This window comes from Qipengyuania sp. B-5 (genome assembly GCF_056857815.1).
The window spans coordinates 1-55,824 of record NZ_JBSXNU010000033.1 but is presented as its reverse complement, the minus strand read 5'-3'; the positions used below and the strand labels follow the sequence as shown (position 1 = coordinate 55,824).

The 55,824-nt window shown below is 61.7% G+C and carries 56 protein-coding genes, 1 tRNA gene and 2 pseudogenes (1 of these 59 only partly in view); 22 read left to right on the top strand and 37 right to left on the bottom strand.

The features are described 5' to 3' along the window. From AC13CE_RS04290 to AC13CE_RS04245, 10 genes are all read left to right on the top strand, one after another. Window positions 1-300, top strand: partial view of a parallel beta-helix domain-containing protein gene (locus tag AC13CE_RS04290; RefSeq protein WP_482971605.1) — the final stretch only. Its footprint begins 903 nt before the window's first position; the window shows 300 of its 1,203 coding nt (coding positions 904-1,203); the start codon falls outside the window, past its left edge; it ends in the stop codon at window positions 298-300. After that, window positions 297-1,310, top strand: coding sequence for an SO2930 family diheme c-type cytochrome (locus tag AC13CE_RS04285; protein WP_482971604.1), 1,014 nt, complete (start codon window positions 297-299; stop codon window positions 1,308-1,310). The genes AC13CE_RS04290 and AC13CE_RS04285 overlap by 4 nt, the downstream gene beginning before the upstream one ends. Beyond that, entirely contained in the window at window positions 1,307-2,314 is a 1,008-nt protein-coding gene (locus tag AC13CE_RS04280; protein ID WP_482971603.1) for an alpha/beta fold hydrolase, read from the top strand. The genes AC13CE_RS04285 and AC13CE_RS04280 overlap by 4 nt, the downstream gene beginning before the upstream one ends. 46 nt (window positions 2,315-2,360) lie before the next feature. Continuing rightward, window positions 2,361-3,050 (top strand): aspartate/glutamate racemase family protein, encoded by a 690-nt coding sequence (locus AC13CE_RS04275; RefSeq protein WP_482971602.1) that lies wholly within the window; start codon window positions 2,361-2,363, stop codon window positions 3,048-3,050. Between the two features lie 134 nt (window positions 3,051-3,184). Then, entirely contained in the window at window positions 3,185-4,312 is a 1,128-nt protein-coding gene (locus AC13CE_RS04270) for a S8 family serine peptidase (RefSeq protein ID WP_482971601.1), read from the top strand. 155 nt (window positions 4,313-4,467) lie between these two features. Continuing rightward, window positions 4,468-5,628 (top strand): deoxyguanosinetriphosphate triphosphohydrolase, encoded by a 1,161-nt coding sequence (locus AC13CE_RS04265; RefSeq protein ID WP_482971600.1) that lies wholly within the window; start codon window positions 4,468-4,470, stop codon window positions 5,626-5,628. Continuing rightward, window positions 5,621-6,316, top strand: coding sequence for an NAD(P)H-binding protein (locus tag AC13CE_RS04260; protein WP_482971599.1), 696 nt, complete (start codon window positions 5,621-5,623; stop codon window positions 6,314-6,316). Before AC13CE_RS04265 ends, AC13CE_RS04260 begins: the two co-directional genes overlap by 8 nt. Before the next feature lie 12 nt (window positions 6,317-6,328). Then, complete coding sequence (locus tag AC13CE_RS04255) at window positions 6,329-6,781, top strand: ABA4-like family protein (protein ID WP_482971598.1); 453 nt, start codon at window positions 6,329-6,331, stop codon at window positions 6,779-6,781. A gap of 77 nt (window positions 6,782-6,858) precedes the next feature. After that, window positions 6,859-8,409, top strand: a complete 1,551-nt coding sequence (locus AC13CE_RS04250) for a fatty acid--CoA ligase (RefSeq protein WP_482971597.1) — start codon at window positions 6,859-6,861, stop codon at window positions 8,407-8,409. Then, window positions 8,406-8,999, top strand: a complete 594-nt coding sequence (locus AC13CE_RS04245) for a DUF938 domain-containing protein (protein ID WP_482971596.1) — start codon at window positions 8,406-8,408, stop codon at window positions 8,997-8,999. Before AC13CE_RS04250 ends, AC13CE_RS04245 begins: the two co-directional genes overlap by 4 nt. A 58-nt stretch (window positions 9,000-9,057) precedes the next feature. Here AC13CE_RS04245 and AC13CE_RS04240 read toward each other — a convergent pair whose 3' ends face one another. Then, complete coding sequence (locus AC13CE_RS04240; RefSeq protein ID WP_221540314.1) at window positions 9,058-9,207, bottom strand: entericidin A/B family lipoprotein; 150 nt, start codon at window positions 9,205-9,207, stop codon at window positions 9,058-9,060. A 3-nt stretch (window positions 9,208-9,210) separates the two neighbouring features. Next, window positions 9,211-9,342 carry an entericidin A/B family lipoprotein gene (locus AC13CE_RS04235; RefSeq protein ID WP_221540313.1) on the bottom strand — a complete coding sequence of 44 codons (132 nt, stop codon included), beginning with the start codon at window positions 9,340-9,342 and terminating at the stop codon, window positions 9,211-9,213. 122 nt (window positions 9,343-9,464) lie between these two features. Between AC13CE_RS04235 and AC13CE_RS04230 the strand changes: the two genes are divergently transcribed. Beyond that, window positions 9,465-9,689 (top strand): hypothetical protein, encoded by a 225-nt coding sequence (locus AC13CE_RS04230; protein WP_482971595.1) that lies wholly within the window; start codon window positions 9,465-9,467, stop codon window positions 9,687-9,689. 4 nt (window positions 9,690-9,693) lie between these two features. On the opposite strand, the gene AC13CE_RS04225 is transcribed toward AC13CE_RS04230, so the two are convergent. Beyond that, entirely contained in the window at window positions 9,694-11,217 is a 1,524-nt protein-coding gene (locus tag AC13CE_RS04225) for a TadA family conjugal transfer-associated ATPase (protein ID WP_221540310.1), read from the bottom strand. A 351-nt stretch (window positions 11,218-11,568) separates the two neighbouring features. Between AC13CE_RS04225 and AC13CE_RS04220 the strand changes: the two genes are divergently transcribed. The 3 genes from AC13CE_RS04220 (at window position 11,569) to AC13CE_RS04210 (ending at window position 16,839) form a co-directional block, all read left to right on the top strand. After that, window positions 11,569-12,471 carry a DMT family transporter gene (locus tag AC13CE_RS04220; RefSeq protein WP_482971594.1) on the top strand — a complete coding sequence of 301 codons (903 nt, stop codon included), beginning with the start codon at window positions 11,569-11,571 and terminating at the stop codon, window positions 12,469-12,471. A gap of 56 nt (window positions 12,472-12,527) precedes the next feature. Continuing rightward, the gene (glmS, locus tag AC13CE_RS04215) at window positions 12,528-14,351 is read left to right on the top strand and encodes a glutamine--fructose-6-phosphate transaminase (isomerizing) (RefSeq protein WP_473820954.1); all 1,824 of its coding nucleotides are present in this window, start codon (window positions 12,528-12,530) and stop codon (window positions 14,349-14,351) included. Window positions 14,352-14,523: 172 nt separating this feature from the next. Next, window positions 14,524-16,839, top strand: a complete 2,316-nt coding sequence (locus tag AC13CE_RS04210; protein WP_482971637.1) for a putative bifunctional diguanylate cyclase/phosphodiesterase — start codon at window positions 14,524-14,526, stop codon at window positions 16,837-16,839. A gap of 5 nt (window positions 16,840-16,844) precedes the next feature. On the opposite strand, the gene purQ is transcribed toward AC13CE_RS04210, so the two are convergent. The 3 genes from purQ to AC13CE_RS04195 all read right to left on the bottom strand — a co-directional run bounded on the left by purQ (window position 16,845) and on the right by AC13CE_RS04195 (window position 20,834). Continuing rightward, entirely contained in the window at window positions 16,845-17,522 is a 678-nt protein-coding gene (gene purQ, locus AC13CE_RS04205) for a phosphoribosylformylglycinamidine synthase subunit PurQ (RefSeq protein ID WP_482971593.1), read from the bottom strand. Further along, on the bottom strand, window positions 17,522-17,755 hold the full coding sequence (gene purS, locus AC13CE_RS04200; protein WP_473820952.1) for a phosphoribosylformylglycinamidine synthase subunit PurS: 234 nt from the start codon (window positions 17,753-17,755) through the stop codon (window positions 17,522-17,524). Before purS ends, purQ begins: the two co-directional genes overlap by 1 nt. Before the next feature lie 202 nt (window positions 17,756-17,957). Then, window positions 17,958-20,834: a M16 family metallopeptidase gene (locus AC13CE_RS04195; RefSeq protein ID WP_482971592.1), complete on the bottom strand. Its 2,877-nt coding sequence runs from the start codon at window positions 20,832-20,834 to the stop codon at window positions 17,958-17,960. A 163-nt stretch (window positions 20,835-20,997) separates the two neighbouring features. Here AC13CE_RS04195 and AC13CE_RS04190 point away from each other — a divergent pair, with 163 nt between their 5' ends. After that, window positions 20,998-21,879: a diacylglycerol/lipid kinase family protein gene (locus tag AC13CE_RS04190; protein WP_482971591.1), complete on the top strand. Its 882-nt coding sequence runs from the start codon at window positions 20,998-21,000 to the stop codon at window positions 21,877-21,879. Here the strand turns inward: AC13CE_RS04190 and purC are convergent, their stop codons facing one another. The 7 genes from purC to infA all read right to left on the bottom strand — a co-directional run bounded on the left by purC (window position 21,880) and on the right by infA (window position 26,310). Further along, the gene (gene purC, locus AC13CE_RS04185; protein ID WP_221540297.1) at window positions 21,880-22,686 is read right to left on the bottom strand and encodes a phosphoribosylaminoimidazolesuccinocarboxamide synthase; all 807 of its coding nucleotides are present in this window, start codon (window positions 22,684-22,686) and stop codon (window positions 21,880-21,882) included. 110 nt (window positions 22,687-22,796) lie between these two features. Then, window positions 22,797-24,119, bottom strand: coding sequence for a cation:proton antiporter (locus tag AC13CE_RS04180; RefSeq protein WP_482971590.1), 1,323 nt, complete (start codon window positions 24,117-24,119; stop codon window positions 22,797-22,799). A gap of 75 nt (window positions 24,120-24,194) precedes the next feature. Further along, window positions 24,195-24,270 (bottom strand) — tRNA-Phe (locus tag AC13CE_RS04175). Window positions 24,271-24,358: 88 nt separating this feature from the next. Beyond that, window positions 24,359-24,538, bottom strand: a complete 180-nt coding sequence (locus tag AC13CE_RS04170) for a DNA gyrase inhibitor YacG (protein WP_482971589.1) — start codon at window positions 24,536-24,538, stop codon at window positions 24,359-24,361. Beyond that, window positions 24,531-25,478 carry a ribonuclease gene (locus AC13CE_RS04165; protein ID WP_482971588.1) on the bottom strand — a complete coding sequence of 316 codons (948 nt, stop codon included), beginning with the start codon at window positions 25,476-25,478 and terminating at the stop codon, window positions 24,531-24,533. Before AC13CE_RS04165 ends, AC13CE_RS04170 begins: the two co-directional genes overlap by 8 nt. Further along, a complete protein-coding gene (locus AC13CE_RS04160) occupies window positions 25,471-26,046 on the bottom strand; it encodes a Maf family protein (protein ID WP_482971587.1) in 576 nt (191 codons plus the stop codon). Before AC13CE_RS04160 ends, AC13CE_RS04165 begins: the two co-directional genes overlap by 8 nt. Window positions 26,047-26,052: 6 nt before the next feature. Next, entirely contained in the window at window positions 26,053-26,310 is a 258-nt protein-coding gene (gene infA / locus AC13CE_RS04155; protein WP_006833527.1) for a translation initiation factor IF-1, read from the bottom strand. Between the two features lie 205 nt (window positions 26,311-26,515). Between infA and AC13CE_RS04150 the strand changes: the two genes are divergently transcribed. Then, window positions 26,516-29,263: a TonB-dependent receptor plug domain-containing protein gene (locus tag AC13CE_RS04150; RefSeq protein ID WP_482971586.1), complete on the top strand. Its 2,748-nt coding sequence runs from the start codon at window positions 26,516-26,518 to the stop codon at window positions 29,261-29,263. Here the strand turns inward: AC13CE_RS04150 and AC13CE_RS04145 are convergent. Further along, window positions 29,260-30,393 (bottom strand): BaiN/RdsA family NAD(P)/FAD-dependent oxidoreductase, encoded by a 1,134-nt coding sequence (locus tag AC13CE_RS04145; RefSeq protein WP_482971636.1) that lies wholly within the window; start codon window positions 30,391-30,393, stop codon window positions 29,260-29,262. The two genes, AC13CE_RS04150 and AC13CE_RS04145, sit on opposite strands and share 4 nt — an antisense overlap. Before the next feature lie 49 nt (window positions 30,394-30,442). After that, complete coding sequence (locus tag AC13CE_RS04140) at window positions 30,443-31,729, bottom strand: APC family permease (RefSeq protein WP_482971585.1); 1,287 nt, start codon at window positions 31,727-31,729, stop codon at window positions 30,443-30,445. Between the two features lie 63 nt (window positions 31,730-31,792). On the opposite strand from AC13CE_RS04140, the gene uvrC reads away from it, so the two are divergent. Together uvrC and AC13CE_RS04130 are read left to right on the top strand one after the other, a co-directional pair. Continuing rightward, on the top strand, window positions 31,793-33,760 hold the full coding sequence (uvrC, locus tag AC13CE_RS04135) for an excinuclease ABC subunit UvrC (RefSeq protein WP_482971584.1): 1,968 nt from the start codon (window positions 31,793-31,795) through the stop codon (window positions 33,758-33,760). 118 nt (window positions 33,761-33,878) lie between these two features. Then, window positions 33,879-34,700, top strand: a complete 822-nt coding sequence (locus tag AC13CE_RS04130; RefSeq protein ID WP_221540280.1) for a universal stress protein — start codon at window positions 33,879-33,881, stop codon at window positions 34,698-34,700. Here the strand turns inward: AC13CE_RS04130 and AC13CE_RS04125 are convergent. From AC13CE_RS04125 to hisG, 7 genes are all read right to left on the bottom strand, one after another. Further along, window positions 34,697-36,523, bottom strand: coding sequence for a DEAD/DEAH box helicase (locus tag AC13CE_RS04125; RefSeq protein ID WP_482971583.1), 1,827 nt, complete (start codon window positions 36,521-36,523; stop codon window positions 34,697-34,699). The two genes, AC13CE_RS04130 and AC13CE_RS04125, sit on opposite strands and share 4 nt — an antisense overlap. A gap of 188 nt (window positions 36,524-36,711) precedes the next feature. Continuing rightward, window positions 36,712-37,608 (bottom strand): acyl-CoA thioesterase, encoded by an 897-nt coding sequence (locus AC13CE_RS04120; protein ID WP_482971582.1) that lies wholly within the window; start codon window positions 37,606-37,608, stop codon window positions 36,712-36,714. Window positions 37,609-37,701: 93 nt separating this feature from the next. Beyond that, window positions 37,702-39,858, bottom strand: a complete 2,157-nt coding sequence (locus AC13CE_RS04115; protein WP_482971581.1) for a sodium-translocating pyrophosphatase — start codon at window positions 39,856-39,858, stop codon at window positions 37,702-37,704. Between the two features lie 149 nt (window positions 39,859-40,007). Continuing rightward, on the bottom strand, window positions 40,008-40,853 hold the full coding sequence (gene thiL / locus AC13CE_RS04110) for a thiamine-phosphate kinase (protein WP_482971635.1): 846 nt from the start codon (window positions 40,851-40,853) through the stop codon (window positions 40,008-40,010). Window positions 40,854-40,867: 14 nt separating this feature from the next. After that, entirely contained in the window at window positions 40,868-41,320 is a 453-nt protein-coding gene (gene nusB / locus AC13CE_RS04105; RefSeq protein WP_482971580.1) for a transcription antitermination factor NusB, read from the bottom strand. Next, a complete protein-coding gene (hisD, locus tag AC13CE_RS04100; protein WP_482971579.1) occupies window positions 41,317-42,606 on the bottom strand; it encodes a histidinol dehydrogenase in 1,290 nt (429 codons plus the stop codon). The genes nusB and hisD overlap by 4 nt, the downstream gene beginning before the upstream one ends. Next, the gene (gene hisG, locus AC13CE_RS04095; RefSeq protein ID WP_482971578.1) at window positions 42,606-43,259 is read right to left on the bottom strand and encodes an ATP phosphoribosyltransferase; all 654 of its coding nucleotides are present in this window, start codon (window positions 43,257-43,259) and stop codon (window positions 42,606-42,608) included. Before hisG ends, hisD begins: the two co-directional genes overlap by 1 nt. 44 nt (window positions 43,260-43,303) lie before the next feature. Here hisG and AC13CE_RS04090 point away from each other — a divergent pair, with 44 nt between their 5' ends. After that, a complete protein-coding gene (locus tag AC13CE_RS04090) occupies window positions 43,304-44,371 on the top strand; it encodes a DUF2332 domain-containing protein (protein ID WP_482971577.1) in 1,068 nt (355 codons plus the stop codon). Here AC13CE_RS04090 and AC13CE_RS04085 read toward each other — a convergent pair. From AC13CE_RS04085 to AC13CE_RS04075, 3 genes are read right to left on the bottom strand one after another with little or no spacing between them, the layout of a single operon-like run. Beyond that, window positions 44,368-45,267: an alpha/beta fold hydrolase gene (locus AC13CE_RS04085; protein WP_482971576.1), complete on the bottom strand. Its 900-nt coding sequence runs from the start codon at window positions 45,265-45,267 to the stop codon at window positions 44,368-44,370. The genes AC13CE_RS04090 and AC13CE_RS04085 overlap by 4 nt on opposite strands. After that, the gene (locus tag AC13CE_RS04080) at window positions 45,264-46,076 is read right to left on the bottom strand and encodes an SDR family NAD(P)-dependent oxidoreductase (RefSeq protein WP_482971575.1); all 813 of its coding nucleotides are present in this window, start codon (window positions 46,074-46,076) and stop codon (window positions 45,264-45,266) included. Before AC13CE_RS04080 ends, AC13CE_RS04085 begins: the two co-directional genes overlap by 4 nt. Window positions 46,077-46,086: 10 nt before the next feature. Next, entirely contained in the window at window positions 46,087-46,971 is an 885-nt protein-coding gene (locus tag AC13CE_RS04075) for a pirin family protein (protein WP_482971574.1), read from the bottom strand. 50 nt (window positions 46,972-47,021) lie between these two features. Here AC13CE_RS04075 and AC13CE_RS04070 point away from each other — a divergent pair, with 50 nt between their 5' ends. After that, on the top strand, window positions 47,022-47,627 hold the full coding sequence (locus AC13CE_RS04070; RefSeq protein WP_482971573.1) for a DUF6445 family protein: 606 nt from the start codon (window positions 47,022-47,024) through the stop codon (window positions 47,625-47,627). On the opposite strand, the gene AC13CE_RS04065 is transcribed toward AC13CE_RS04070, so the two are convergent. Further along, window positions 47,624-47,896, bottom strand: a complete 273-nt coding sequence (locus tag AC13CE_RS04065; RefSeq protein ID WP_482971572.1) for a BolA family protein — start codon at window positions 47,894-47,896, stop codon at window positions 47,624-47,626. The two genes, AC13CE_RS04070 and AC13CE_RS04065, sit on opposite strands and share 4 nt — an antisense overlap. A gap of 59 nt (window positions 47,897-47,955) precedes the next feature. Between AC13CE_RS04065 and AC13CE_RS04060 the strand changes: the two genes are divergently transcribed. Further along, a complete protein-coding gene (locus AC13CE_RS04060; protein ID WP_221540253.1) occupies window positions 47,956-48,546 on the top strand; it encodes a J domain-containing protein in 591 nt (196 codons plus the stop codon). 21 nt (window positions 48,547-48,567) lie between these two features. On the opposite strand, the gene AC13CE_RS04055 is transcribed toward AC13CE_RS04060, so the two are convergent. The 11 genes and pseudogenes from AC13CE_RS04055 to AC13CE_RS04005 form a co-directional block, all read right to left on the bottom strand. After that, window positions 48,568-49,317 (bottom strand): DUF899 family protein, encoded by a 750-nt coding sequence (locus AC13CE_RS04055; protein WP_221540252.1) that lies wholly within the window; start codon window positions 49,315-49,317, stop codon window positions 48,568-48,570. A 3-nt stretch (window positions 49,318-49,320) separates the two neighbouring features. Next, a complete protein-coding gene (locus AC13CE_RS04050) occupies window positions 49,321-49,785 on the bottom strand; it encodes an SRPBCC family protein (RefSeq protein ID WP_482971571.1) in 465 nt (154 codons plus the stop codon). A 24-nt stretch (window positions 49,786-49,809) separates the two neighbouring features. Beyond that, window positions 49,810-50,487, bottom strand: coding sequence for a glutathione S-transferase family protein (locus tag AC13CE_RS04045; RefSeq protein ID WP_482971570.1), 678 nt, complete (start codon window positions 50,485-50,487; stop codon window positions 49,810-49,812). Further along, window positions 50,487-51,161 (bottom strand): dihydrofolate reductase family protein, encoded by a 675-nt coding sequence (locus tag AC13CE_RS04040; RefSeq protein ID WP_482971569.1) that lies wholly within the window; start codon window positions 51,159-51,161, stop codon window positions 50,487-50,489. Before AC13CE_RS04040 ends, AC13CE_RS04045 begins: the two co-directional genes overlap by 1 nt. A 4-nt stretch (window positions 51,162-51,165) precedes the next feature. Continuing rightward, on the bottom strand, window positions 51,166-51,645 hold the full coding sequence (locus tag AC13CE_RS04035; protein ID WP_221540244.1) for a VOC family protein: 480 nt from the start codon (window positions 51,643-51,645) through the stop codon (window positions 51,166-51,168). Further along, a pseudogene (locus AC13CE_RS04030) lies at window positions 51,638-52,265 on the bottom strand (glutathione S-transferase family protein). Before AC13CE_RS04030 ends, AC13CE_RS04035 begins: the two are co-directional and overlap by 8 nt. Window positions 52,266-52,268: 3 nt before the next feature. Beyond that, a complete protein-coding gene (locus AC13CE_RS04025; RefSeq protein WP_482971568.1) occupies window positions 52,269-53,048 on the bottom strand; it encodes a VOC family protein in 780 nt (259 codons plus the stop codon). Continuing rightward, a complete protein-coding gene (locus tag AC13CE_RS04020; protein WP_482971567.1) occupies window positions 53,041-53,694 on the bottom strand; it encodes a glutathione S-transferase family protein in 654 nt (217 codons plus the stop codon). The genes AC13CE_RS04025 and AC13CE_RS04020 overlap by 8 nt, the downstream gene beginning before the upstream one ends. Window positions 53,695-53,705: 11 nt before the next feature. Further along, window positions 53,706-54,080: a DUF1428 domain-containing protein gene (locus AC13CE_RS04015; protein ID WP_482971634.1), complete on the bottom strand. Its 375-nt coding sequence runs from the start codon at window positions 54,078-54,080 to the stop codon at window positions 53,706-53,708. Beyond that, window positions 54,069-54,428: pseudogene (locus AC13CE_RS04010) on the bottom strand (DUF1428 domain-containing protein); the annotation flags it as partial. The gene AC13CE_RS04015 and the pseudogene AC13CE_RS04010, both read right to left, overlap by 12 nt. Before the next feature lie 36 nt (window positions 54,429-54,464). Further along, window positions 54,465-54,899 (bottom strand): VOC family protein, encoded by a 435-nt coding sequence (locus tag AC13CE_RS04005; protein ID WP_473821806.1) that lies wholly within the window; start codon window positions 54,897-54,899, stop codon window positions 54,465-54,467. Between the two features lie 69 nt (window positions 54,900-54,968). On the opposite strand from AC13CE_RS04005, the gene AC13CE_RS04000 reads away from it, so the two are divergent. Beyond that, window positions 54,969-55,652 (top strand): winged helix-turn-helix transcriptional regulator, encoded by a 684-nt coding sequence (locus tag AC13CE_RS04000; RefSeq protein ID WP_482971566.1) that lies wholly within the window; start codon window positions 54,969-54,971, stop codon window positions 55,650-55,652. The last annotated feature ends 172 nt before the right edge of the window (window positions 55,653-55,824 follow it).

Here is a 55,824-nt window from a genome sequence, read left to right as displayed (position 1 = left end):
GTGGTGGGAAGCAACCAGATCGCCCAAGGCGGTTACGATCCGCAAATCGATGGGGCCGAGGCGCTGCTGGCAGCTTTCGGCGGAGAACTGCCCCCGCTGATGTGGGATGGGCTGGGAGAAGCGGGAGTGACGCTGAAGGTTGCGTCGGGCATTTCCGGATGGACACTCAACCTTACCGAGCAGGGCAAGGGGATTGCCGGTGCCACGCCTGCGCCCCTTCAGGCTCCGCCGCCCAGCGAGCGCTTTCCAACCGAAGATATCGGAGCGCCCGCCGAATTGGAGGCGCGGCTCGGGGGATGAATGCCAGCTCCGCCCTTCTTGCCTTCGCGAGCCTTGCGTTGGCCGGATCGGTCGCAGTGCGGGCTGAGGTTTTCCAGCCGCTGCCCGCACCAGCTTCGGTCAGTGACAGTGCAGTGACGCAAGGAATGCCGCGCCTTCTGTCCGACTTCGGCTTCTTCGAGGATCCAAGTGCTCAGTTACCCGCCGCTGGCGTGTCTCCTTATCGCCTGAACACGCCGCTTTATTCCGACGGGGCGGAAAAGCTGCGCTTCGTCTATGTGCCGGGGGGGCAAAAGGTCGGCGCTTCAGGTGAGGGGTTGCTTGAATTCCCTGTCGGCTCTGCGCTTATCAAGACATTCGCCTTCGAGGAGAATGGCAAGCGCCGCCTTGTCGAAACCCGCGTTCTTCTTCACCGCGCCGATGGCTGGCTGGCGCTCCCCTATCTCTGGAACGAAGAACAGACCGAGGCGACGCTGGCGGTGGCTGGTGCGCGGGTACAGGCGACGACGCCCGCGGGAGAGACGATAAGCTACCGGGTGCCGAACAAGAACCAATGTAAAGAATGTCACGGCCTCGATGGTGAGGTTGTTCCTATCGGTCCGAAGGCGCGCAATCTTTCGGCTGATTGGCTGGAAGCCACGCTGGGGGAGGTCCCGGTAGGCGCAGACCGGTTACCTGTCTGGGAGAATCGCGTCGCCGCCAGCACCGAAACGGCAGCGCGCGCCTATCTCGACGTGAATTGCGCACATTGCCACCGGCCCGGCGCGACTGCGTCGAACAGCGGACTGGACCTGCGCTGGGAACAGGATGACCCGCATGCCATCGGCATCATGAAGCGGCCCGTCGCCGCAGGGCGCGGGGCGGGTCAGCTTCTCTACGATATAGTGCCGGGCAAGCCGGACGAATCCATCCTGCTCCACCGGATGCTGAGCGACGATCCCGGTGTCGCCATGCCCGAACTCGGCAAGTCGACGATTGACGAGGAGGGTGCTGAGATCGTGCGCCGGTGGATCGGGGAAATGAATCCGTGAAATGGGTTTGGCGTGGACTGCTGGCCGTGGCGGCGATCCTCGTGATCGCCTTCCTCGTTTTTCGGGTTCCGGACACCGATCCGGCGGAGATGCGTGCCAAATACGGCAATAGTCCGTCTCAGTTCCTGATGCTCGAAAATGGACGCGATATCCATTTTCGGGATGAAGGTCCCCGCGATGCGCCGGTGATCGTGTTGCTCCATGGCTCCAATGCCGACCTCCAAACCTGGCAGCCGTGGACCGAACGGTTGAAGGGGGATTACCGCGTCATCCGCTTCGACCAGCGTGGCCACGGCCTCACAGGTCCCGCACCGGACGATGACTATTCCGTTCAAGGTTTCGGCGCGGATATCGATGCGGTCACGGAAAGGCTCGGCGTCGAGACTTTTACCCTTGCCGGCAATTCGATGGGCGGCTGGATCGCGATGGCCTATGCGCTTGAAAAACCCTGGCGGGTCGATGCGCTGGTTCTTGTCGATGCGGCAGGCGCACCTGTCGAGCGCAAGGGCGGCGGCAATATCGCCTTCACCTTGGCCGGTCTGCCTGTGATCGGCGACATCATGAGCCAGCTTTTGCCGCGCTCGATCGTCGAAAGAAGCCTCTCGCAAAGCGTTTCCAACCAGGATGTGGTGACGGAGGCAGCCGTGGACCGCTATTGGGAATTGGCGCGTTATCCGGGCAATCGGAGCGCAACTCGGAAGCGTTTCAGCGCCCCGCGTACTGCTTTCGATCCTGCCGAAATCGAACGGATTCAGGTTCCAGCCCTGGTCATGTGGGGCAGGGAAGACCAGCTGATCCCCTACGAGGCAGGCGAATGGTATGCAAAGCACCTGCCCAAAGCGACGCTCGTTTCCTACGAGGGCATCGGCCATATCCCGATGGAAGAGGCCCCTGAACGCAGCGCGACGGACCTCAGGATATGGCTTTCCGAAGCACTCATCCCGCCGCAATTACCAATCGAGGAACCGCCGTCTGCCGAGCCCGTTGTGACATCTACATCATGATGGGCCGCAGAGGGGCGGCATAACAATTGGACAGGGAGCGCTAGTTTTGCGCACATTGGGTCTCATCGGCGGGATGAGCTGGATTTCCACCCGCGCCTATTACGAACGCATCAACAAGTTGGTTCAAAAGCGTGCGCAGCCCATGGCCAGTGCGCCTATGTTGATCGACAGCCTGGATTATTCACGCATCGCCGGCGCCAAGAAGGCCGATGACTGGGACGCCATCGCCACGATTCTGGTCGAAAGTGCCCGCAAGCTCGAGGCTGCCGGGGCCGAAGGCATCGTGATCGCTGCCAATACCATGCACAAGAGCTACGACCGCGTGGCCGAGGCGATCTCCATTCCCGTAATCCACATCGCCGACGCGGTCGGAAAGGCGATGGCCGAGGCGGATTGCCAAAGTGCGGCCCTGCTCGGTACGCGCTTTGTTATGACCGAAAGCTGGTATCGGCAGAGGCTGGTGTCCCACGGCGTTGACCTGCTTCCGCCCGACCCCAACGAGGTCGAACTGGTCGATGGCATCATCTATAAGGAACTGATGCTCGGCCGCGTGACCCGGGATGCGGAACGGGCACTCAAGACCATTATCACGATAAAGGAAAAGCAGGGCGCCAAAGCGATCGTCCTGGCCTGCACCGAACTGGAACTGGTGGTCGATACCGATGCCAACGTCCTTCCGGTCTTCGATTCCACCGATATTCATTGTCGGGCGGCAGCGGATTGGATTTTGGAATGAAACTGAAGTTATTGATTTGCGACATTTCTGTAACGCACTGAGACTATTCGGGGTATTTTAACCAAGGCTGTCTTGTCCAACAGGGCCGACGGGGCATTATGACCTTCCTCAATCTCATGGGAAGGGACTGAACTATGAAAATGCATCTGGGCCGGCTTGCCACTGCGAGCGTTATTGCGCTCGCCAGTGCGGCTGTGGCTACACCTGCTGCTGCGCAGAAAATCGACAATCAATATGTTTGCGTGTTCAATCCGGGGCTGGTCGGCAAGGGCCAGGTCAAGGCGGAAGCCAACCGTTCGGCCCGAGCCGCCGGTGCCAATGTCAAATTCACTTACGAGCGTACGATCCGCGGCTTTGCGGTAAACGCAGCCCCACAGGCAGTCGCAAAGATGCAGGCCAACAACCCGCGTATCGCCTATTGCGAACAGGAACAGGTCTACAGCGTCAGCGCTCCGCCCCCGGGCAAGGGACCTGGCGGCGGTGGCGATGGCGGAACCCAGCCAAGCGAGTCCACTCCTTGGGGTGTCACTCGCGTCGGTGGCGGCCAGACGGGCGCCACTGGTCGCGCACTGGTGATCGACACCGGAGTGGATTTCGACCATCCGGACCTGAATGTGGATACCAGCCTTGCCGCCAATTTCACGCGCGACAAGAGCGCCGATGACGGCAATGGTCACGGCACGCATGTGGCGGGCACGATTGCGGCCATCAAAGGCAACGGGATTGGTGTAGTGGGTGTGGCACCCGGTGTCACTGTGGTCGGCATCAAGGTTCTCGACCGTCGCGGCTCGGGATCGACCAGCGGGGTTATCGCCGGGATCGAATATGCAGCATCGATCGCCAATTCGGACGATGTCGCGAACATGTCGCTGGGTGGCGGCTTCAGTCAGGCGCTCAACGATGCGGTCATCGCCGCAGCGCAGGGCGGGTTAGAGTTCGCCTTGGCAGCCGGTAACGAAAGCACCAGCGCCACGACCAAGTCGCCTGCTTCGGCCAATCATGCAAACATCTATACCATCAGTTCGTTCGCGCAGGGCGATAACTGGTCGAGCTTCTCGAACTACGGCAATCCGCCGGTCGATTATGCAGAGCCGGGTTCGTCTATTCTCTCTACCTACAAGGATGGCGGATACGCCACGCTATCGGGGACTTCGATGGCAAGCCCGCATATGGCAGGCCTTTTGCTGCTCGGCACACCGCGTAGCGGCGGCACCGTAAACGGCGATCCGGATGGAAATCCGGACACCATCGGCATCAACTGATGAGTTGAGGTCGCAATCCTGAACGGGCCGCGCCGCTTGAAAGCGCGCGGCCCTTTCTTTGCCCGACGGAAAGGTGCTGCCTGCCGAAAAGCTGCCGAGTTCGTGTTTCGTTCACGTTGTCGTGACAAACCGGCTCACCTAAGCCTCAGCGCTCCATGCATAGAGCTCCCTACGCTGCCGATCCTGCGCATTCGCGCGGTCGCGAATTCGCCGAAAACCGCGACGGTGCGCGCGGACCCCGCAGCGAGTTCCAGCGTGACCGCGACCGGATCATCCATTCGATCGCCTTTCGCCGACTTCGCTCGAAGACCCAGGTGTTCATTGCCCCCGACGGCGACCACTATCGCACACGGCTTACACACAGCATCGAGGTCGCGCAGATCGGCCGCGTCATCGCCCGCGAGTTGGGGCTCGACGAGGACCTGACCGAAGCGCTTTGCCTCGCCCATGATATTGGACACCCGCCCTTTGGACATGCGGGGGAGAAAGCGCTGGAACAGGCCATGGAGCATGCGGGTGGTTATGATCATAACGCGCAGGGCATTCGCACGCTGGCGCGGATCGAGAGCCCCTATCCGGATCATGTCGGCCTCAATCTGACTTGGGAAACGCTCGAGGGCATGGCCAAGCACAACGGTCCCGTCGGCGCCCCGAACTGGGCCTTGGCGGAGATCGATGCTGCCTATGGTCTCGATCTCGGTGAATGGCCCTCGCTGGAAGCGCAGATCGCCGCCGTGGCCGACGATATTGCCTACGACAATCACGACATAGACGACGGACTTCGTGCCGGATTCCTCGATCTCGACGATCTTATGGAGATCGAATTTCTGGCCGACCAGTTCAGGCGGGTCGAACAGCGCTTCCCCCATGCGACGCGGGAAACTCAATTGCGGGAGCTGGTCCGCAGCCAGATCGGCCTGATGGTCAACGATGTCATCGAGCACACGCGCTCCAATGTGGCGGGCATGGACGGAATCGGTCAGGTCCGCGGCGCTGGCAGGCAACTCGCCGGTTTCTCGCCCGGGATCGCTGTGGAGGAGCGGCGTTTGAAGAAGTTCATGTACCAGCGTCTCTATTATCATCCGGAGCAAATCCAGACCGCCGAGAAGGCGCGCGACGTCGTGGCGCGACTATTCGTTGCCTACCAGCAGGATCCGGCGACCATGCCAGACGATTGGGTGGCACGCCTGCCTGCTGACGAACCGCAAAAGAGCCGCCATATTGCCGATTTCATTGCTGGCATGACCGATCGTTTCGCGATCAACCAGTGCCGCCGCATCTATGGTCGTGCCCCCGAAGGACTTTCGAATGTCTGAGGCGCTACGCCTCTGCCTCGTTGGCGCGACCGGCCTGATCGGTGGTAAGGTGATGGAAGAATGCGTGGGGCGGGAGGATATTCGCCTGCAAGCCATCGGGCGGCGCGAGGCCAAGCTGCCGCCGGGAATTCGTATCGAATATTTTGTCGCCGATCCGTCGAAATGGGGCGAAGTCTTCGAGGCGCTGCGTCCCAAGGCGGTCATTTGTGCCTTGGGTACGACATGGAAGAAGTCGGGAGAGAACGAAGCGGCTTTTCGTGCTGTAGATCAGGAACTCGTCCTGTCGACAGCAAAGGCTGCGCTTGCCAATGGAGTGGAGCGGTTGGTCGCCGTGAGCTCCGTCGGCGCGGACACTGCCTCGAAAAACCTCTATCTGCGGGTCAAGGGGGAAACCGAGCGCGAACTTACTAGGCTCAGGTTCCCGCGGCTCGACATTCTGCGGCCGGGTCTGCTGATCGGTCAGCGCGATAACGATCGGCGTACTGCCGAACGGCTCGGGATAGCGACTGCACCGCTCGCCAATCTGTTCATGCATGGCAAATACCGGCAGTATCGCGGGATCAAGGCGGAAATTGTCGCCAGGGCGGCAATCGCGCTCGCCAAGCGTGCAGCGCGGGGAAGGTTCGTCCATGACAACGATGCTATCCGGCGTGCGGCGAACAGCCTCCCGATTTTGATCGAAGAGTAAGGAGATCGAGACGTGTGGAACATCGTTTTCTCTGCGGCCAACATCCTGGCGATTGTAATGTGGTCAGCGCTCATCTTCCTTCCACGCTGGCCGGCACTGCTTGCAGCGGTACTTTACCTCGGCATCGGTCTTTTGTGCCTGACCTATATGCTCGGTCTGGTCGGGATTTTGTCCGGATTGCTCGACCCGGTTGGCGGAGATGGTTCCGGTTTCGATTTCGGTTCGATCGAAGGCATCCGTTCGATTTTTGCGAGCGACGGCGGTGTTGCGATAGGCTGGATCCATTATCTGGCCTTCGACCTGTTCGTGGGGCTCTGGATCGTGCGAGACGCGGATGCGAAGGGCTTCTCGCGGTTGCTTCAGGCTCCAATCCTTGTCGCGACATTCATGGCGGGGCCGCTGGGACTTCTGGTATGGCTGGCAGTTCGCGAGCGCCGCGCGAGGGCCGCCGGGCGCTGGCAGTAGGAGCGTTCCGAAACCGGTTGCGCGATGCAACTGGCGTGGCATGATGTCATCGAAGCTGAAAGCAGCGGAGAGGATATATGGAAGCCACGCAGAAGCTCACATTCGATGAGCTTATCCGGCATTGGGCAGTCGAACGGCCCGATAACGTCGCGCTGGAGCAGGACGATGAAGCGCTCACCTTTGCGGAGCTCGAAGTTCGCAGCCGCAAGAACGTCTCAATGTTGGCTTCACGCGGCGTGGGCAAAGGCGATCGGATCGCGTGGCTCGGCAAGAACTCGCGCCATTATTTCGAACTTTTCTATTCGGCTGCTCGTGCCGGTGTGGTCATGGTCCCTATCGGCTGGCGTCTCGCTGCTCCCGAAATAGCCTATATTCTCGGCGATACAGGAGCGAAACTGGTCTTGCTTGGCGAGGGCTTTGGCGAGTTAGCCGGCAAGGCCTGCCAGCAGATGGAATCCCCTCCGGATATCCTTTCGACTGGTGATGCGCTAAAGGAAATCGAGAACTCCTCCGCCGGCGCGTTCGCTCCTGCTGGTCCCGACGATCCCGTCCTCCAGCTTTATACTTCGGGCACGACCGGAAATCCCAAGGGTGCCGTCCTGACGAACCGCAACCTCTTTGCGCTACGCATGCCGAGCCAGAAGGCGGACCAGCCATGGTCGCACTTCGACGAGGATGAGGCCATTCTCGTCTGCATGCCCTGCGCGCATATCGGCGGGACGGGGCTTGGCATCATGGCGATGGGTTCCGGTATCCGTGCAATTGTGCAGGAGGAATTCACGCCCGATGGCGTGCTGGATGCTTTCGAGCAGGGCATAACCCGCCTGTTCATCGTGCCGGCCGCGCTACAGATGGTCGTTCAGCATCCGCGCGCGAAGACGACCGACATGTCCGGTGTCAAATATGTTCTCTACGGGGCGGCGCCCATTCCGCTCGACCTGCTGCGAGAGGCGGTAAGAACCATCCCGGATGCCGGATTTCTTCAGTGCTACGGCATGACCGAAACGACGGGGACGATCGCAGTCCTTCCACCCGAGGATCACGATCTGGCGGGCAATCAGCGGATGAAATCGGCGGGCAAGGCCGTGCCCGGCGTCGAACTCAAGGTCGTCGGGGACGATGGGCGAGAATTGCCCCGCGGTGAGGTGGGTGAACTGATCTGCAAGAGCCCGTCGAACATGGCGTGTTACTGGAATCTGCCCGACGCCACGCAGAGCTCGCTGAAAGATGGCTGGATGCACACGGGCGATGCGGCCTTCATGGACGAGGACGGCTACGTCTACATCCAGGACCGGATGAAGGACATGATCATCTCGGGCGGCGAGAACGTATATCCGGCACAGGTCGAAAGCGCGATCTATGGCCATCCCGCGGTAGGCGAAGTTGCGGTGATCGGAGTACCCGACGACACCTGGGGGGAAGCGGTGAAGGCCTGCATCGTGGCCAAGGCAGGTCAGGAAGTGGATGCAGATTCGGTGATCGAGTGGACGAAGGAAAGGCTTGCCGGTTTCAAGGTGCCAAAGAGTATCGATGTGCTCGAGGTGATGCCCCGCAACGCCAGCGGCAAAATCCTCCGCAAGGATTTGCGGGCCCCTTACTGGGAAGGCCGCGAGCGACAGGTCAATTGAAGCGGACCTCGCCCTCTGCTGCTCGAAACTCTGCTCCGATCGCGGATGTTCTGGCCAAGGAGTTGCCTGAAATCGGGCTCGTGCTGGAGGTCGCCAGCGGGACTGGTGAGCATGCGGTATTCATGGCGGCGCGTTTTCCCGCGCTGCAATGGCAGCCGACCGATCGGGATCCGGCGGCTCTGGAATCGATTGCTTCGTGGGTGAGGCAAGTGGGACATGCAAATCTCGCGGCCCCATTGGAGCTGGATGCGAAAGAGGGGAACTGGCCAGTGGTGCGGGCAGACGCGCTGCTATGCATCAATATGGTCCACATCAGCCCATGGACGGCAACGCAAGGTCTGTTCGAGCGGGCCAGCCAAGTACTCGCCACCGGTGCACCGCTCATCCTCTACGGCCCGTATTTCGAAAATGGGAAAGAAGCCGCACCGTCGAATCTCGCCTTCGATACGAGTCTGCGCAGCCGTGATCCTGCGTGGGGCATCCGGTATGTCAGCGAAATGGATGATTTGGCGGAACATACTGGTTTCGTCCGCACGGCCAGACACCAGATGCCTGCTAACAATTTGACGCTGGTATATCGCAGAAAATAGAAACGCCCGCCGGTAAGGGCGGGCGTCTCGCCATTCTTCGCAATGTCGCGAGTTGCGCTCAGTCGATCGCATCCTCGCCCGCCTCGCCGACGGATTTAATATCTTCGCCGAGCCCCTTGACAGTGTTGCAGGCTGTCACCCCGAGTGACAATGCTGCTACCGAAAGGAGCAGTGCGGATTTACGGAAGAATTCGGGTTTCTTTTTCATGGTTTAGTCGATTGCATCCTCACCGGCTTCGCCGACGGATTCGATATCTTCGCCAACACCCTTGACCGTGTTGCAAGCGGTGGCTGCGAGACTCATCGTGGTAATTCCGAGGGCGAGCATAAGCTTCTTGATCATGTCTATATCCTTCCCAAAGGGCCCGAACATCAGGCGTTCAACGGGTTAGAACGGGTAAACAATAACCCGGTTCCCTTAACGCCAGCTTGGCAGAAGTTCCGCTGCTACCCATATCGCGCGCCATGCACGAGTTCCTGACGTTTGCCAGCGAAGCAGATATGATCGCCCTGTGGGGGGCGAGTTTCCTTCTATGCGCCGGATTGGCGCTTGTGATGGAGCGGCGCCGCGCCAGGCGTGCGCAGATCGACGGGGTGGGGTGGATGCCCTGGACCGGACTTTTCCTGATCTGCGCGGTGATAGGCGGCGGTTTGCTGGCCGTTGCAATTCCGGGAATTATACGCGGTTAGCGAGCTAGAGGCAGGCTTCCAGATAGGCTTGGTCGAAGCCGAACTGGCGCGCCTTTTCCAGCGTGTAGGGGCGCAGGCCCGAGGAACGGAATTCGCCGAGAATCTTGCCGTCGTCGCTCTCGTCCAGATACTCGAACTTGAACAGTTCCTGCGTGACGATCACATCGCCTTCCATCCCGATCACCTCGGTGATGTTGGTGGTGCGGCGCGAACCGTCGCGAAGGCGCTTGACCTGAACGATGAGATCGACCGATTCGGCGATCTGGCGGCTGATGGCTTCTTTCGGGATCTTGATGTCGCCCATCAGGATCATGTTTTCCATACGGCCAAGGCACTCGCGCGGGCTGTTGGCGTGAAGCGTACACATCGAGCCATCGTGGCCGGTATTCATGGCAGCGAGAAGATCGAAACACTCCGCGCCGCGAATTTCGCCCAGGATGATGCGGTCGGGACGCATACGCAGGGCGTTCTTCACAAGGTCGCCGATGGTGATGGCGCCTTGCCCTTCAAGGTTTGGCGGGCGGGTTTCGAGCGGCAGCCAGTGCGGCTGCTGCAGGCGAAGTTCCGCCGCGTCCTCGATCGTCAGCACGCGCTCGCCCGGGTCGATCATCTTCGACAGAGCGTTGAGCATGGTCGTCTTGCCCGAACCCGTACCGCCCGAGATGACGATGTTCATCCGGCATGCGCCCGCGATCTTCAGCGCGGTGCACATCTTGTCCGACATCGAACCGAAATCGCGCAGCATGTCGAGCGTGATCGGCTTTTCGGAAAACTTACGAATCGAGATCGCGGTGCCGCGCAAGCTGAGCGGCGGTACGATCACGTTCACGCGGCTGCCGTCCTTGAGGCGGGCGTCGGCCAGCGGCGTGGTCTGGTCGACGCGGCGGCCGACCTGGTTGACGATGCGCTGGGCGATCTGGAACAGGTGCTGCTCGTCGCGGAAACGGATTGGGGCGAGGGTCAGCTTGCCCTTCTTTTCGATGTAGGTCTGGTCCGGGCCGTTGACCATGATGTCGGACACGTCCGGATCGTTGAGCAGTTCTTCCAACGGACCGAAGCCCAGAAGCTCGTCGACCAAGACCTTTTCTAGCGCGAATTGCTCGCGGCGGTTGAGAGTGACCTTCAGTTCGGCCAGCACTTCCATGATGATAGGGCGGAATTCCTCCGACAACTCATCTTTCGTAAGCGTTGCTGCCGCCTCGGGATCGACGCGCTCGAGCAGGCGCGGAAGGACCTGTTCCTTGATTTTGTGGACGCTGGCCTCGAAACCACCGACTTCCGAATCGCCCGAATGGGTCGTGTTCATCCGTTCCGAAAGTCGCGCCATGGCATCGGCGCTCGCAGCCGATCCACCGGTGCCGGGAGGAGGAACGCTGTCCTGCGGCAGCGGTGGGAACTGTTCGCCGCCGGCCTGCTTCTTTTCTTCCTTGTCGGGTACGCCGCCATGCATCGGCCGAGCGACACCGAATTGCGGACGCGATCCGGCGCCCATGCCAGCCGGCCCATTCTTCCGCCCGAATGCACTCATTGCCTAAACCCCCGAGGTCGTAATCGTCGTGACGCAACCCAGCTGTCTTCAAGACGGCGAATTCCGCGTATGCAAGTTTGGTGAATAAGTTGGAAACCTTGATTTTTTCCTAACCGGTCCATTCAGCACGACGAAAATGATGCCACCTTCGTGGCGCCGCGGAAAGGCGCCGGGACTGCATAGATTATGGCATCGAACGATATGCTTTGGCACGGAAGCATAGCGGGATGTGTCCGGGCCAATCCGGTCGAGCGGCTCGTGGGCATCTAGTGTCTTTCCCCGTGGGACAATTGCTGTATGCGCAGCTCGTTCAAGGCCGCGTGATCTCAACCAGGAATTACCCACCCCGCCATGCAACATTCAGAACGTAGCGGTATCCTGATCGCGCTGTGCGGTTTCGCCCTGCTCAGCGTCGGCGATGCCGTGATCAAGACCATGTCGGGGGAATGGTCGCCTCTGGCCGTGGCGGCGTTGCGCTTTGCACTCGGTTCCGCCGGTCTTTCGGTTCTGCTTGCCGCGAATGAGGGGAGGGCAGCTTTCCGGCCTGGTAATCCAAGGTTGCAGGCCGCGCGGGGATTCTGCCTTGCCGCCGCGTCGCTATGTTTCTTTTCGGCCATCTTCGTAATGCCTCTGGCGACGGCAATGGCGCTTGCTTTTGTTTCGCCGGTAGTTGTCGCGCTGCTCAGCGGGCCGCTATTGGGCGAGAAGGTGCGAGCTGCGGTCTGGTTTGCATCTCTGGCAGCGCTGGCGGGTGTCGGACTGGTTCTCAGGCCAAACCTTGCCGAATTGGGGTTGGTCGCACTCCTGCCTCTGGCTTCAGCTTTCTTCTTCGCGCTGATGATAATCGCGAACCGTGCGAGTGCTGGGCAAGGCAGCGCCCTGTCGATGCAGGTCTTCGTACAGATCGGCGCCATGCCGCTCCTGATTCTTGCCGCTGTGGGCGGGCATATTTCGGGGTTCGAGAATCTCGAGATTTCTGCGCCGGACTGGACGATCGTAGCCCGCTGCGCCGTAGTCGCAATTACAGCAAGCTGCGCCCATTGGTTGGCATATGTAGGAACCCAGCGTGCGGGCGCAGCAACCATAGCGCCGACTACCTATGTCCAGATGCTGGTCGCGACCTTCCTAGGTTGGTGGTGGTTTGGCGACATTCCCGATCTGCTTACGCTGGCCGGCGCCGCGATCATAATCGGTGCGGGCTTGTTGCTGTGGTGGAGCACACCGCGGGAACCGGTGAATTTAAGTGCCGATTGATCGGCAGACGGAAGGCATTAAGTGTGCTTTCGACAGATGAATAAGGGGTTACGTGCATGTGTGGAATAATCGGTATCGTCGGCAAGGAAGCTGTAGCGGAAAGGCTGGTCGACGGACTGAGGCGCATGGAATATCGCGGCTATGACAGCGCGGGTATCTGCACGATAGAGGAGGGCAGGCTGGTCCGCCGCCGTGCCGAAGGCAAGCTCAACAATCTGGTCGTGGAGCTTGCGAACAATCCGGCGCCTGGCGATATCGGCATCGCGCATACCCGCTGGGCGACGCATGGTGCGCCGACCGCGAACAATGCCCACCCGCATGCGACGGACCATGTCGCGCTGGTCCACAATGGCATTATCGAGAACTACAAGGAATTGCGTGCCGAGCTGCGTGAAGCCGGGCGCAGGCTGGAAAGCGATACCGACAGCGAGGTGGTAGCTCATCTCATTTCGCGTCTGGTGGAACAGGGAGAGACGCCGGAAAGGGCTGTCGCCAACGTACTCCCTCGCCTTCGTGGCGCCTTTGCGCTCGCAATCGTTTTTCGCGAGCACCCCGATATGGTGATCGGTGCGCGCCGGGGCTCACCTTTGGTGGTAGGTTACGGGGATGGCGAAACCTATCTGGGTTCCGACGCGCTGGCGCTCGCGCCCCTGACGCAGCAGATTACCTATCTTGAAGAGGGCGATTGGGTCGTCGTCCGCCGCGAAGGTGCAACCATTTACGACGAGAACGGCGAAGAAGTAGAGCGCGAAATTCGCAGCTCGGGTGCTTCCGCCGCTGCAGTGGAAAAGGGCAATTATCGCCACTTCATGCAGAAGGAGATTTTCGAGCAGCCCACCGTGGTTGCGCAGACGCTCTCCTCCTATTTGCGGCAATCAGATAACTCCGTGGCCTTGCCGCAGTTCGACTTTGACATCTCGAGCGTAAAACGCGTGACGATCGTCGCTTGCGGGACGTCGTTCTATGCCGGTATGGTCGCCAAATACTGGCTCGAGCAATTCGCCCGCGTGCCGGTCGATATCGATGTGGCCTCCGAGTTTCGTTATCGCGAACCGGTTCTCGAAAACGGGGGGCTTGCCCTGTTCATCTCGCAAAGTGGCGAGACGGCAGATACACTGGCGGCGCTCCGCCATTGCAAGGAAAACGGTCAGACTATCGGTGCAGTCGTCAACGTGCCGACAAGTACCATGGCACGTGAGGCGGATCTTTTGCTTCCGACACATGCAGGGCCGGAAATCGGTGTCGCATCCACAAAGGCGTTTACCTGCCAACTTGCCGTACTGGCTGCATTCGCGGCGCACATGGCGGTGAAGAAGGGGCTGATGAGCCGCGAGGAAGAGCAGGAGGTTGTCGCGCACCTGCTCGAGGCACCCGCTGCGCTAAATGCCGCGCTCGATCATGACGAGGATATAGCCAGTATGGCGCATCTGATCGCTCCGGCGCGCGATGTCCTGTATCTCGGGCGCGGCCCGGACTATCCCTTGGCCCTGGAGGGAGCGCTGAAGCTCAAGGAAATCAGTTATATCCATGCCGAGGGCTACGCCAGCGGCGAAATGAAGCACGGGCCGATTGCGCTGATCGACGACGCTGTGCCGGTAATCGTGCTCGCGCCCTCCGGGCCGCTATTTGAAAAGAGCATTTCGAATATGGAAGAGGTCCGTGCGCGCGGCGGGCAGATCGTGCTCATATCGGATGCCAAGGGGCTGCAAGAGGCAGGCGAAGGCTGCCTCGCCACTATTGAAATGCCCCGCGTCCATCCGCTGATCGCACCCCTTGTATATGCGATCCCGGTGCAATTGCTCGCGTATCATGTTGCCTGTGCGAAAGGGACCGATGTCGACCAGCCGCGCAATCTCGCAAAATCGGTCACCGTTGAATAGGAAATTTCGCAAATAAATCGGTTTCTTAGGGCCAATTCGGCCAAGTATCGCGAGCGGTTCGGACGGCGCGGAAAATCACCTGCGGTTTACGCGAGAATAACCTTTCGCAACTAAGCCGTTAATCGTGAGCGAGAACGAAATCGTGCCGTCCTCCGCGGACAGGTCGCTGAGCATGCGACAGATCATCGGGCTCGATGCGCCTGAATGCGGAGATTTCGCGCGCCTGCATGGCAGGCAATATTCGATGGTCACAAAGCGTGCGGGTACTCGCATCGTCTTGCACCTGTTCGCCGCGCTGGTGGTGGGCTGGATGTGCCGTGGCGCAATCCCGGGTATATTACTCGGGATTTGGGGAGCCGTGCTCGCCTCTGTTGTTGCCTTCTCCTACTTTCTCGATCGCCGCCTGGGCGATGCGGAAGAACGCGCTTTTTCGATGGAAGAGCTGCATCGCCACGCCCTGTGGTCTGCCCTCAAAGGGGGAGTCTGGTCCGTAGGTATGTGCATGGCCGTAGTCTTCGGACCCAGTGATCAGGTAGCTGCCCTATGGTCGGTGCTGGCTCTCCTCGTGATGACGAGTGCTGTCAGCCGTTATGGTGCGCCCCTAAGCACCATCGCCTTTACTCTGACAGTGAGTGCAGGGGCCGTCGTGGCAGCCTTGGCAACTTTCAACTACGGTCTCGCCGCCATCATCATTGCCAGCGCATTCTTTGCCTGTTTCGGCGTGATCGAAACGGCACGCGTAGCACTCGGGGCTCGCGTCGCGGAACTCGAAATGCACGAGAAGAGCGAAACCGTGTCGATGCTGCTGCGCGAATTCGAGGATGGTCAGGCTGACTGGTTGTGGCAGATCGACACGAACCGGCGCTTGCGTTCGGTCAGTCCCCGCCTCGCATTCGCGATGGGGAAAGACATCGCCGAGATCGAAGGTAAATCGTTCCTTCAGCTGATCTCGGGTGACGGCTGGAAGACGGGCCAGTTTCCTTCCAGCATTCACGAACTGGCTGACCGGCTCAAAGGAAAGGAGAGCTTCTCCAATCTTCTCGTGAAAGCGCTCGTAGATGGCCAGACCCGCTGGTGGGAAATGTCGGGAACGCCCATGTTCGACGAGGATGGCGTGTGGCTTGGCTTCCGCGGCGTGGGCTCCGATGTGACGACACAGCGCGAGAGCAGCGAAAAGATCGAATATCTCGCACGCTACGATACGCTTACCCAATTGCCCAACCGGCTGCAGATCAACGAATCCTTGTTCCAGGCTCTGGCATATGCCGGACAATGGCGCGCTCGTTGCGCGCTTCTGATGATCGACCTCGACCGGTTCAAGGCCATCAACGATTCACTTGGGCATCTGGTGGGAGACAAGATGCTGGCGCATGTCGCATCGCGCCTTAAGTCGTTGATGGGTGAAGGCGAATTGTGCGGAAGGCTGGGTGGCGACGAGTTCGCCGTGATAATCCGCGATGCAAGCGATCGCAGCCGTGTGGAATCTCTGGCGAAAGCAATCATTTCGGCACTTTCTGCGCCCTATCATATCGACAATCAGGTACTTTACGTCGGTGCCAGCGTCGGTTCGGCAATCGGCCCAAGAGACGGCAATACGGTTGAGGAGCTGCTTCGAAATGCCGACCTGGCACTTTATCGGGCCAAGGATGGGGGCGGGGGCGGCCATTTCGAGTACGAGCCAGCCCTGCACAGCAATGCGGAAGAGCGCCGCAAGCTCGAATTCTCCCTGCGGAGCGCGCTCGAAAAGAACGAGTTCGTCCTGCACTACCAGCCGGTGGTGGATGCCAAGACGGAAGAGATCGTCAGTTTCGAGGCGCTGATCCGCTGGAACAGCGGAGAACACGGCTTCGTCAGCCCGGCCAAGTTCATTCCGCTCGCGGAAGATACCCGCCTGATCGTTCCGATCGGCACCTGGGTCCTGCAGGAGGCCTGTCGCGAGGCAGCCTGCAACTGGCCGGAGAATGTCAAGGTCAATATCAACGTGTCGCCCGAGCAACTAGTCGAGCCGGACTTCGCGGGAACGGTTGTGCGCGCATTATCGCACAGCGGCTTGGATCCCAAACGGCTCGAGATCGAAGTGACCGAGAGCATCTTCATGCGCGACGCCAATGTGGCACGGAAGGCACTCGAGCAGTGCATGGCGCTGGGCTGTTCGGTGGCGCTTGACGACTTCGGGACCGGCTACTCCTCGCTCGGCTATCTGCGCAAGCTGAAGTTCACCACCATCAAGGTCGATCGAACTTTCGTTCAGGGCGCGGCGCAAAACAGTCCCGAGAGCCTTGCCATCATTCGCGCGGTGGTGGCCATGGCAGACAGCCTCGATATGACGACCACTGCGGAAGGCGTGGAGAATGACGAGGAGGCGGAGATGATCCGCCGGCTCGGCTGCAACAAGATCCAAGGCTTCCACTTCGGTCGCCCCATGCCTTCGGAAGATGCGCGTAAGATCTTCCGGAACAGCGCTTCGGGTACACGCAAAACCGCCTGACCTTCTCAGGCGTTCGTAAGCGCCCTCATAGCCCCATCGAATAATGCCAGTCCGTCTGTGCCGCCATGGGCTACATCGACAGCGCGTTCGGGGTGGGGCATCATTCCCAAAACATTGCCTGCCTTGTTGAGGATTCCGGCGATATCGCGTCGCGATCCATTACAATTCTCGACGTAGCGGAAAGCCACGCGGCCTTCGCCTTCCAAGCGGTCGAGCGTGTCCTCATCGGCGAAGTAGTTGCCATCGTGATGTGCCACGGGAATGCGGATTTCCTGTCCGGCTTCATACCCTTGGGTAAAGATGGACTGCGTAGTCTCGACTTTGAGCGATACAGTCCGGCAAATGAAGTGTTGGCTGGCATTTCGCATCAAGGCGCCGGGCAGCAGCCGCGCTTCCGCAAGCACCTGGAAGCCATTGCACACGCCCAGCACCGGCACTCCCCGGTCGGCAGCGCGGACAACCTCACGCATGATCGGGCTGTTGGCCGCCATCGCGCCGGAGCGAAGGTAATCGCCATAGGAAAAGCCGCCGGGTAGGGCGATAAAGTCGAGCCCCTCGGGTAGCTCGGCATCGCCATGCCATATGCGGACTGGCGCGGTGCCCGAAACCTGTTCCAGCGCCACCGCCATATCGCGGTCGCAGTTCGAACCGGGGAAGGTGATGACTGCCGAACGGAAAGCCATCAGCCGAGCTTCTCGATCTTGTAGTTCTCGATCACGGTATTCGCGAGCAGCTTCTCGCACATATCGGTGAGCGCTTCGTCACTGGTGTCATCGGCTACGTCGAGTTCGACAGTACGACCAATGCGGACATCGTCGACGCCTTGGAAGCCGAGTCCCTCCAGCGCATGATGAACTGCACGGCCCTGCGGGTCGAGCACGCCGGGTTTGAGGCTGACGAGAACGCGAATCTTCATGAGCTGCCTTTCGATTGGAACGGTGCGGTCGGCATTTGCCGCGCGCCTATGCCGCGAGAGGGCTGCAAGAGCAAGCCACGAGGGAGTTCATGTCGGGCGGGAAGTACTTTGAAACCGACTTTATGAACCGCAGAATTTTTGCCGATCCGGCAAATAGAATTAGCCTGTATCGTCCTCCGGTCTTCTTCTCTTGCCAGGCAGCCTAATTGCGCTGGGCCAGCGACTGGTGCACGATCCGGATACGCAGGGCCTCGGCTTCCGTCAGGTAACGCGCAGCCGCTTCCTGCAACATCTGCGGTGTCACATTCCGCAATCGCGTCTCAAGTGTGCGATAGCGGTCGAGCCGGTCAGCCTTGAGCTGGGCTTCCGAGAGCAATCCGAGCCAGTATGGATTTTGGGTCTTCTGCTGCGCGAGATTTTCCAACATCGGGCGGCGGGCGCGATCCAGAAGGTCGGCATCGACCGGGTTTTCGCGCAAGTCCTTCGCGATGGAGTCGATGGTTGCGAAGACCGTGTCGGCATCGCCGGGAGCGACGACCACCGAAGTCGAGAAGGTGCCAAAACCTTCATAGGTATCCGACATAGAAGACGAGGCGCCGGGAGAATAAGACGCGCCCAAATTCTCGCGGATTTCCTCCAACAGTTCCAGTCGCATGACCGTTGCGAGAAGCCGCATCGTCGCTTCTTCCTGCGCATCGCCATCATCCGTCGTGGGCCAGTAGACCTGTGCCAGCGCCTGATCTTCTGCACCGGCATGAGTTAGCGTAACCGGTTCGCGCCGAGACGTGAAACTGGCTCGCCTTGCGTCTTCGAACTGTTCAAGCACCTCTGCTCGCGCTGGTAGCGCGCCAAATGTACGAGCGACCGCATCGATGATCGTGGCCTCGTCGATTTCGCCGACGACGGCGATTTCGATCGGGGCGAAGTCGAACTGGGCGGAAGACAGCGCCCGCGCCTGTTCGAGAGTGACCGCCTCCAGCCTATCTTGAGAGGGAATTCCGAAACGCGGATTGTCGTCGGTCAGGACTTGGGGCAGTTCGAATTGCGAAACCGCCTGCGGTGTCGCATCGGCGCTGGCGAGGAATGGCGGCAGGAGTGCTTGCCACCGGCTCAGAGCCTCTTCGCGGAAACCCGGATCCGTGAGGTATGCTGCGGTTAGCTGAAGCTGTAGCTCGAGGTCGGTCATCGTCGTGCTGCCAGAAGTAGAGACCTTGTCTCCGCCCACATTCAATCCACTTGCTACATCGCGACCAGCCATGATCCGGCGGATCTCGTCATAGCTGTGCTTTCCGAGCCCGCCCTGGGCGAGCGAGGTAGAAAGGAACAGGCCGGTGCCGATTGAATCATCGGGAAGCGAAAGCAGGCCCGATCCGATGCGGATCGAATAACGCAATTTGCCTTCTTCGAAATCGGTCGACTTGAGGTTCAGACGCACTCCATTGGCGAAGCGGATCTGACGGAAATTCAAGTCCCCGACCACAGTATCCGACACCACCTCTCCCGGCGTGCCGAAATCAGTGTAACCGAAAGTCGCCATTTCGTTACTTGATGGAGCCTCCACCGGCATGGCTTGCGATGTGGCCAGTACATCGAGGATAGCCTGCTCACCGCCTTCGACTGGAGTTTTCGAGCTTACATGAACCAGCGCCGGGGAAAGGGCATAGTCTTCGCGGAATACTTCGGCGACGGATTCCGGCGTGATCGTCTCGGCGATTTGCTGGAATATCTCCCAATTGGTCTGGGGTGTTACAAAGAGCCGTCCGGTCTTGGCGGTGCCGAGAATGCCGGTCGCGAGACCCGCGCTTTGGCGAGTGTTCTGTTGCTGTGCGGAATCCCGGAAACTGCGGGTGAAATTGGCGATCTGTTCGGCAAGTTCCGCTTGGGTAAAACCGTGCTCGATAACGCGGCGCCATTCCTGCTCGCCGACTGACAGCGCCTCTTGCCATTCGCCTTCCTTGGCCTGCACGGTCAGGGATGCCTGATCGTACAATTCGAAGAAGTCACTTCCCGAGATTCCGCCGGAGATGATCGGGGCATCTGGCGAATTCGCGATCTGTTCGAGCCGACGATTGAGCATGGCGCGGCCAAGCTGCGAAAGGAGTGAGCGGCGAAAGTCGGTAATTGTGCTCTGGGGTTCGCGATAAGGTGCAAAGCGGTCGATGACCACGAGATAGGGCACGTCCGGATCGACGAAATTGGCGGCGGCCGGTCCTCTTTCCAAATCAATCCTGCCGCCCTCGACGCGTTCGATCGTAGCGTCGGGCAAGGTCCAGTCGGCAAACCGCTCCCGCACTTCGGCTTCCACTGCCGCGACGTCGATGTCGCCCACGACCACCAGCGCCGCATTGTCAGGTCGATAATAGCGCGCATAAAGTTCGCGGAGACGCTGTGCAGGGGCCGCATCGATATTTTCGACTGTCCCGTCGGCGCGAAAACGCCCGGCAAAGCGCGTGTCGGGCGCGATGAACTTGAGATAATCCCTGATGCGGCGGATCTGGAAATTGTTGCGCGTGCGCGTTTCGGATTGAATGACGCCGCGCTCTCGATCGACCGCATCTTCGGCAATGCTGAGTTCGCTTGCCGTCTCGCGCATCAGCATGAGCGCAGTTCCCAGCAAGTCGGCATCGTTGCGCGGCAGGTCGAGCTTGTAGATCGTTTCCTCGAAACCGGTCGAGGCATTGGTGTCCGCCCCGAAAGCGAGTCCTTCCCGTTCGAGCAGCTTGATTATCTCCCCTTCGGGGACGTTGGTCGAACCATTGAAGGCCATATGCTCGATGAAGTGGGCGAGGCCGAGTTCGTCGTCCTCTTCATCGACCCAGCCAACATCGAAGCCGAAGCGAACGGCAACCGCGCCTTCAGGAGTCTGGTTATGCATGATCGCGTAGCGCATGCCGTTTTCGAGGATTCCGTATCGAACGGATGCATCGGGTGCGATATCGTAGATCGGCAGGCCCCAGGCGGTTTCGCTGCGCTGTTCGACCTCGACCGACGTGGACACTGCATCCTGCGCAGCGAGCGGTGTGGCGAGGGCGATAAGCGGTAGCGCGGCAATCGCGCGCGAAACATTCAAGAATTTCATCTGGCGTCCCTTTATTCGGCCGCGCACGCGACCGTCCCTTCGTGGAGGGTACAGATTGAGGGGTAGAGGGCAAGGATCGGTGCCTTCGCAATCTGCAAAAGCCACTCGCGTTCCGATGAATTGCAGGTTCTCTTTTGTCATCAGAAAGGTAGAGGCGATGGCGATGGCTGCAATCGACCTTGTCTACAACCCGGTTGCGGGGAGCTTCGTGCAAAAGCACCTCTCCTCGCTCATCGTGGCACTTGAGGACGAAGGCTTCGAAATCGTGTCGCTGCCAACCACTGTCGAAGGTGCGCGACTTTCCGGGCGCGCGGATATCATTTGTGTGCTTGGCGGCGACGGTACCTTGCGGGATGTCGTGCGGTCTCTTGGCGATAATGCGGAACGCACGCCGATATGCGTTGCTCCTTCGGGAACGATCAATCTTGTTGCAAGGGAACTGGATTATCCTCGCAAGCCAGACGACTTTGCGAAGAAGATCGCCGAGGGCTGGGCCCGCGGTGAAGAAGCATGGGTGCACGCCCCGCTCTACAGGCTGGGCGAACTTCCGATCGTGTCATGCCTCTCCATCGGCCCGGACAGCCACGCGGTCGCGCGCGTTTCGGGAGAACTGAAAAAGCGTATTGGTCGGTATGCCTATGTCATCGCCATGATGCAGCAGATGCGCGAGTGGCCGCGGGCGCCGATGATCGTACGCGGGACGACGACCGAAGGAGAGGCGTTCGAGGACGAAGCCGAGGCGGTCATCGTATCGAACGCGGCGCTTTATGCCGGGCCGTTTCGCATGAGTCCGGAGGCGGCGTTGCACGCCGATTCTGTCGAAGTGATTACGCTGCGGGAGGGTACCCGGTTCGGTATAATGGCGCTGAGCCTGGCTGCCATGCTCGGCCTTCCGGTCGAACGCTTTGCCAAGGCGAAAGTGCGCAGCTGCCGCCGGGTCGAGTTCGACCGTTGCGTCACCCCCGTACAGGTCGACGGAGACCACATGCCCGACTGCGCCTACGCCATCGCGCCAAGTGGACTGACGCTGCGGTACATCGCCTGACTATTTCTTCGGCGGTTTGATCGAAGTGCGCAGGCGGGTGCGGTGCGCGCTCATATCCAGGACCTCGCCAGGGCCGCTATCCTCGTTTTGCAGAATGCCGAGGCGACGGGCCACTTCCTGATAGGCCTCGCTCTCGCCTCCGAGATCGCGACGGAAGCGGTCCTTGTCCAACTTCTCGCCTGTGTTGATGTCCCACAGACGGCAGCCGTCGGGGCTAATCTCGTCGGCAAGGATTGTACGGCTGTAGTCGCCATCCCAGATGCGGCCGAATTCGAGCTTGAAATCCACCAGGCGGATATCGATCGCGGCGAACATGCCCGAGAGGAAATCGTTGATGCGGATAGCCATGCTGGACATGTCCTGCATCTCTTCGTGACTGCACCAGTTGAAGCAGGCGATTTCCTCTTCCGACACCTTGGGATCCCCCAGAGCGTCGTCCTTGAGGCAATATTCGATCAGCGTGTGCGGAAGCACTTCGCCTTCCTCGATGCCGAGGCGCTTGGAAAGCGAACCGGCGGCGACATTGCGCACTACAACCTCGAGCGGGATGATTTCGACCTGCCGCACCAGCTGCTCGCGCATGTTGAGGCGGCGGATAAAATGCGTCGGAATTCCAATATGCGACAGCCGAGTGAAGACATATTCGCTGATGCGATTGTTGATCACGCCCTTGCCGTTGATCGTGCCTTTTTTCTCGGCATTGAAGGCGGTGGCATCATCCTTGAAGTATTGGATGATCGTGCCCGGCTCGGGACCCTCATAGAGGATTTTGGCCTTGCCTTCATAGATCTGGCGGCGACGTGCCATCGGTTTCTTCCTTCGCGCAAAACACTTGCGCCCCGGCGGTGGAATCGAAGCGATCCGCACGAGGCCGGGGCGTTCGGTCGGCGCTTACCGGATGGCGGTGACGAAAGCAATCATGCGGGCGGCGGAATGGGGGTGGACTGGGCCTTGTCTTCTTCGACGGCAGGCGCATGTTCGTCCTTCAGCTTCGCGATCAGGCGGCCAAGCGTGGCACGCTGGACGAGCACGCTGAACAATACGGCTGCGAAAGTCGCCGCAAGGATCAGGTCGCGCGTTTCGCCGGGCGGAAGGGAGAGGGCGAGCGCGATCGAGATCCCGCCGCGCAGGCCGCCCCACCACAATACACGCCCAGCGCCCTTGTCTTGGAGCCGTGCGGCCGGAATGGTCTTGGTCGAGACGAAAATGCCCACCGCGCGCGCTATGAGGGTGAGGGGAATGGCGAGCAGACCGAACATCAGTTCGTTCACGCCAGGAATCAAAACGATCATCTCCAGTCCGATGAGGAGGAACAGCACCGAATTGAGCAGTTCGTCGAGCAATTCCCAGAACTTGAGAAGGTAGTCGCGCGTCACGTCGCTCATGGCGTAGGTCACGCCGTGATTGCCGATCAGCAATCCGGCGACCGCCATGGCCAGAGGGCCGGAAATATGGAGTTGGCTGCACAGCGCATAACCGCCCATGACCACTGCGAGAGTGATCAGGACTTCGAGGGTATATTCGTCCATTCCGGCGAGTGCGCGATAACCGATGAACCCGGCAATCAATCCGACCATAATGCCGCCACCAGCCTCGATCGCAAATAGCTGTGCCCCCTCGGCAAGGGAGAAGTCGGTCCCGCTGACGGCAGCGCCCAGCAGGATGATGAATACCACGATGCCGACGCCGTCATTGAACAGGCTCTCGCCCGCAACTGCGCTTTGCAGGGATTGCGGGACGGCCTCTTCCCTGAGTACGCCAAGTACGGAAACCGGATCGGTCGGTGCGATCAGGGCACCGAACACGAAATACCAGATCGGCGCAATGGGAAGGCCGAGCAGCATCCCGACGCCCCACATCGCAAGGCCAACGAGAACCGTCGAAATCATCACGCCGACGGTGGAGAGCAGCAGCACCGGAAGCCATGCAACCTTCAACCGGTCGAGATCCACATGTAGCGCGCCCGCGAACAGCAGGAAGCTGAGCATCCCCTGTAGCAATGTATCGGTGAAATTCATCTGCTGCAGCGTGTCGGCCACCCAGTCGTCGAGCGTGACTCCCGGAATGAAGGCATTGGCAACCATCAGGCCGATGGCGGCAAGCGCGCCCATCACAGTTAAGCCAATGACATGCGGAAGCTTGATGAAGTGATGATTGAACCAACCGAGTAAGGCAGAAGCCACAACCAGCAAGGCGGCAATATCGAAGGCGGAGAGCGCAGTCGCTGTTTCTTCGTGCATGACGTCAGCGATAGCTCGGCCCGAGGGTCAGGAGAACCGTTCGCGGAGGAGGACGTTATTCCGGAGGCTATAAAGTGGTGCCCGGGGACGGATTCGAACCGCCGACACTGCGATTTTCAGTCGCATGCTCTACCAACTGAGCTACCCGGGCTTACCTTCGCTGTGGCCTCTCGTGGGGCTCTCCAGCGGTTGGAGTGGGCGCCTATGGCGAAGCGGGGGCGGCTTGGCAAGGGGCTATTTCAGTCGTCCTGCGGCGTGACCACTTCGCTGGCGATCTCTTCCGGCAGGGCTGCTCGACCGGGAACAGCGTATCCGTCTCCGAACCATTTCGCGAGGTCACGGTCGCGGCATCGATCCGAGCAGAACGGGGCATGCTTTTCGGAGCGCGGCTTCTTGCAGATGGGGCAGGATTTAATCATGCCCCATGATCTGGGCAGAAGCTGCCTCGATGGCAAGGCCGGGATCGGTCTCTATCCGCAGCGCGCGACCTGTCCTGCGTTCGAGTTCTGCAATCCATTCAGGCTTGAGTTTAGCCTTGAGTGCGGGATGGACCGTGAGAAGCGTGATACCTGCACCCTCGACCAATTCCGCCCGTCGCAATGCCATGCGTGTCGCCATACCTGTGCGCGACGCGGCGAAGCGGTGGAGCAGGGAGGGGCCTTCCAGCCGAGAGACGAGTTGAACGAAGCCGAACCCGTTCATAGCCGTGCGCTCATGCGGCCAATCCGACAGCGCCTCTTCGAGAGCGGCGTCAACGGCCTTGCGGTCCGCCTTGGCTTCCAGCGTCGGAAAGTCGATCCCGATAGAGCCGCCGAGATCGAACTGGCCCAGCGCAAGTGCGAGGGGTCCGACCGCTGCCAGCGCCAGCGCGCGCGGATCGAGGTCCCCGTCGATATCGACCAGTGTCATCGCGGGGGTGACTGCAAACAGCAGCGACCCGCCGTTGAATGCCACTTCGGCCGAATCCGCGGCGAGCCAGATGTCTTCCCATGTGCCAGAGGGAAAGCGGTGCACGATTTTCCCACCAGTGAAGATGTCCCCTGTCTTCGTAATGGTGTCGGCGGGCCGGGCGGAAGGCAGTTTGTAGCGTCCCGGTTCGGTCATGGCGGCACGGGTCACGACGAGATCGAGGGTGCTTCCCTCGCTTGCGCTCCGGGGCAGTTTGTCGACCAGAATCTCGCGACCCTCGGGAGAGATGGCCGTGCCCCGGGCACCGCGCTTGCTTGCCAGCTTCGCGGCGATAGTCTGGCCGGCGTATAATTCGCCGTGCCAGCGGCATTTTGCAGCCAGTACGGCATCGCCATCGAGCAGGATCGCTCTCGTCTCGCCGATCCCTTCCTCGATCAGCCACTCAGGCAATTTCGAACCCTGCCGCTTTCAGAAGCGCCCGTGTCTCGTAGAGCGGGAGGCCGACGACGCCTGAATGACTTCCTTGAATACGAGTGATCAGGCCCTCGGCGACGCCCTGGATTGCATATCCACCAGCTTTTCCGTGCCATTCGCCACTGGCAATATAGGCGTCTATTTCTCGTCCGGAGAGACGCTTGAACAGGACCATTGTTTCGCTCAGGCGTTCCCTGACGGTGCCGTCAGCCGCGCGTAGGGCAATGGCCGAATAGACGCGGTGGCGACGGCCCGATAGCAGTTCAAGGCACTGGCGGGCAGTCGTTTCATCCTCGGCCTTCGGCAGGATGCGGCGGCCGGCGGCCACTACGGTATCGCCCGCCAGCACGAACCCTTCGTTGCTTGCAGCAGCTTCAGCCTTTTCACGCGCCATGCGCCTGGCATAGTCGCGCGGCAATTCGCCCTTGGCAGGCGTTTCGTCGATATCGGCAGGATTGATTGCGTCCGGAGTAAGGCCCAGCCGCGCGATGAGTTCGCGGCGGCGCGGGCTGGCGGAGGCGAGGATGAGCTTGGGCGAACCCACGCGGAATTACTGCGGGCCGGGGCCCTGGCCAGGGCCGCCGCGTCCGGGCATGAAGCGGTAGGTGATGCGCGCCTTGGTGAGATCGTAAGGCGTCAGTTCGCACAGCACCTCGTCACCTACCAGAACGCGGATGCGGTTCTTGCGCATCTTGCCAGCCGTGTGGCCCAGCACTTCATGGCCGTTCTCGAGCTCGACGCGGAACATGGCGTTGGGCAGCAGTTCCACAACGCGCCCGCGCATTTCGAGAAGTTCTTCCTTGGCCATTCGTGTCCTTAAGTCATGTTGTTGGTCGAGTAATGTCGCGCGCCCATAGCGGCAGGAGGGATAAAAGGAAAGAGTTTGGCATTCAGCCTACTGCAAGGCAGCCGCGACAATTCGATACGCGGCAAGCCCTTGTCCTTATTTGTCCTTTCGCCGAAGTCATCAAGCGAGGGGGCCTGACGACCGAAAATCGAAAGACCCGAGTTTGATGCAAAGATACGGCAAATCCACGCTTCTGGCGCTGACTGCCATATGGGTATGGCAAATTCCATCCGCAATGGCGCAGGATGACGAGGGCCAGGAACAGCCCGCAGATGATCCGGTCGAACCCGCGGCGGCCGTTCCGGACGCGGATGATGGCGACATCGTCGTCTATGGCACTCGTCTCAAGGGCCAGCTCATCATCGACCAGCCCCCGCTTGCGGAATATGACGAAGCCGATATCGCAGCCTTCGGCGCGGGATCGATCGCCGATCTTATCGAAGCCATAGAGCCTGCGACCAGCAGCGGTGCACGGGGCGGACGCGGCGGGGGCAGGCCCGTCTTCCTGATCAACGGTATTCGCGTATCAAGCTGGCGCGAATTTCGCAGCTACCCTCCCGAAGCCGTCGCCAAGGTAGAGGTGTTTGCAGAAGAGGTGGCGCAGCGTTTCGGCTATTCGCCGGACCAGCGCGTGGTCAACATCGTCCTCAAGCCCAATTTCCAGAGCGTGACCGCGGAAGTGGAATACGAACAGCCAGCGGATGGAGGCTATTCTCGCAATGAACAGGAAGCGACGTGGCTGAGGATCGGCGAGAAGGGTCGGCTCAACTTCAGCGTGGAGGCGGAAGACCGCAGCCTGCTGACCGAAGCGGAGCGGGATCTCGTCCTGACGGAAATTCCCGGCGATGCCCAATTCCGCAGTCTCGTTTCGGACACGATGAGCCTTCAGGCAGAGGGTAATTATACCCGTGCATTCATGGACAGCGGCAGTTCGATCAGCCTCAACGGGACGGTTGGGCACGATGAAAGCCGAAGCCTTTCCGGCCTGGCCATCGACGGCACGACCCCGCTCGAGCGGCGCGGCGAAACCGATAGCTATTCTGCCGGTCTCACCTTCAACAAACCGCTCGGAGCCTGGAACGCGACTTTCACGAACGATTCCAATCACACTCGCTCTATTACAGAGATAGACCGCAACGATGCGAGCGGTTTCGATACGGCACGCAGCCGGACCTATGCGACCTCGAACAAGCTGACCGTGAACGGTTTCCCGTTGCAACTTCCGGCCGGCGAATTGAGCACCACGCTCGATCTGGGTCTCGACTGGACGAGGCTAGAAAGCGAGGATTCCCGCGCGGATAGCGACATTTCGCTGACGCGCAGGCGGCTCAACAGCGGCCTCACCGTGACGGCGCCGATCGCGCGGCGCGGAGATCCCCTGGGCTTTATCGGCGATATTTCGCTGACAGCGACGGGCGGGTTCGAGGACCTGTCGGATTTCGGCACGCTGGCGAACTGGAGCCTTGGCGCCAGCTGGTCGCCGTTCGATAACCTCAATCTGAGCGCTACCCGCATCTATCGCGAAGTCGCGCCTTCGCTTGCCAACCTGGGCAATCCCCAGATCGATGAGCTCAATTCGACCGTCTTCGACTATCGCAGCGGCGAAACCGTGCTGGCAACGGTCGTGACCGGTGGGAACCCCGATCTGCTGGCTGAAACGCAGACCGACTGGAAATTCAGCGCCAATTGGGAACTGCCCTTCTGGGAAAACTCGCGCTTGAGCGCGGATTACGGAATCAACCGGTCGCGTGACGTGACTTCATCGCCTTCCTTCAGCTCCGCTTTCGAGCAAGCGTTTCCCGATCGTGTGACCCGCGACACCGATGGTGAATTGCTGGCCATCGATCGGCGCCCGCTCACTTTGTATGAGACCCGCAGCCGCATCCTTTCCTTCGGCTTCAACACCCGCGGGCAAATCGGCAAGGCACCCGAACGCACCGAACCGCAAAGTGCAGGCGGGCAAGCTGCGGCGCAAGCGCCGCAGGGCGGCCAGGGCGGCGGTTTCGATCCCGCGCGCATGCAGGCAGTGCGGGAAGTCTTCTGCAATACGCCGGAAGGCGAGACGCCCGATTTGTCGCAGATCCCGGAGGCTTTCCGCGCGCGACTGCTCGACGAAAACGGCAATCCGGACCCGGCGAAGATCGCGGCCGCGCGTGAGCGGTTCTGCGGAGAGGAAGCGCAAGAACGAAGTGAGCGCTTCGCCGCCATGCGCACAGCAATCTGTGCCGATCCACCAAATCTGGAAGCACTGCCGGAGGAAATGCTTGCACGGCTGAGAAACGAGGACGGCGAGATCGATCCGAAGCGCTTGAAAGCTTTGCGCGAACGTATGTGCAGCGCCGATGCCGCTCCTGGCGGCGAGTCCGGCCAGCAGGACCGTCGCGCCGGTGGCGGGCGCATGGCCCGGATGATGGGAGGCGGCGGAAACGAAGACACGCGCCCGCGCTACTTCCTCGGCTTCAATCACAATATCGTGCTGGAAAACGAGGTGCTGTTGTCCGAGAATGGGCCATTGTTCGATCAGATCGACGGCTTCGTGCTCGGGGGAGGGGCCGTTCCGCGCCATAGCTCAAGCCTGCAGGGCGGCATCTTCTGGCAGGGTTACGGCTTCCGCCTTTCGGGCCAATATGTCGGCGAGGCTGTTCTTCGCGGAGGAGATATCCCCGGATCGAGTGATCTGTTCTTCGGCGATCTGGCGACGGTGGATATCCGCCTGTTCGCCGATCTGGGCGAGGCGTTCGATAAGGAGGATGGTTTTCTCAAAGGCTTTCGTGTCTCGGCGATGATGGACAATGTGTTCGATGCCCGCAGGCGTGTCACCGACGAGAACGGGGTCGTCCCTGATGCCTACGATCCGCATCGGATCGATCCCACCGGTCGTTATTTCGGTATCGAAGTCAGGAAGGCGTTCTAAACGTTGCTTGCGAGAGCTTCACCGGCAGCGACACCGCTCGCCCAGGCCCATTGGAAATTGTAGCCGCCGAGCCAACCCGTCACATCGACCGCCTCTCCGATTGCGTAGAGGCCGGGGACCTTCCTGGCCTCCATCGTCTTCGACGAAAGTTCGGCTGTCGAGATGCCGCCCACGGTAACCTCTGCCTTGGCGAAACCCTCGCTGCCGGTCGGTCGGAAACTCCAGCGTTTGAGGCGCTCTTCCGCCGCGCGTAGTTCCTTGTCGCTCGCATTGCCGAGTTCTTTTTCCAAGCCGAGCTTGTGGGCGAGAATATCGGCGAGACGGTCGGGCAGGGCTTCGCGCAGGACCGAGCGCAGGGTGGCGCGAGGCGTTTCGCGCTTGCGGTCGAGCAGCCAGCTGTCGGTGCGACCCGGCAGGAAGTCGATCGCCACCTCTTCGCCCGGTTTCCAGTAGGAGGAGGCCTGCAAAATCGAAGGGCCCGACAGCCCGCGATGGGTAAATAGCGCAGCTTCGGGAAAGCTCGCCTTACCCGCGCTGGCGACGACAGGTGCGGAAACACCCGAAATTTCGCGAAAAAGCACTTCCTCGCCCCCCAGTGTCAGAGGAACGAGCGCGGGACGAGGTTCGACGACCTTGATCCCAAACTGGCGCGCGAGATCATAGGCGAAGCCGGTCGCACCCATCTTGGGGATCGAAGGGCCGCCTGTGGCGATCACCAGATTTGGTGCGGAATAGCTTCCGCTCTGCGTTGAAACGGTGAAACCATCGCCCTGCGTGACTTCGGACACATCCTCGCCGCAGCGGATGTCGACGTTGCCCTTGGCGCATTCTTCCAGCAGCATCTCGACAATCTGTTTCGATGAGCCATCGCAGAATAACTGACCCAAAGTCTTCTCATGCCAGGCGATGCCATAGCCTTCAACCAGCGCGAGGAAATCGCGCGGTGTGTATCGGGCCAGAGCCGATTTGGCAAAGTGCGGATTGGACGAAAGATAGTTCGCCGGGCCCGCGCCGATATTGGTGAAATTACACCGCCCGCCTCCAGAGATCAGGATTTTCTTTCCCGGCTTTTCCGACTTTTCGAGTACCAGTACCCGCCGGCCCTGCTGGCCCGCTCGTGCCGCGCACATCAATCCGGCGGCTCCTGCCCCGAGGATTATTGCATCGAAGTCAGACACGCTAATGTGCGGCGAGTGGCTCGACCGGGCGTTCCTGTCGGGCGATAAAATAAAGCAACGTGCCGGCAACAACCAGGCCGCCGAATACTATCCAGCTCTGCGTATCGGCATGGGTTCCGACCCAGATCGTGCTGAGAACCGTCAGAATGGAAACGAAACCGTGGAGAGGATTTATGCCGCCTTCGCGCTTCTCGATCATGGGCAGGGCAAAGGCCGCGATCAGATAGGTCAAAAGCCGTGTCAATGTCCCGGCGAGTGCCAGCACCATGAATCCCTCCCAAAGTCCGAAGGCGATGCTCGCCCCGCCATAGAACAGGATAGAATTGGCCGGTGTCCCCAGCTTCGGCGATACCTTCATGAACCAGCGCGGCAGCATACCGCGTTCGGCCATGCCGTAAGTCATGCGTGGCAGGCTGATACCGCCCGCGAAATTGTTCGCCCCGATACTGAAGGCCGCCGCAATGACGATGGCGATCGCGCCCGCCGGACCCATCGCTTCGCGCGCGGCGATGGCCAGCGGGTTTTCGGCATCCGCACCTGCCGCCGGGTCGATGGCGATATAGGCCCAGATGACCAGCATGTAGAGTAGCGTAACCGCGCCCAACATTGCTACCAGCGCCAGTGGAACGTCGCGTTTGGGGTTCTTCATCTCCCCCGCAGGCAGCACGACATATTCGAAGCCGATGAAGGCGTAATAGGTCAGCAGCACCACTGTCTCTGCATCGGAAAAGGCCGGGAGTACGAGTCCGAGCTGCGGCTCACCGGCGAACAGCCCGGCTGCTACCAAGGCGAATAGCGGTAGCAGCTTCACTGCAGTCAAAGCGCTCAGCGTGGCAACAGAACTGCGCAGGCTGAACAGGTTGACTATGGTTATGAAGCCGATGAATCCTGCCACTACCAGCGGGCGTAGCACCGGCCCGTCGAGTACCGGGAATAGTGTGGCAAGATAGGAGACCATCACATGGGTGTTGGCCGCCACCGTCACAATGGCGCTGGCATAGCGTGCCCAACCGGCCTGGAAGCCGACGAAACACCCGAAGGCCGCTTCTCCGTAAAGGATCGGGCCGCCCGAATGATCGAACCGGGCAGAAAGCCATGCGAAGGTCAGCGTCAACGGCAGGAACAAGAGCCCGCCCAGCAGCATCATCCAAGGCGCGAAATTGCCTACAGCCAAGAACAAGGTTGCAGGCAGGGCGAAGATACCCGCGCCGATCATTCCGTTCACAGGCAGCAGCGAAGCGCCGAACAGACCCATGGTGCGCGGTGGTGATATCGTTTTCCCGTCCATAGGCGGTGGATGGCGGCAAACACGGCTTTGCACAAGCGCCTCGCGCGCACTATCTCCACCGCCATGTCGCGCAGCAAGGCCGGTTCTCCCAATGATCCGAGAGGAAAGGAGCGTTTCCACGAGGAACGCGCCACCAAGACCGTGGCCAGCGCGCAGCCGGATCTCGAAACCGGGATCAAGGCCATCCGCGACACGATGAAGACATTGAAGCCGCGCCCCGGCGTCTATCGCATGCTCGATACGCGGGGCGACGTGCTTTATGTCGGCAAAGCGCGCAGCCTGAAGGCGCGGGTGGCGAATTACACGCAGGTGAAGAACCTTTCCATCCGGCTCCAGCGGATGATCAGCCAGACCCGGGCGATGGAAATCGTCGTCACCAATTCGGAAGCCGAGGCGCTCCTCCTCGAAGCGCAGCTGATCAAGCGGTATCGCCCGCCGTTCAACGTGCTGCTGCGCGACGACAAGAGCTTCCCTTTCATCCTGCTACGCGCCGACCATGCCTTTCCGCGCATCCAGAAACACCGCGGCGCGCGGCGGGCCAAGGGCAATTACTACGGCCCTTTCGCCAGCGCGGGCTCGGTCAACAAGACGCTTAACGCGCTGCAGAAACTGTTCCTGCTGAGGAGCTGCACCGACAGTTTCTTCAACAATCGCGACCGGCCCTGTCTGCTCTACCAGATCAAGCGTTGCTCGGCCCCCTGCGTCGGCCGGATCGACGAGGCGGGCTACGAAAGCCTCGTGCAGGAAGCGAAGGACTTTCTTTCGGGCAAGTCCGGGGCTGTGCAGTCCAATATCGAGAAGCAGATGGCCAAGGCGGCCGAGAACCTCGATTTCGAGACTGCTGCGATCTTGCGTGACCGTTTGCGCGCGGCGACCTTCATCCAGGGTAGCCAGGCGATCAATGCCAGCGGCGTGGGCGATGCCGACGTCTTCGCGCTGGCTGCCAAGGGTGGTCAGATCGGCGTGCAAGCCTTCTTTATCCGTGGCGGACAGAACTGGGGGCACAAGGCCTTCTTCCCGAAGAATACAGCCGATCTGGCCGAGGGAGAGGTACTGTCCGACGTTCTGCTGCAGTTCTACGAAGAGGTTCCGCCGCCCAAGACGATCCTGACCGACCGGGAACTGGCCGAACAGGAACTGATCGCGGAAGCGCTGGCGGAGAAGGCGGGCCATGCGGTCGTGATCTCGATTCCCCAGCGCGGCGACCGGCGCATGCTGATGCAGCAGGCCCAGCGCAATGCCACCGAAGCACTCGAGCGGCGGCTGGCGGAAAGCGGGACGAAAGCGCAGCGGCTACGCGAGCTGGCGGAATTCCTCGAACTCGAGGAGGTGCCCCAGCGCATCGAAATCTACGATAACAGCCATATCCAGGGCGACAAGGCGTTGGGCGCGATGGTGGTCGCCAGTCCCGAAGGCTTCGAAAAAGGCCAGTACCGCAAGTTCAACATCAGGACCGCGCAGACCAACGACGATTTCGCAATGATGCGCGAGGTCATGAGCCGCCGTTTCCGCAAGCTTGCAGAAACCGACCGCGCAGATGAAAGCGCGCCAAATGGAAAGGGTCACGAAGCGATCTGGCCCGACCTGCTGCTGCTCGATGGCGGCAAGGGGCAGGTTTCGAGCGTGATGGGCGTGTTGGAGGACTTGGGAATCGCGGACGAGGTGCCTGTTATCGGCATCGCCAAGGGCCCGCACCACGGGCGCGAGGGGCGCGAAGTATTCCACTTCCCCGACGGGCGCGAAAAGATGCTGCCGGTCAATTCGCAGCTCCTGTTCTATCTCCAGACCTTGCGCGACGAAGTGCACCGTTATGCCATCGGTGCCCACCGCGCCAAACGCAGCCGCGCAATCACGGCCTCTCCGCTCGACGAAATTCCCGGTATCGGGCCGTCACGAAAGCGTGCGCTGCTGCTACATTTCGGCACGGCGGGCAAGGTCCGCGCTGCCTCGTTAAAGGACCTCCAGCGCGCACCGGGAATTAGTGCAGGTGTGGCGCAGCAGATATACGATTTCTATCACGCGGGCGGCTGAGTTTGCGGGTCTCGGCCAGATTGCGCTCGATCAATGACGTGCAGTGTCTGGAAGTGTAAACGGGTACCAGAAGGCTCGGGGAGTCGTCTCTCGAGCCGAGACTGCCTGGAGATTCGCCATGAAATCGATCCTCTTCAATGCCCATCAGGATCCGGGCCACTCAAGGCGATTGGATGTCGTGCTTGACCTCGCACGAGCGTTCGACAGCCATCTGACGCTGCTCACGGCCATGCCTTACGAGGTAGCCGCGAGCAACGATCCCTATGGGGCTGCCTTTGCCGCCATGGTGCCGGTGTGGCGAGAAGAAGTGCGCAAGCTTCGCGAGGAAACAGAAAGGGACCTTGCGAACGAGGACGTTCCCTGGGACTGGGTGGACAAGGCTGGCCCGGTTGCGCTGGCCCTGTTGAAGCGCTCGTCGCTGGCCGATCTCGTGGTCGTGGGCGAACGCGAGCCGCGTGCGGGGGGCGAGGCCCCCTCCTTCACGGCGGGCGAGCTCGCACTGACCGCAGACTGTCCCGTTCTCGTCCTCCCCGATGAATGCACGCGGATGGACCTGGAAAAGCCTGCGCTGGTAGCGTGGGATGGATCGGCCGAAGCCTCCCACGCGCTGCGCGCTGCTCTGCCGTTCCTGAAACGGGCAAGCAGAGTATATCTGGCTACGGTGCAGACGAAGAAGCGGGGCAGCAAGGACAAATTCGACCTGCCACCGATACGCGGTGCGGACTATCTATCTCATCATGGCATATCGAGCGAAATGGTCGAGCTCGAGCAATCCGAGAACGGCACGGCCCAGGCGATCCGGAATGCAGCCGATGTCCGGGGCGTCGGACTAATCGTGATGGGAGCCTATGGCCGCACGCGCCTGTCCGAATGGGTATTCGGCGGAGTCACGCGGGCCATGCTTTCCGATGTGCGGGTGCCCCTGCTGCTGAAGCACTAGGACCGTGGCGGACCACCCGGTTTGCGCTTGCCGGCGAACGGCTTGCCACCGGTCTTGCTCTTCTTGAAGGGAGGCTTCCCACCCGGCTTCTTGCCGCCGGGACCACCGCTTGGGCCCTTGCGCGGTCCCTTGCCGAAGGGCTTCGGGCGCACGCGAGGGCCGCCTCCGTCGCCGCCGCCAAATTCGCGACGGTTCTGGCGGGCTTCGACGCGGGGCCCATCGGGGGACTCTTCGATGACAATAGCGTCCTGCTCGTCATCGGTATCGGCCGTGCGGGCAATGGCATCGGCGAAATTTGCGGCGGCGGTTTTCGGCACCTGGAACCAGCTTTCGTGCTGGCCGATGCGGATCGCGCCGATTTCGTTACGGGTGATGTGACCGCGGCGGCATAGCAGCGGCAGGATCCAGCGCGGTTCGGCATTCTGGCGTCGGCCGATGCCGATCTTGAACCAGACCACATCCTCGAAACCGGGACGATGGCGCTCGGCCTTGGCCTTGTCGCGCGCCTCGGGCGTATTCGCGAGCAGCTCTTCGGGATGCGGCATCTTGGCGCGGTGTGCATGGACCAGCGCAGCGGCGATGTCCTCTGCCGAAAGCTTGGCCAGCAACTCCTTGCCCAGATCGCGGTCCGCCTCGTCGAACTCGGTAGGCGCGGTGAGCTTTTCCATCAGGCGCGCACGGTCTTTCCTGGCGATGGCTTCGGGGGTTGGCGCATCCATCCACTCGGCGGCGATCTTCGCGCCGCGCAGCATGCTCTCGACCCGCTTGCGGCGGTTGTAGGGCACGACGATAGCCGCAGTGCCCTTCTTGCCCGCACGGCCGGTACGGCCAGAACGGTGCTGCAGCGTTTCCGCATCGCGCGGGATTTCGACATGGATGACGAGGCTCAGCGTCGGCAGGTCGATACCGCGTGCGGCAACGTCGGTTGCGACGCAGACGCGGGCGCGGCGGTCGCGCAGTGCCTGCAGGGCCTGGTTGCGTTCCGACTGGGAGTGCTCGCCCGAGAGGGCAACCACGCCGAAGCCGCGGTTCTGCAGGGTTGCATGGAGGCGGCGGACGCTGTCGCGCGTGGCGCAGAAACAGATGGCAGTCTCGGCCTCGTGAAAGCGCAGGAGGTTGACCACAGCGTTCTCGATTTCCGAGGGGCTGACCGTGATCGCCTGATAGGAAATGTCGCCATGGCCGCGGGTCTCGCCCGCGAGCGACAGGCGCAGCGCGTTGGACTGATACCGCTCGGCCAGCCGCACGATTGCAGGGGGCATGGTGGCGGAAAACAGCAGCGTGCGGCGCTTGTCGGGAGTGGCGTCGAGGATTTCCTCGAGGTCTTCGCGAAAGCCCATGTCGAGCATCTCGTCGGCTTCGTCGAGCACGACACCTGCAAGGCCGGAAAGGTCGAGCGCGCCGCGTTCGAGGTGATCGCGCAGGCGGCCCGGCGTACCCACCACGATGGCGGGGCCTGTGCGCAGGGCACGGCGTTCCTTGCTTGCATCCATCCCGCCGACGCAGGTGGCAATGCGCAGACCGGCCTTGGCATAAAGCCAGCCGAGTTCGCGACTGACCTGCAGCGCGAGTTCGCGTGTGGGGGCGATCACCAAGAGCAGCGGCTGTTCGACCAGCGCCAGATTGGCGGTTTCGGCCAGCAGCGTTTCGGCCATGGCAAGGCCGAAGGCGACCGTCTTGCCCGATCCCGTCTGGGCGGACACGATCAGGTCGCGTTCGCGTGCTTCGTCCTCGACGACGGCGGACTGGACGGGGGTGAGGGCAGTATATCCGCGCTCGGAAAGGGCTTCGCCGATCATCGGCGGGAGTGTTTCGAAACTCATGATGCTCACAAACGAAAGAGACGCCGCATTGTTGCGCGGCGCCGAGGGTAGAAGGGGGAAGCGGAAGCCGCACTCGGCGCGGCTATCGGGTCGCTCGCCGGTACTATCGGCAACCACGCGACCTGCGGTTAAGCGGCCCCTACAGTGTTTATGCGCGTTTGGCTTGCGTTATTTTCATCACCCTAAGTTCAGCCGCGCCGCGCTTTCCGAACAACGCCTTCCTGCGCCACGCTCGCCACCAGTTCTCCATCGCGGTTGAAGATCCGTCCGCGGTTGAAGCCGCGGCCTCCGCCGGACCACGGGCTGTCGGTGGCATAGAGCAGCCATTCGTCGGCGCGCGCAGGGCGATGGAACCAGATAGCGTGGTCGAGGCTGGCTCCCTTGAGTTCGCCACGCGCCCAGCTCAGGCCGTGGGGCAGGGCAGAGGTGCCCAGCAGGGTGTAATCGCTGGCATAGGCGATCACGGCGCGGTGCAGCGCCGGATCGTCGGGCAATGCGGCTGCGGCGCGGAACCAGCTGTGGGCGCGGGGCGGCTTCTTGTCCGCATTCATCCAGTGGAGCTTGCCACTGGTGCGCATCTCTATGGGGCGCGGGCGGGTCATCAGTTCGCGCTGGGCATCGGAGATTTCGCCCATTTCGGCGAGGAATTTCTTCCGCATCTCCGTGTCGGACGGCAAATCTTCTGGGGTGGGCACGTCGGGCATGGGGCAATCGTCATGCTCCAGCCCTTCCTCCGGAAGCTGGAAGCTGGCGGTTAGATTGAGGATGGCCGCGCCGTCCTGCCGCGCCACAACCCGGCGGTTGGCGAAGCTGCGCCCGTCGAAATCGGCGGCGACCGCATAGTCGATGTCCACGCCTTCGCGCCCGCCGCGCAGAAAGTAGGCGTGAAGCGAATGCGCCTCCATGCCTTCGGGTGCGGTCACCTGTGCGGACTGGAGCGCCTGCGCGATCACCTGTCCGCCGAAGACGCGGCCGATGCCGCCTGGTTGCTGGCCGCCGGTAAAGGCGTTGTCGCCAGCTGGCGTAACGGTCAGCAGGCGGACGAGGCCGGCGACGAGTTGTTCTGGGGTCATGCTATCACTCACGCTGAGGCATGTGCGTTCCGTTTACGTGAGCGTCAAGAAAAAGGCGGCGACACCGGGGTGCCGCCGCCCATTCGAGCAGTGTGATCGAAGCGATCAGCCAGCCGCGAGAGCCGCCAGCAGCAGCAGTGCGACGATGTTGGTGATCTTGATCATCGGGTTGACGGCGGGGCCCGCGGTATCCTTGTAGGGATCGCCCACGGTATCGCCGGTCACCGCGGCCTTGTGGGCTTCGCTGCCCTTGCCGCCGTGATTGCCGTCTTCGATGTACTTCTTCGCATTGTCCCACGCGCCGCCACCTGCGGTCATGGAAAGCGCGACGAAGATACCGCCGACGATCACGCCGAGCAGCAATGCGCCAAGCGCGGCAAAGCCGTTTTCCTGTCCCGCGATGAAAGTGATCAGGAAATAGACCACGATCGGTGCGAGCACCGGCAGCATCGATGGAATAATCATTTCCCGGATCGCCGCCTTGGTGACGAGATCCACTGTCCGCGCATAGTTCGGTTTGCTGGTGCCGGCCATGATGCCCGCATCGCCAGCGAACTGTTCGCGCACGTCCTTGACCACGTCGCCCGCAGCGCGGCCCACGGCGGTCATGCCCATCGAACCGAACAGGTACGGGAGCAAAGCGCCTAGAAGCAGACCCACGATGACGTAGGGGTTCTCGAGGCTGAAATCGACGTCGGCGTTCGGGAAGAACTCGGCGAGGTCGGTGGTATAGGCAGCGAACAGCACCAGCGCGGCTAGGCCGGCCGATCCGATCGCATATCCCTTGGTCACTGCCTTGGTGGTGTTGCCCACCGCGTCGAGCAGGTCGGTCTTTTCGCGGACGCTGTCGTCCAGACCGGCCATTTCGGCGATGCCGCCTGCATTGTCAGTTACCGGGCCGTAGGCATCGAGCGCCACGACCATGCCAGCCAATGCCAGCATCGCTGTCGCCGCATAGGCAATGCCCATGAGTCCGGCGAGCTGGAAGGTCGAAATGATGCCCGCCACGATCAGGATCGTGGGCAGCGCGGTCGATTCAAGGCTGATGGCAAGGCCCTGGATTACGTTGGTGCCGTGACCCGTTTCCGAAGCCTTGGCGATCGACCTCACCGGACGATAGTTGGTGCCGGTGTAGTATTCGGTGATCCAGATGATCAGGCCGGTGATGGCAAGACCGATCAGCGAGCACCAGAACAGGTCCCAGCCGGTGAAGCTGGTGACCTGCTCGGCCGTGCCTTCCTCCGCCAGCGGAGCGCCCACATCGATGCCGGAAATCGCCGCACCGATTTCGGTCCCCATGCCGCCGAGCGATACATTGATCGCTACCCAGATGAGCGGGATCGACAGGACCGCCGTTACGATGAAACCCTTGTACATCGCGCCCATCACATTCGTGCCGCCTTTGCTCAGCTTCACGAAATAGGTCCCGATGATGCTGGTCACGATGCACGCCCCGCCGATCAGCAGAGGCAGCGCCATCATCGGTAGCAGCAGCTCGCCCAGCCGCTCGCCGAGCAGCAAGGCGGTGAGAACCATGGTCGCGCCCACAGTGACGACGTAGGTTTCGAACAGGTCGGCAGCCATACCGGCGCAGTCGCCGACATTGTCGCCAACATTGTCAGCGATCACCGCGGGGTTGCGCGGATCGTCTTCGGGAATACCTGCCTCGACCTTGCCGACGAGATCGGCGCCGACATCAGCTGCCTTGGTGAAGATACCGCCGCCCAGACGCGCGAAGATCGAGATCAGCGAGGCACCGAAGGCGAGGCCGACGAGACCGTCGATCACTTCACGGCTATTGGGGGCGTGTCCGCCCGGACCGACAAGGTACCAGAAGAACACGGCAATCGCGAGGAGGGCGAGGCCCGCCACCAGCATGCCGGTGATGGCACCTGCGCGGAAGGCGAGGGTGAGACCCTGCTGCAACCCGCTCTGCGCGGCGGCGGCCGTCCGCACGTTGGATCGCACCGAGATATTCATCCCGATGAAGCCCGCGACGCCCGACAGGACCGCCCCGATAACGAAACCGACAGTCGGAATGATGCCGAGGAAAACGAAGACCAGTGCGGCCACGACGACGCCGACGAAGCTGATGGTAGTGTACTGCCGCTTCAGATAGGCCTGCGCGCCTTCCTGGATGGCGGCGGCGATTTCCTGCATTTTCTCATTGCCTGCGCCCGCATTGAGCACCTGGCGGCTGGTGACGAAGCCGTACACGACGGCCAACAGTCCCAACCCTATGGATAGGATTACAAGGTCCACGAAAAACTCCCCTCCCGTTTATATGTTTGATGCGACCCGGCATGGGAGACGCCGACGCATGATGGCGGGAAGGTATAAGGGGCATTGAATTGCTGGCAAGGGGGCAGTCGCGCACATTTCCGCGCCTTTTTCTGCCTCGGCCCGAAAGTTCAGTGCGTAAAGCCCAGATCGCCATGGGGAGGTTCGCCGTTGAGGAGCAGCGCGGAGGAACCTCTTTTCAGGACTTCGCCGATGGGCGTGAGCGGCAATTCTGCCTCCAGCCCGGCGGGTCCGGTGCACAGCAGGACGTAGTCGTCACCCCAGCGCAAGGCCTCGTCCAGCCTGCCTTGCGGTGCGAGTGGCTCCAGCGCCTCGCGGCTCAGCGATAGCGTGGCCTTGCTGGCATCGGCAATGCGTGATGCGTCGAGCAGAAGTCCGTCGGATACGTCCATCATCGCGCTAACGAGGGGCGCGAGTTTTTCGCCAAGTTCAAGCTGCGGGGTGGGGCGGCGATAGGCGGTGTCATCCTCCTCGCCGTCATCTCGCAGGCTCTCGAATCCGGTCATCGCCTTTCCGATCGGGCCGCCCAGATAGACCGCGTCGTTGGGAAGGGCTCCACTCCGCGACGGCACAGGCTGATGAGTTGCACGCCCTATCGCGGTGCAGCCCCAGACGCGGTGGCCTTCGGCACGCACGGTGTCACCGCCCAGCAGCGGGACGTCATATGTCTCGCAAATCTCGCGCAGTCCGGCGATGAAGCGGTGATCGTCGTCGCCCAGCATATGCGATACGAGAATGCCCATTGGCTTCGCACCCATGGCGGCGAGGTCCGACAGGTTCACTGCCACCAGCTTCCACGCAATGTCTGCCGGGTCCTGCCCTTCGAGGACATGCACGCCGTCGACCAGCGTATCGTGGGTCAGGACCAGTGTCTCGCCGCCAATCTCGATGACCGCGGCATCGTCTTCCAGTCCGCGCGCTTCGGGCGCAGTTGCCATCGCACGCAGGGCAGATATGAACTCGCGCTCGTTCAGCGTCCCGCCTCTTTGGCCACAGCATCGAGGATGCCATTGACGAACTTGGCTTCGCGGTCGTCGAAGAAGGCCTTGGCGACATCGACATATTCGCTGATGGCTGCGGCTTTGGGTACGTCGTTGCGCGCAATAAGCTCATAGGTGCCGGCGCGCAGGATCTGGAGCATGGTTTTGTCGAGCCGTGCGAGCGTCCAGCCCGAGGCGAGCCGCGCGGTCAGCATTTCGTCGATCTCTTCGCGGCGCGCATCCACGCCTCTGACGACATCGTCGAAGAAATCGACGTCGGCATCGGCATATTCGTCGTCCTCGATCACCTTGCCGAGACGGTGCTGGTGGAACTCGTTCAGTAGCTTCGCGGTCGCGGTTTTCTCCATCTGCTGCTGGTAGAGTGCCTGCACTGCACCAAGGCGGGCGGCGCTGCGGGATTGGGAACGGGGATTATGGCTCAAGCAAGCCTCCTGGAAATCGAAAGGGCATGCGCGGGGAGGCCCTCGGCCTCGGCCAGGCGCACGGCGGCGGGGCCGATGGCCCGCAGCGCATCTTCGGATGCGCCGATGAAGCTGGTGCGCTTCATGAAATCGAGCACCGACAGACCGCTGGCGAAACGTGCGCGGCGGCCGGTGGGAAGGACGTGGTTCGGGCCGGCGATGTAGTCGCCCACCGCTTCGGGCGTATTGCGGCCGAGGAAGACGCTGCCCGCATGCCGCAGCTTCGCAAAGATCGCCTCGGGATCGTCGGTCGCGATTTCGACATGCTCGGCGGCAAGGCGATCGGACAGTGCGGGCGCTTCGTCAAGGCTGTCGACGATGACGATCAGCCCATGATCGTCCCAGCTTGCCTTGGCGGTCTTCGCGGTAGGAAGGTTTAGAAATTCCAGATCGATCGCATCCTCGACCTGTGCGGCAAGTCCGCGGTCGTCGGTGATCAGGATCGACTGGCTGGTAGGGTCGTGCTCGGCCTGGCTCAGTAGGTCGGCGGCGATCCACTGGGGGTCGTTGTTCCCGTCGGCGATGACGAGGATTTCGCTGGGCCCTGCGACCATGTCGATGCCGACCACGCCGTAAAGCTGGCGCTTGGCTTCGGCGACCCAGGCATTGCCTGGTCCGGTGATTACATCGACGCGTTCGATCCGCTTCGTGCCATAGGCGAGCGCGGCCACCGCCTGCGCGCCGCCGACACGCCAGATTTCGTCCACGCCGGCGACATGCGCGGCGGCCAGTACGAGGTCGTTCGCCTCGCCCTTGGGCGTGGGCGTGGCAACCACCAGCCGCTCGACGCCCGCGACCTTGGCGGGAATGGCGTTCATCAGCAGCGAGGACGGATAGGCCGCGCGTCCGCCGGGGACGTAGAGACCGGCAGCCTCCACCGCGTTCCAGCGCGCGCCGAGCCGCATGCCGATATCGTCGGTATAATCGCGGTCCTCGGGCAGCTGGCCTGCGTGATAGGCGCGGATACGTGTCGCAGCGGTTTCGAGCGCTTCGCGCAGTTCGCCGTCGAGTCGGTCGTAGGCTGCCTTGCACTCCCCCTTTGAGATCGACCAGTCGGCATCGCCGGTGAGGTTATGCTGATCGAAACGCTTGGTATATTCCACCAGCGCACCGTCGCCTCGCTCGCGCACCTCATTGAGGATGTCGCGGACATCGCGACCCACCTGCGCATCGCTCTCGCGCCGGTCGCGCACGACACGTTCGAACTTTGACTCGAAATCGGCGTCGGAAGTGCGGAGCAACTGCATCAGGCGGCGCTCCGTTCTTCGCTGATCGCGCGAAAGGCCTCGACCAGTGCGCCGACCCGCGGATCGGTTTTCAGCGCAGCGCGATTGACGATCAGACGCGCGGTGATGTCCATGATGCGGCTGGTTTCGACGAGCCCGTTTTCGCGCAGCGTGGTACCGGTCGACACGAGATCGACGATCCGCCCGGCGAGACCGAGTTCGGGGGCGATCTCCATCGCGCCGTTCAGCTTCACGCATTCGGCCTGGATGCCGCGCGCCTCGAAATGGCGGCGGGTCAGGTTGGGATATTTCGTCGCGACGCGCAGGTGGCTGGCCCCGTTGGTCGCCCGGGCGCCAGCAGGTTCGGCCACCGAGAGGTGGCAGCGGCCGATATCGAGATCGACCGGAGCATAAAGTTCCGCATAGTCGAATTCCTCGATCACGTCGGAACCCACGATGCCCAGCTGCGCTGCACCATGGGCAACGAAAGTCGCCACGTCGAAGGCGCGCACGCGGATCAGGCGCATGTCTTCGCGCCTAGTAGCGAATGTCAGCGAGCGGTTCGCCTTGTCGTGAAAGGCATCTTCCGGCACGACGCCCGCGCGCGCCATGACGGGCAGCGCCTCTTCGAGGATGCGGCCCTTGGGAATGGCAAAGGTAAGACTGTCGGTCATTGCGGTGCGGCAGATAGGGTCACGGACGAAAAAGGGCAACGGATATGGCCGATGACGGCGTGATGGATATGGTTTCGGTCCCCGAAGCGATCGAATGGCAGGCAGAGCACGCCGAAAAGGCAGGCGCACCGGGTACGGCGCAGGTCATCCGCGCGCTGCTGGCATTGGAGAGCAGCCAGGCTGCCACCGCACGCCGGATATTCGCCTGGCAGGGCCTGGGGCTGCGCGATGCCATGCCGCTCAGGATTGCGGGCGGAATCCACAACCTGCTGCTGACGGGGGAAGAGCCCCGGCTGGAGGATGTGTACGCAGGCCGGGTCGCGTCGCAGGACGATGTCGACGCGCTCATTCGCGAAATCGTGGAAGCCTATGATGCGCAGCTCATGCCCTGGCTCGACGGACCGCCGCAGACCAATGAGGCAGGGCGTTCTGCCAGTTTCGCTGCAGCGCTGCTGTGGCTGGCGGATGGTCGCACGACGGGGCAGTTCGAATTCCTCGAGATCGGGGCGAGCGCCGGCATCAATACGATGATGGGCCGTTATCGCTATAATCTCGGCGGCGTGGCCACTGGCCCGAGCACCAGCCGGATGCAGATCGAGCCCGAATGGCGCGGCCCGCCCCCACCAGCCACCGACATCGGCTTCACCGATGCCCGGGGCAGCGACATCTCGCCGGTCGACCTGACCGACGAACGGCAGGCGCTGCGCCTCAAGAGCTATGTCTGGCCCGAAGCGACCGGCAGGATGGCGCGGATCGACGCCGCGATTGCACTGGCCGAGCGCATGCCCCCCGAGATCGAGCGGATGGATGCCGGAGACTGGGTCGAGAAAGAACTTGCACGCGAACAAGGCGAGGGCGCGACGCGCGTGATCGCGCATTCGATCATGTGGCAATATCTGCCGGATTTCACGCAGGAGCGGATCGAGAAAGCATTACAGGAGGCGGGAGCCGCAGCGACTTCGGAGAGGCCGCTGGCGCATGTCGCGCTCGAAACCAATCGCAAGACCTTCCAGCACGAGCTCAAGGTACGATACTGGCCCGGAGGCGAAGAGGCAGAGCATCTCGCCAATGCGCATCCGCATGGCGCATGGGTGGAGTGGCTCGGCGGCTAGGCCGTCCGTTCGAGGAATTCCTCCATTGCCGCGTTGACCGCCTTGGGCGCTTCCCACGGCACGAAATGGCCGCAGTCCGGCACCTCGACGAGCGTCAGGTCCTCGACATGGTTGGCGAGTTCGGCGGTGTTTTCCGGCGGCAGGGCAAGATCGTCCTGCGCCCAGATGACCAGCGTGGGAATGTGCAGGCGCGGGAAAGGCGGGGGCGACCAGTCTTCGGGAGGCTCGAAGGGCGCATCCATCGGCGGAATATCGATGGGGCTGGCGCGGTACCAGTTGAGCATCGCGAAGGCGGCATCGCGGTCCTGCCATTCTTCCAGCAGGCGTGCGCGCTCATCCGGCTCCATCTTGTCAGGCGCGTCCCACTTGATCTCCTGCATCAGCAGGCCGCCAAGGCCATGTTCGCGCACCAGCGCATCGTTGGCGGGATCGCGGAAGCCGCGCATGTATTGGCTCGCCTCGCGCTGCACGGGCGAGGTGTAGAGCAGCTTCTGGAAGACTGCGTGGTGCGGCGCGTTGGCGATAATGGCGCGCTTCACGCTGCCCATCTCCTGCCCCGCCATGGCCACACCCCAGGCGATTGCGCCGCCCCAGTCGTGGCCGACCACCGTGAATTCCTTCACTCCCAAGGCGTCGGCCAGCAGAAAGATGTCCCCCACCAGCTTGTCCGGAGTATAATTCTCCACCCCCTCCGGCTTGGACGATCCGCGATAGCCGCGCTGGTCGGGCGCGATGCAGCGATAGCGATCTCTGAAATGCGCGATCTGGTGCCGCCAGGTCCGGCGGCTTTCGGGAAAGCCGTGAAGGAAGATCAACACCGGCGCGCTGCGCGGACCGGTATCGACGCAATCGAGTTCGATCCCGTTGGCGAGGGTAACGCGGATTTGATCCATCATTCGGACTGCATCTTTTCCATATACCCTTTCGCCACCATACCGGCGACCTGGTCGAACAGCTGGTCCGGCGTGCGGCGCATCTCGCCCATCGCTTCTTCCATACCTTCGGCTACGATGATCTCGCGCTGGTTGAGCTCGATCGCATCGACGATCCGCTTGGCGGCATCTTCGGGCGCGATGCCGTTGTCGATCACCTCGTCGCTGCGCCCGCGCTTGGTTCCGTCGGATGTAAGCGCGTTGCGGCTGACATCGGTGGCGACCGAGCCGGGGCAGATGACGTGCACGTCTATCCCGCTTTGCGACAGCTCTCCGCGCAGCGCGTCGGCATAACCGATCAGGCCGTGCTTCGCCGCGCAATAGGCAGTGCGCATGGGCACGCCCACCTTGCCCGCGATGGAGGAGACGAACACCAGCCTCCCGCTGCCGCGCCCGGTCATGTGCGGAAGCAGCGCCTGCGTCGCGGCGATCTGCGCGGTGAGGTCGATCTCGATGATGTCGCGGTAGACCTGCATGGCGGTGTCGACTGCCGGGCTGCGCTGCGAAATGCCGGCGTTGGCGACGAAGATGTCGATCCCGTCCTTCCAGCCGATAGCGGTGTCCGCAGCTTCACTCATCGCCTGGGAGTCGCGGACATCGAAGGGCAGGGTAAGCGTCTCCGTTTCGAGCCGTCCTGCGACCGCGCTCAGCCGACCCTCGTCGCGGCCCGACAGGATGATGTTTGCGCCCCGGCTGGCCCATTCTTTCGCCAAGGCAGCCCCGATGCCGGAGGATGCGCCGGTGATCCAGGCGGTCTTGCCTTCGAAACTCATGGGATTTCCTTCAGGGATAGGTGACGGTCTTGGGCTCGCCTTCGGGCAGGGGAATGCGCTCTTCGCTGTCGCCGGGTACTTCGGGGAAGCGGCGTTCGCGCCAGTCTTCCTTCGCCTGATTGATCCGGTCGCGGCTGGAGCTGACGAAGTTCCACCAGACATGGCGCTTGTTCTCGAATGCCTCGCCGCCCAGCAGCATTACGCGGGCGCCCGATTTGCTTTCCAGCGTCATGTCGCGCCCGGGCTGGAGCACGGCGAGTTCGTAAAGCTTAAGCTCGTGCCCGTCGACGCTGGCCTCGCCGCCCACCAGCATGACGGCGCGTTCGTCGGCATCTTCTTCAAGCGGGATGGCGCCGCCTGCACCGAGAACGATTTCGGCGTAGATCGTATCGGCATGGGTGGTGGTGGGCGCACGTTCGCCCCACAATTCGCCCATGATGACGATAGCCCGCGCCCGGCCATCCTCGACGATAGGAAGATCCGTCACCGCTTCGAACGCCGGGTCGATTTCCTCGCGCCCGTCGGGTAGGGCGAGCCAGGTCTGCATCCCATAGAGCCGCGGACCGGCGTTGCGCTCTGCCGCCGGGGAGCGTTCGGAATGGACGATGCCTTTCCCCGCCGTCATCAGATTGACCTGTCCTGGCCGGATGGTGGCGAAGCTGCCGATACTGTCGCGGTGATCGATCGCGCCTTCGAACAGCCAGGTGACCGTGGCGAGGTTGATGTGCGGATGCGGCCGCACGTCCATCCCGCTGCCGAGATCGAGTTGCGCCGGGCCGAACTGGTCGACGAAGATGAAGGGGCCGATCATCGTTCGCTTCTTCGAGGGCAGCACGCGTCGGACCTCGAACTGGCCGAGATCGTGGGTGGTAGGAGTTAGTATGTGTTCGATCATGTTTCTCGCCGAATTGCGTTAGCGATCCCTACCCATTAGCACTGCAGACCATGACAACCTCTTTGATCGTAGTCGATGATTTTCTTGTCCATCCGGAGAAGACGAGAGAAGAAGCGCTGGGGCTTGACTATCCCGATTTCGAAGGGCCTTTCCCTGGGCGCAATTCGTTGCAGCGTCTCGAACTGCCCGGGCTCACGAATGCGGTGATGCAGATAACTGGCGAGCGGCTCAAACCGCTCGATCCCCCCATGAGCCATATGAAATGCCGTATTACGCTGGCAAGTGATCCCTCCGATGCTCAGGTCCACATCGATCCCGGATACTGGTCAGGCATTCTTTATCTGTCACGAGACGAAGACTCTCGGGGTGGCACGCGGTTTTTTCGTCACAAAAGAACCGGTAGCGAACGCGCTCCGTTGAACCTTCAGGAATGTGAAACAATGGGGTTCCGTGATGCTAAAGCGATGCAGATTGGCATGGTTGAACAGGATGGCCGTGATCCGCAGAAATGGGATCAGATTATGGAAGTCCCGATGCGATTTAACCGGCTGGTGCTGCTGAGACCCTGGCTATGGCACACTGCGGGGCCTGGGTTCGGAACAAGCCTTGAGAATGGTCGGCTGATCTATGTGATGTTTTTCATGCCCGATCGTTAGGGCGTCGGTGCCGAAGCCTGAATGGCAAGGGCGTGCACCCGCTCGCCCGGAATGTCGCCCAGCGCGCGGTTGACCATGCGTTGGCGTTCCAGCCTGCTTTTGTCGGCAAAGGCGGTGGCTTCGATCACCACTGTGAAATGCGATTCCCCGCTGCCGTCGTCCCCGGCATGACCGTGGTGCTTGGCGCTGTCGTTGATCACGTCGAGCCGCGTGGGGCTGAAGGCCTCGGTCAAGAGACGTTCCATTTCCTGCTGGACCGTTTCGGCCATTCGTTCGAATCTCCCTTCGGGTCTTTCCATACAGGGTTTCGCACCCCATCCTACAACGAATGCGCCAGTCAAGGTTTCACGGAAGATACGAAGATACCGGTAGGGTGTGCGATCACCCCTCCTGCAACGAGCCGGGAGAGTTCCGCGCGCCGGGCAGCGGACACCGCTACGACGGGCCGGGCCAGTGGCGCTGGATGTGCCTGGATCACGTGCGAGAATTCAACGCGGGCTACGACTGGTTCGAAGGGATGAGCGCGGAGGAAATCCTCGATGCGCAGGGTCCCACGAGCGGTTGGCGCACGGAAAGCCCGACTTTCAGACCCACTGCCGGCGTCGACGGTATGCCACGCTGGGCGGATTACGACGATCCACTCGACGCGATTTCGGCGCGTGCCGGCGGTATCAGGAGCCGTGCCCAGCGCGAAGCAGAGATGGCGATGGACGGCCGCTTCAGCCGCGAGGAGGCCGAGGCGCTGGAGGTGATGGGGCTTGGCACCAACATCGACAAGGGCAGGTTGCGGCGCCGCTACACCGAACTCGTCCGTCGCTATCATCCCGATCGCAACGGGGGCGACCGGCAATTCGAGACCCGGCTGAACCGCGTTGTCGAAGCCTACCAGACGCTGCGAAGGTCACGTGCCATCGGCTGATCCCGATCTTGCCGTGTCGCGCTAGCCTACCGCATCGGCAGGATAAGTTACCTTAGGGAAGTAGTCGGTCCCGCGTCCTTCGGGGGTCGTATCGAGCAGTCCCCACAACGAATCGAAGAAATCGAGGCCTCGATGGTGCTGACCGGGATCCTCCGGGGCATAGACCAGCTCGCTCCCCCAGAAATGGCGCACCTTGTCGCCATCCCGGCGAAACACGTTGAGCATCGGCTCATCCCAGTTCTCGTCGTCCGCGTAGCCGCGCTCGGCGCGCATCGCTGGGGTGAGGCCGGCGGTGTAGCCGTAGTAATCTCTGCTATAGTCGTTGCCTGCGGTGGACAGCATCTGCAGGTGGTTCCAGCCGCGCGAATGCGCCCAGGCGGAAAGCCTGGCGATGGGCGAACGGGAAACGACATAGAGCGGCGCGCGGTATGGCAGGTGCCGCGCCGCGCCTTCGGCGCAGTCGAGCAGATGGGTGCAGCCGGGGCAGGCGGCATCGCGATCCGGCCCGTACATCAGGCTGTAGAGCATGATCGACGGAAACTCGCCGAACAGTTCGGACAGTCGCACCTTCTCCGGGCGGGAAAAGGCTCCGATGCGTTCGAATACATAGTCCTCAGGCACCTCGCCGCCAGGCGGTAGCGCGCGGCGCATTTCCGCCACCGCCTCGGTCTGCCGCCGCAGCGCGATCTCTGCAGCGAGCAGCGTGTTGCGCGCCTGACGGTATTCGGGGCTTTCGCCGGGGTAGTGCATGCGGGCAAAGTCGTCGGCCACGGCTCAGCCTCCTTCTTCGCACAGCGCCTTGAGCTGGTCGGCGCAAGCGCCCCAGCCTTCCTCAAAACCCATTTCCTCGTGCTGCTTCTTCGCTTCGTCGGTCCAGTGTCGCGCACGGGCGGTATAGCGTGTGCCGGTGCCCCCATTCACTTCGGCGGGAGCGATCTCCCATATGCCGATCATGAACGGCCCTGCGGGTTCGAAATCGCCGGTTACCGCGTCGGTGGTCACGAAGCGTTGCCCTTCGTCCCAGGCGAGGTAGATCCCGTTCTGCGGCATCTTCTCGCCGTCGGGGCCGTAAAACGTCATATCGCAGTGCCCACCTGCGCGGCGATCCTGATGGTCGATCTCGGCGCGCCACGGCTTGGGGCACCACCACTCGGTCTGGCGGTTCGTCATCACCTCCCACACCGTTTCCGGCGGGGCGTCGATCAGGCGGGTAATGGTCAGTTCCTTGGTGTCGGTCATCAGAAAGTCCTCTCCTCGATGAAGTTAGTCCCGGTCTGGCGCGCCGTAAGGGAAAAGGGGACGATAGGGGCGGGCATCGTCGATGCAGCGCGCGACTTCGGGAAGGGTGAGCAGTTCGGCGCGCAGCGCGGAAAGACGTGGGCAGGAACCGGGAATGCGCTCGACCCAGTCGGCGTAGAATAGCGCGGGCGCGGCGGCGCAGGTCACCAGGCTGACATGCGGCGGCAGTTCGTTTTCGCAAAGCCACCGTTCAAGCCAGGCATAGCTCCGGCGCAACCCGGCTTTACCCGCGGCAATTTCGGGTAAGAACGGTTCGTCCCGCAGCCCGCCTGCGCCGGGATCGTCCTTGTCGACGAAATAGGCCGCTATGACGCGCTGCATATTGCCCATCACGTAATTGTCGAACACGCGGTCGAGCATCCGCGCAACAACGGCTTCGGCCGGGTCGGTCGGGATGAGCGGGGCCACACCGGGGTGGTGAACCGCCAGATGCTCGACGATGCTGGTCGCTTCGACCACGATGGCCTCACTATCGACGAGCACCGGGAATTGCCCGGAAGGGTGCGCCTTGCCGGTGAAGCTCTCGAACTTCGGCAAGGTAGGATCGACCTGGCGGAACTCGAACGACGTTCCGTTCGCATAGAGCGGGATCAACGCTTTCCAAGTATAGGACGAGAACGGGTGTCCGTGGAGTACGAGCATCACCAATCTCCCGCTTCCATCCGCGCGCGGCGGGCCAGTTCGCGTTCGCTGGTAACCGGGATGGGACCTTCGTCGGGATAGGGCGGCAGCGCTCCTCCGGGGCGGTAGGTGGCGACGACCGTGCCCTTGTCGGTCACCCGGTGGTCGGTCATCTCCAACCTGTCTGTGGGTGTGCCTTCCCCGAACAGCCTCTTCCCGCTGCCGAGCAGGACGGGATAGGTCATGGTGATGAGCGTATCGATCAGCCCTGCGGCCAGCAGTGCCGGATAGATCGTGCTCGACCCCTGGATGATCAGGTCCGCGCCGTCTCCTTCCTTGAGCGCGGTGACATCCTCTACCCCGGAGAGGCGGTGGCTGTTCTGCCATTCGAGCGGCTGATTGCCGCGGGTAAGTACGTATTTGTTCGCGCGGTCGAAGGCTTCGCCCATCGGTTTTTCATCGCCTTCGGCATAGGGCCAGTAGGCGGCAAAGATGTCATAGGTCCGCCGGCCCAGAAGCAGGTCGTAATCGCCTGAGAACAGCGATCCGAGCGTTTCCTCGATTCCCTCGTCCCACAGCTTGAAGACCCAGCCGCCTTCCTCGAATCCTCCGGTCGGATCCTCGGTCGGCCCTCCGGGGGCCTGCATCACCCCGTCGAGCGAAAGGAAGGCGGCGCCGGTGATCTTGCGAGGCATAGCCTCAACCTCCCTTGCGGGCGGCGTCAATTGCAGCGATGTCGATCTTCTGCATCGTCATCATCGCCTCGAAGGCGCGGCGGGCTTCATCGCCGCCTGCCATTTGCGATTCCAGCAGCGTGCGCGGGGTGATCTGCCAGCTGAAGCCCCATTTATCCTTGCACCAGCCGCAGGCACTTTCCTGCCCGCCATTGCCGACAATCGCGTTCCAGTAGCGGTCGGTTTCGGCCTGGTCCTCGGTCACGATCATGAAGCTGACGCTTTCGTTGGGCTTGAACATGTCCCCGCCGTTGAGACCGGAAAAGCTGCGCCCCATCACTGTGAAGTCCACAGTCAATGCGTCGCCCTTCTTCCCGCCGGGAAAATCGGAGGGTGCGCGGAAGATGTTGCCTACCGAGCTATCGGGAAACGTGTCCGCATAGAACCGCGCGGCTTCTTCCGCGTCGCCATCGAACCACAGCACGGTGGTTAGTTTCTCAGCCATTCTTGCTCTCCTCGATCAGTTGGTTGTCGATCGCCTTGGCCTCCTTGTAGGCCTGTCTTTCCTTGCACCTGTCGGCATAGGCCACGATCGCATCACGCTTGGGCAGCGTGCCGAAGTCGGTGCCCCAGATTGCCTGACTGCCGACATAGACATCGGCCATGGTAAAGCGTTCTCCGCAGACATAGTCGCGGTTGAGCAGCAGCGTTTCGAGCGCATCGACCGTGCGTTCGTAACTGCCGAAACCCGCCATGCCCTGCTGTTCCTCGGTCGGCTTCCATCCCATCGAATGCGCGGTGATCGCCTGCTCGACAGGCCCGGTGGCGAAGAAGAGGAGGCGGAAATAGTCAGCCGTTTCCTCTGGCTTTGGCATGAGGTCAGGTGCCTGCATGGCGGCCAGGTAATGGCAGATCGCCGCGCATTCGGTGACGACGTGGTCGTGGCCGTTATGGTGATGGACCAGAGTCGGCACTTTGCCCATCGGGTTGGCGTCGAGCAGCGCCTGCGGCTTGTCCTGCCAGTCGACGATTTGCGTGTCGTAATCCGCCCCCCGCTTCGTGCAGTGCCCAGCGCACGATCTGGCCACGGCTCATGGGATTGGTGAAGAAGGTATAGTCGGCCATGGCTCAGCCTCCCTTCTTGCCGATGATGCTGAACATCGCGCCCTGCGGATCGATGGCGTTGAAGACGTACTCGCCGCCGGGAATTTCCATGGGTCCGTTGATGACCTGGCCGCCATTGGTCTTCACGTAATCCACCGCAGCATCGATTTCGGGCACGCGGAAATAATAGCTCCACATGCTGGCGGGCATTTCGGCGGTTTTCTGCATGATCGCGCCGAGCGTATAGTCGTCGGTGCTGTATATGTCGTAAGAGCCCATTTCGCCCATATCCATGCTGTCGGCCTTCTCCCAGCCGAACAGTGCGGTGTAGAAGGCGTGGGCGCCGGCCTGGTCGGCGCTGACCAGCTCGTTCCAGGCGCAATGGCCTTCGCGTGGTTCGTGCTTGGCGAAAGACTGGCTGCCTTCGCCTTCGGGCTGCATGAGATAGAAAGGCGCACCCTGCGGATCCGCGACCATCGCCATGTGGCCCACGCCCTCGAGGTGATTCGGCCCCATGAAGAGCTGTCCGCCCTTGTCTTTCAGCGCGGCGAGCGAAACGTCGATATCGTCGACCGCGATATAGCCGATCCAGGCCGGGCGCGCGCCGCCCTTGGTCATGTCCTCGGTCAGTTCGAGCAGCCCGACCACTTCGGTGTCGCCCTTGCTGCCAAGCCGGTAATCCATTCCCGGTGTGCCGCTGCCCGCGAATTTCCAGCCGAGCAGGGGTTCGTAGAACGCCTGCGCCGCGTCTGCATCGCTCGTCATCAGTTCGTACCAGACGAAATCGCCTTGCTTGTCAGCCATGTGAAACTTCCTCTCTTTTTGCGTCTGCGGCCGCGAAGTGGGCCATCTGGTCGGCGTGCGCCTTGCGGAAGGCGGGCCGGTCGGTCATTCGTGCAACATAGGCTTCGCTCGCCGGGCGATTGCCGTGCTTGCGGATCAGGTCGACACGCAGGACGTCGGCCATCATCAGGTCCGCTGCAGTGAAGCGATCGCCCACCAGCCATTCGCGTTCGGCGAGCACGGCCTCCATCTGGTCCAGCTGCTTGTCGAGCCAGTCGGTAATGCCGGGAAGCTCCTGCTTCGACCATTTCAGGACGATCCAGGGCATGGACACCATCTCGATCGAGTTCAGCGCTGCCATGATCCATTGCAGAACCTCGATCTCTCCGGACGGCTCTTGCGGGATCAGCCTGTCGCTTTTGCGCGCCAGGTGCATCAGGCAGGCTCCGCTTTCGAACAGGCGCAAATCGCCATCTTCCAGCATGGGAACCTGGCCGAAGGGCTGGGTATCGAGATGGTTGGTATGCCGGTCGTCGAAACCGACCGTTTCGATGCGATAGGGAATGCCCGCTTCCTCGCACGCCCAGCGCAGGCGCAGGTCGCGCATGAAGCCGCGCGGGCCGCCGGGCACCCAGTCGAGGGTCCAGATGATTACGGGTTCAGTCATGGCGGCGCTCCTCAAAGATCGACGATCGGGCGGAAGCCGCCCCAGAACATGCGTTTGCCGTCGAAGGGCATGTCATCGCCGGGGCCGTCCTTGTGATCCTCCATCATCTTTGCCCAACCAGCATCGCGCGTTGTCTTGTCGGGCCATTCGACGAAGGAAAATACGACGTTCTCGCCGCCTTCGGCCTTAACCGCGCGCTTGAAGTCGGTAACCTTGCCGTCGGGCAAATCGTCGCCCCAGGCCTCCAACACGCGGGTGGCGCCGAGATCGCGAAAGACAGGGGCCATCCTGGCGGCCAGCACACGGTACTCTTCCTTCTTTCCCTCGGGCACGGGAACGAGATATCCATCCGCATAGTCGCCGCCGCCTTCGCCTTCGTCGACCAGCGTGTCGAATCCGCCAAAGATCATCCGCTTGCCGTCGAAGGGCATGGGGTTCTTTTCCGCATCCATGCGCGGGTCCTTCATCCACTCTTCGGAGCGGGCCATGACCGCGTCGCGGCTGGCCTTGTCGGGCCATTCGATCCAGCTGAAGACGACCGTTTCATCCTCCTTCGCCTGCACTGCGCCCTGGAAATCGGTGACCTTGCCCTTGGGAACATCGTCACCCCAGGCTTCCACTATGCGTGTGGCGCCCTGGTCCTTGAACACGCCGTCAGCCTGACCGGCGTGCGCGATGAATTCTTGCCGATTTGCGGTGGGAACGGGAATTACGAAACCGTCGAAATAGCTCATCGTCTCTCTCCTCGGATTACGAATGGTAGCAGGCGATTATTGCGCTATCGCTTCGGCGGACGGCCCCTCGACTGCGGCCTGCATGTCCATCCAGTGCGGCTCCCAGATATGGCCGTCGGGATCTTCGAAGCTGCGCCCGTACATGAAGCCGAGATCCTGTTTCGGATTGCAGTCCGGTGTACCGCCGCTGGCGGCTGCAGTTTCGGTGAGAGAATCGACCGCTGCCCGATCCTCGCAATTGATCGCCAGCATCAGCTGCGCGCTCTTTTTTGCGTCGGGGATCGCCTTGGTAGTGAAGGTGCTCCACTTCGCATGCGTTAGCAGCATGACATAGATCGCGTCCGACAAGACCATGCAGGCGGCGGTATCGTCGCTGAACATCGGATTGTTGGTGAAACCGATGGCTTCGTAAAAGGCTTTGGACTTTTCAAGATCTGCCACCGGAAGGTTCACGAAAATCATCTTGGTCATTGGTCCTCTCCTTGCTGCCTGCGACTCGGGACTTGTGTTGTGTGACGCATTGAGTTACTAAAAGCAACTATGCAGTTACAAAAAGAAACTGAAGTCGGTTCAGGCGTGCACGGCAAGTGGTATAACGATGCCTGCGGCACGGCCTTTGGCATGGAACTGGTTGGCGAGCGGTGGTCGCTGCTCGTGGTCAGGGAATTAATGTTCGGGCCGCTGCGCTTTTCCGCGCTGCGGGCCAACCTGCCCGGAATTTCGGCCAAGGTGCTGACCGAACGGCTGGAAAAGCTGGAGGCTGCCAATGTCCTCGCAAAGCGCGTGCTGCCGCCGCCTTCCGGCGCGCAGGTCTATGAACTCACCGAATGGGGCTATGCTGCCGAGCCGCTGATCCAGGAACTGGGCCGCTGGGCCGCGAAGAGCGCGCAGCACGATCCCACGCTGCCGCTATCTCCCACCAGCTTCATGCTGTCGCTGCGTACCATGCTGGACCCGGCGAAAGCGGGCGACTGGCGCACGCGCATCGGCTTCCGCTTTCCCGAGGTCGGCTTCGTGGTGGAACTGGCGGAAGGCCAGATGCCGGTTCAGCGCGTAGAGCCGGAGGAATGCGACGCGATCTTCGTTGCGCCCGCAGGCCCCTCGCTCGCCGCGATGTTCTACGTCGGCGTTCCGGCGAAGGAGGTCGGCGTGCGCATCGAGGGCGAGTTGGACGCTGCCGAAAGGTTCATGACGCTGTTCGAACTGCCGGCGAAGATCGGGTGAGAGTTTTCGAGTCAGCGCATAAAGGACTGACTTTAGGGTGATGGGGTGGACGCCCCCCGGCGGCATCGATGTGCCATAGTGGAGGTGTTTGAACACCACTAGAGAGGAGGCGTCCATGTCGGAAGTTAGCATCATCGGGTTGGATATCGCAAAGTCTGTTTTCCAGGTTCAC

Excerpts from the sequence above, each read along its gene's own strand:
- AC13CE_RS04035 (WP_221540244.1), bottom strand. The coding sequence starts at position 51,645 with ATGGCTGAGAAACTAACCACCGTGCTGTGGTTCGATGGCGACGCGGAA.
- AC13CE_RS04025 (WP_482971568.1), bottom strand. The coding sequence starts at position 53,048 with ATGGCTGACAAGCAAGGCGATTTCGTCTGGTACGAACTGATGACGAGC.
- AC13CE_RS04050 (WP_482971571.1), bottom strand. The coding sequence starts at position 49,785 with ATGACCGACACCAAGGAACTGACCATTACCCGCCTGATCGACGCCCCG.
- uvrC (WP_482971584.1), top strand. The coding sequence starts at position 31,793 with ATGTCGCGCAGCAAGGCCGGTTCTCCCAATGATCCGAGAGGAAAGGAG.
- AC13CE_RS04210 (WP_482971637.1), top strand. The coding sequence starts at position 14,524 with ATGCGACAGATCATCGGGCTCGATGCGCCTGAATGCGGAGATTTCGCG.
- AC13CE_RS04220 (WP_482971594.1), top strand. The coding sequence starts at position 11,569 with ATGCAACATTCAGAACGTAGCGGTATCCTGATCGCGCTGTGCGGTTTC.
- AC13CE_RS04270 (WP_482971601.1), top strand. The coding sequence starts at position 3,185 with ATGAAAATGCATCTGGGCCGGCTTGCCACTGCGAGCGTTATTGCGCTC.
- AC13CE_RS04125 (WP_482971583.1), bottom strand. The coding sequence starts at position 36,523 with ATGAGTTTCGAAACACTCCCGCCGATGATCGGCGAAGCCCTTTCCGAG.
- purS (WP_473820952.1), bottom strand. The coding sequence starts at position 17,755 with ATGAAGATTCGCGTTCTCGTCAGCCTCAAACCCGGCGTGCTCGACCCG.
- AC13CE_RS04040 (WP_482971569.1), bottom strand. The coding sequence starts at position 51,161 with ATGCCTCGCAAGATCACCGGCGCCGCCTTCCTTTCGCTCGACGGGGTG.
- AC13CE_RS04265 (WP_482971600.1), top strand. The coding sequence starts at position 4,468 with ATGCATAGAGCTCCCTACGCTGCCGATCCTGCGCATTCGCGCGGTCGC.
- AC13CE_RS04090 (WP_482971577.1), top strand. The coding sequence starts at position 43,304 with ATGGCCGATGACGGCGTGATGGATATGGTTTCGGTCCCCGAAGCGATC.
- AC13CE_RS04020 (WP_482971567.1), bottom strand. The coding sequence starts at position 53,694 with ATGACTGAACCCGTAATCATCTGGACCCTCGACTGGGTGCCCGGCGGC.
- AC13CE_RS04005 (WP_473821806.1), bottom strand. The coding sequence starts at position 54,899 with ATGACCAAGATGATTTTCGTGAACCTTCCGGTGGCAGATCTTGAAAAG.
- AC13CE_RS04080 (WP_482971575.1), bottom strand. The coding sequence starts at position 46,076 with ATGAGTTTCGAAGGCAAGACCGCCTGGATCACCGGCGCATCCTCCGGC.
- AC13CE_RS04130 (WP_221540280.1), top strand. The coding sequence starts at position 33,879 with ATGAAATCGATCCTCTTCAATGCCCATCAGGATCCGGGCCACTCAAGG.
- AC13CE_RS04150 (WP_482971586.1), top strand. The coding sequence starts at position 26,516 with ATGCAAAGATACGGCAAATCCACGCTTCTGGCGCTGACTGCCATATGG.
- AC13CE_RS04240 (WP_221540314.1), bottom strand. The coding sequence starts at position 9,207 with ATGAAAAAGAAACCCGAATTCTTCCGTAAATCCGCACTGCTCCTTTCG.
- purQ (WP_482971593.1), bottom strand. The coding sequence starts at position 17,522 with ATGGCTTTCCGTTCGGCAGTCATCACCTTCCCCGGTTCGAACTGCGAC.
- AC13CE_RS04085 (WP_482971576.1), bottom strand. The coding sequence starts at position 45,267 with ATGATGGATCAAATCCGCGTTACCCTCGCCAACGGGATCGAACTCGAT.
- AC13CE_RS04060 (WP_221540253.1), top strand. The coding sequence starts at position 47,956 with ATGCGCCAGTCAAGGTTTCACGGAAGATACGAAGATACCGGTAGGGTG.
- purC (WP_221540297.1), bottom strand. The coding sequence starts at position 22,686 with ATGGCACGTCGCCGCCAGATCTATGAAGGCAAGGCCAAAATCCTCTAT.
- hisG (WP_482971578.1), bottom strand. The coding sequence starts at position 43,259 with ATGACCGACAGTCTTACCTTTGCCATTCCCAAGGGCCGCATCCTCGAA.
- AC13CE_RS04250 (WP_482971597.1), top strand. The coding sequence starts at position 6,859 with ATGGAAGCCACGCAGAAGCTCACATTCGATGAGCTTATCCGGCATTGG.
- AC13CE_RS04145 (WP_482971636.1), bottom strand. The coding sequence starts at position 30,393 with ATGTGCGCGGCACGAGCGGGCCAGCAGGGCCGGCGGGTACTGGTACTC.
- AC13CE_RS04045 (WP_482971570.1), bottom strand. The coding sequence starts at position 50,487 with ATGCTCGTACTCCACGGACACCCGTTCTCGTCCTATACTTGGAAAGCG.
- AC13CE_RS04170 (WP_482971589.1), bottom strand. The coding sequence starts at position 24,538 with ATGATTAAATCCTGCCCCATCTGCAAGAAGCCGCGCTCCGAAAAGCAT.
- AC13CE_RS04235 (WP_221540313.1), bottom strand. The coding sequence starts at position 9,342 with ATGATCAAGAAGCTTATGCTCGCCCTCGGAATTACCACGATGAGTCTC.
- AC13CE_RS04065 (WP_482971572.1), bottom strand. The coding sequence starts at position 47,896 with ATGGCCGAAACGGTCCAGCAGGAAATGGAACGTCTCTTGACCGAGGCC.
- AC13CE_RS04000 (WP_482971566.1), top strand. The coding sequence starts at position 54,969 with ATGCAGTTACAAAAAGAAACTGAAGTCGGTTCAGGCGTGCACGGCAAG.
- hisD (WP_482971579.1), bottom strand. The coding sequence starts at position 42,606 with ATGCAGTTGCTCCGCACTTCCGACGCCGATTTCGAGTCAAAGTTCGAA.
- AC13CE_RS04075 (WP_482971574.1), bottom strand. The coding sequence starts at position 46,971 with ATGATCGAACACATACTAACTCCTACCACCCACGATCTCGGCCAGTTC.
- AC13CE_RS04180 (WP_482971590.1), bottom strand. The coding sequence starts at position 24,119 with ATGCACGAAGAAACAGCGACTGCGCTCTCCGCCTTCGATATTGCCGCC.
- AC13CE_RS04195 (WP_482971592.1), bottom strand. The coding sequence starts at position 20,834 with ATGAAATTCTTGAATGTTTCGCGCGCGATTGCCGCGCTACCGCTTATC.
- glmS (WP_473820954.1), top strand. The coding sequence starts at position 12,528 with ATGTGTGGAATAATCGGTATCGTCGGCAAGGAAGCTGTAGCGGAAAGG.
- AC13CE_RS04070 (WP_482971573.1), top strand. The coding sequence starts at position 47,022 with ATGACAACCTCTTTGATCGTAGTCGATGATTTTCTTGTCCATCCGGAG.
- AC13CE_RS04225 (WP_221540310.1), bottom strand. The coding sequence starts at position 11,217 with ATGAGTGCATTCGGGCGGAAGAATGGGCCGGCTGGCATGGGCGCCGGA.
- AC13CE_RS04190 (WP_482971591.1), top strand. The coding sequence starts at position 20,998 with ATGGCTGCAATCGACCTTGTCTACAACCCGGTTGCGGGGAGCTTCGTG.
- AC13CE_RS04260 (WP_482971599.1), top strand. The coding sequence starts at position 5,621 with ATGTCTGAGGCGCTACGCCTCTGCCTCGTTGGCGCGACCGGCCTGATC.
- AC13CE_RS04230 (WP_482971595.1), top strand. The coding sequence starts at position 9,465 with ATGCACGAGTTCCTGACGTTTGCCAGCGAAGCAGATATGATCGCCCTG.
- AC13CE_RS04140 (WP_482971585.1), bottom strand. The coding sequence starts at position 31,729 with ATGGACGGGAAAACGATATCACCACCGCGCACCATGGGTCTGTTCGGC.
- AC13CE_RS04285 (WP_482971604.1), top strand. The coding sequence starts at position 297 with ATGAATGCCAGCTCCGCCCTTCTTGCCTTCGCGAGCCTTGCGTTGGCC.
- infA (WP_006833527.1), bottom strand. The coding sequence starts at position 26,310 with ATGGCCAAGGAAGAACTTCTCGAAATGCGCGGGCGCGTTGTGGAACTG.